Source organism: Rhizobium metallidurans (assembly GCF_014196505.1).
GTDB lineage: Bacteria > Pseudomonadota > Alphaproteobacteria > Rhizobiales > Rhizobiaceae > Rhizobium > Rhizobium metallidurans.
Genome location: NZ_JACIDW010000008.1, coordinates 111,045 through 166,480 on the forward strand (window position 1 = coordinate 111,045; position 55,436 = coordinate 166,480).

Below are 55,436 nucleotides of genomic sequence, written 5' to 3' on the forward strand. Positions count from 1 at the left end.
CGCAATCCTTCGGGCTCGACATGCAGCTTCTGACGCCGCGGGAAGCCTTCGACCTCTGGCCGCTGATGACGATCGACGACCTGATCGGCGCCGCCTATCTTCCGACCGACGGCCAGGCCAATCCTTCAGACATCACGCAGGCGCTCGCCAAGGGCGCGCGCATGGCCGGCGTTTCGATCTTCGAGGATACTGAAGTGATCGACATCGAGATCGACAAGGGCCGCATCCGCGCCGTGATCACCGAGCACGGCCGCATCGAATGCGAGCGCGTCGTCGTCTGCGCCGGGCAATGGACGCGCAATTTCGCGGCGCGCTTCGGCGTCAACGTGCCGCTGATCTCGGTCGAACACCAGTACATCATCACCGAATCCTTCGGCGTGCCCTCCAACCTGCCGACGCTGCGCGATCCCGACCGGCTGACCTATTACAAGGAAGAGGTGGGCGGCATCGTGATGGGCGGCTACGAGCCGAACCCGATCCCCTGGGCGACATCGGGCATTCCCGAGGGTTTCCACTACACGCTGCTCGACAGCAATTTCGACCATTTCGAGCAGATCATGGAGCAGGCGCTCGGCCGCGTGCCTGATCTTGAGAATGTCGGCGTCAAGCAGCTCCTGAACGGGCCGGAGAGCTTTACGCCCGATGGCAACTTCATTCTCGGCGAGGCGCCGGAGCTCAGGAACTTCTTCGTCGGCGCCGGCTTCAACGCCTTCGGCATCGCGTCTGCCGGCGGCGCCGGGATGGCGCTGGCGGAGTGGGTCTCCAAGGGCGAGCCGCCCTACGATCTCTGGCCTGTCGATATCCGCCGCTTCGGCCGCCCGCATTTCGACACCGACTGGGTGCGCACCCGCACGCTGGAGGCCTATGGCAAGCACTACACGCTGGCCTTCCCCTTCGAGGAGTATTCCAGCGGTCGCCCATGCCGCAAATCGCCGCTCTACGACCGGCTGAAGGCGCAGGGCGCGTGCTTCGGCGAAAAGCTCGGCTGGGAGCGGCCCAACTGGTTCGCCGATCTCTTCGCCAACGAGGAACCGAAGGACGTCTACAGCTACGAGAGGCAGAACTGGTTCGAGGCGGTGGGCCGCGAGCACAGGGCGGTGCGCGAGGCTGCGGTCATCTTCGACCAGACCTCGTTCGCCAAGTTCACGCTGAAGGGTCGCGACGCGGAAAAGGCACTCTCCTGGATATCAGCCAATGATGTGGCCAGGCCGGTCGGCTCGCTCGTCTACACGCAGATGCTGAACGACAAGGGCGGCATCGAATGCGACCTCACCTGCGCGCGCATCGCCGAGGACGAATATTACATCGTCACCGGCACGGGCTTCGCGACACACGACTTCGACTGGATCGCCCGCAACATTCCAGACGACCTGCATGCCGAACTGGTCGATGTGACCTCGGCCTATTGCGTGCTGGCGCTGATGGGGCCGAATGCACGCGCGGTGCTGGAGAAGGTCACGGGCAGCGATATCTCCAACGCCGCCTTCCCCTTCGGCCGCGTCAAGACCATCGGCATCGGCGGCTGCCCGGTGCGCGCGCTGCGCATCACCTATGTCGGCGAGCTCGGCTACGAGCTGCATGTGCCGATCGAATACGCCACCACGGTCTATGACGCGCTGATGGCGGCGGGCAATCCGCTGCATCTCGTCAATGCCGGCTATCGCGCGATCGAAAGCTGCCGGCTGGAAAAGGGCTACCGCGCCTGGGGCTCGGACATCGGGCCGGATCATACGCCGATCGAAGCCGGCCTCGGCTGGGCGGTGAAGACGAAGAAGACCACGCCGTTCCGCGGCCGCGAGGCGATCGAGCAGCAGCTAGCATCGGGCGTCAAGAAGATACTCGCCTGCTTCGTGCCCGATGATTCCGACGTGGTGCTGCTCGGCCGCGAGACGATCTACCGCGACGGCAAGCGCGTGGGATGGCTGTCGTCAGGCGGCTTCGGCTACACCGTGGGCAAGCCGATCGGCTACGGCTACGTGCGCAACGCCGAGGGCGTGACGGAAGATTTCGTGCTGTCGGGTCGATATGAGCTCGACGTCGCGCGGGTCAGGGTGCCGTGCCAGGTGTCGCTGACGCCGCTTTACGATCCCGAGATGGCGCGGGTGAAGGCTTAGTCTAAAGCCCTCACCTCACCGCTCCAATCAGAACAGCGGCAGCTTGCTATCCTGGATCAGGATGTCGAGCTTGTTGGTCACGTCCTCCGCCCATGCGGCGTTCCCGGTGAGCGCGGCCGGGAAGAGGCCGGGCAGTGTGAACAGCGCCGCGGCCACGGTGGGGCCGTTGTGGGGGACATCCACCAGCAATGCGGCGATCTCGTTGGCGCGGGGGTCGCGCAACTCGTAGCTCTTGCCGTTGCGGTCGATGCCAAGCGCGTACCGCATCCAGGCGGCGACGGCGATGGCGTAGGTTTCCGCCTGGCTGCCCCCGGCCAAGGCTTCCACCGCCGGTTCCAGCAGGCGCTGCGGCAGCTTCTGGGTGCCGTCCATGGCGATCTGGTAGGTGCGGTGAGCGATCGCCTTGTTCGCAAAGCGGGCTATCAATTCGTCGGCATAGGCGTCCAGATCGATGCCGGGGACCGGGTCGAGCGTGCTGGCGGCGGCGTTCATGTGGCGGCGGGCAAGGGCCGACAGGCCGCTATCGCCCATGACATCGCGGATGAATTCATAGCCGCCGATATAACCGAGATAGGCGAGCAGCGAATGCGCGCCGTTCAGCATGCGCAGCTTCATCTTCTCATAGGCCGAGACATCCTCGACCATCAGCGCGCCGGCCTTTTCCCATTGCGGGCGGCCGTTGGCGAAGCTGTCCTCGATGACCCACTGTGTGAAGGGTTCGGTCTCGATCGCCGCAAGGTCGACGCGGCCGGTGAGCGCTTCGGCGTCACGATAGGTGGCATCGGTGCTGGCGGGCGTGATGCGGTCGACCATGGTCGAGGGGAAAGGAACTTCACGCTCGATCCAGGCCTTCAGCTCGGCATCGACGCGGCCGGCGAAATCGAGCACGAGGCGCTTCAACACCGCGCCGTTGCTCGGAAGATTGTCACAGCTCAGCGGGGTGAACGGCGCGATGCCCCTGGCGCGGCGGCGCGCCAGGCCCTCGACGAGATAGCCAATGACGCCACGCGGGGCGTGGCGGTTGGCAAGGTCGGCGATGATATCGGCATGCTTGAGATCGAGCCCGCCGGTGGCGGCATCGAAGCCATAGGCCTTTTCAGTCACCGTCAGGCTGACGATGCGGATGGCGGGGTCTTCCAGCCGCGCCAGCAGTTCACCCGGGTCGCGGGTCGCGACGTGCGCCTTGAGGATCGGACCGATGACATGCGCGACCGTGCCTTCCGTGTCGCGCACCAGCATGGTGTAGAGGCCGTTCTGCTCGTTCAGGTGATCGGCGACATCGGCGGTGCGCAGGCTTGCGACCTCGATCCCCCAATCGCCACCGGCGAGCGCCAGCGCCGCATCGGTATAGGGCGCGAAGTGAGCGCGGAAGAAGGCGCCGGGGCCGAGATGCAGGATGCCCGGCTTCAGCTTGTCCCGGTTGAAGGCGGGAAGCTTGGCGGATGGTGCCAGGCCGGTGAGGCGCGTCAGTCGTTCGGTCACAGCTTGTAGGCCTTCTTGGCGTTGCCGTAGGAGAGATCGGCGGCGGCGATTGCCGCATCCTTGCGAGATATCCGGTGCTCGGCGGCCAGCGTCGCCAGGAAGCCGCAAACCTCGCGGCGCCAGACGTCGTGGCGGGCGGGGATGGAGAGCAGCGCGCGGGTATCGTCGTTGAAGCCGGCCATGTTGGCGAAGCCTGCCGTCTCGACCACCTGGTCGAGATAGCGGCGAATGCCGGCCGGGCTGTCGTGGAACCACCAGGGCGGGCCGATCATCAGGCAGGGCCAGTGGCCGGCCATCGGCGCCAGTTCGCGGGCGTAGGTGGTTTCGTCGAGCGTGAAGAGCAGCACGCGCAGACCCGGCGCATGGCCGTATTTCGCCAGAAGCGCCGAGAGCCCGCCGACCCAATCGGTCGGCGTCGGGATGTCGGCGCCCATGTTCGGTCCGCGCGTCTGGAAGAGTTCGCGGTCGGTGTTGCGGCGCGAGCCGGCGTGGATCTGCATGACCATGCCGTCTTCCGCCGAAAGGCCGGCCATTTCCGTCAGCATCTGGCCACGGAAGAGCTCGGCCTCGCCGGCCTCTAGCGTGCCCCTGTGCGCCCGGTCGAGCAGCCGCTGCTTGTCGGAATGCGGGAGATCGGCGGTGAAAGCGGTGGGGACGCCGTGGTCGGTGGCGGTGGCGCCGAACTGGCGGAAATAGGCGCGGCGCTTACGGTGTGCGTCGATCAGGCCATCCCAGCTCGCGACGTCGCAACCGGTGAGTTCGCCGAGCTTGACGAGATTTTCGCGGAAGCCGACGGCATCGGGATCGGTGACGCCATCGGGGCGATAGGTGGTGCGAACACGGCCGATCCAGCCATCCTCGGCCATCTTCCGGTGGTGCGGGAGCTGATCGAGCGCGCCTTCGGTGGTGGCGATGGTCTCGATACCGAAGCGCTTGTGCAGCGCGCGCGGACGGAATTCCGGCAGGGCCAGTTGCGCGTTGATGTGGTCGTAGAGCGCGTCGGCGTTTTCAGGCGTCAGCGGCTCCTCGCAGCCGAGCACGGCCGACATGGCGTGATCGACCCAGAGGCTCGACGGGGTTCCCCGGAAGAGATGATAATGCGCCGCGAAGGTGCGCCAGATGGCGCGGCCAGACGAGACGGGCTTGCCGTCGAGGCGGGGAACGCCGAGATCGTCGAGCTTGACGCCGACGCTGTGCAACATGCGGAAGAGATAGTGATCCGGAATGACGAGCAGCGAGGCGGCATCCTCGAAGGGCCTGTCGTCGGCGAACCAGGCGGGTTCGGTGTGCCCGTGCGGACTGACGATCGGGAGCGCGCTTACGCTCTCGTAAAGCTCGCGCGCGATTGATCGCGTTGCCGGATCGGCGGGAAAGAGCCGGTCCGGATGCAGAAATCCATTGCCAACATCCATCAGTATTCCTCCCTGGTCCCTACCGGCCTAGCGCACAAAAAAAGACGCGGCAAGGGCTTTTAGTAACCAAACGGTTCACTTTGTGAATCGGCGGCGGTGCCTCTCGAAACGGTTGACCTTGCGGCCTATTTCCGCTTTGGAGAGCGCAATCACAGGACCGGTTCATATGGCCGGTCGTGGCAAGGAGAGCCCGATGCCGGATCAGACCGATCGTATCACCCAACTCGAGGAAACCGTCGCCCATCAGGCCAAGACGATCGAGGAACTGTCCGACCAGCTGACGGAACAGTGGAAGGTGGTCGAGCAGACGCGCGCCAAGCTGGACCGGCTGACCGAGCGCTTTCTCTCGCTCGAGGAACAATCGCTGGAAGCGCCGTCGATCACAAGGCCGCCGCACTACTGATTGTCGCCATCTTGCCCTTCGCGGGCGAAATCCCTATATCGGAGCTCGAGAGGACGACCTCCCCCTTCTGGGCAAAAACTCGGGACGACCCGACCTATCCCACAGGGGTTATCCATGCGATCCACATCCGACCGTATCCGTCACGCCATCAGTTTCGAAATCATCGGCCTTGCCCTGGTCACGCCACTCGGCGCGCTGGCGTTCGGCATGCCTCTCGCCGATGTCGGCGTGGTCGGCGTTGCCGGCGCCACGCTCGCGACGGGCTGGAACTATCTCTACAATCTCGGCTTCGACCATGCGATGCAGCGCCTGACCGGCGGCACGAGGAAGAGCCTTGCCGTTCGCGTCCTGCATGCCGTCCTGTTCGAGGGTGGCCTGCTTCTGGCGCTCCTGCCGCTGATCGCCTGGTATCTCGACGTCAGCCTTCTGGAGGCCTTCCTGATGGACGTGTCCTTCGCGCTCTTCTATCTGGTCTACACCTTCGTCTTCAACTGGGCCTACGACCGGATCTTCCCGCTGCCGGACTGGCAGGGGAAGACGTCTGACGCGATGCGCGGCTGATCGTCTTCATGCGGCGCCAAATGGCGCGGTTTGCGATTGCGGCTTTCGGGTCTATATAGCGCCAGAACATCATTGCTCAGCGAAAGACGACAGCATGGCCGCGACGATCCGTTACCACGAAGGCGATATTCCGGCGGCCGTCGCCGCCCGTTACACCGGCGCCGTCGCGATCGACACCGAAACGCTGGGGCTGGTGCCGCGCCGCGACCGGCTGTGCGTCGTTCAGCTTTCATCGGGAGACGGCACGGCCGACGTCATCCGCATCGCCGCCGGGCAGACCGAAGCGCCGAACCTGGTGGCGCTTCTGGCCGATCCGACGCACCAGAAGATCTTCCATTACGGTCGATTCGATATCGCGGTTCTCTTCCACACATTCGGCGTGACGACGCAGCCGGTGTTCTGCACCAAGATCGCCTCGCGCCTCTGCCGCACCTATACCGACCGCCATGGACTGAAGGACAATCTCAAGGAGATGCTCGAGGTCGACGTCTCCAAGGCACAACAATCGTCCGACTGGGGTGCCGAGACGCTGTCGCAGGCGCAGCTCGAATATGCGGCCTCGGATGTGCTCCATCTGCATGCGCTGCGCGACAAGCTCACGCATCGCCTTATCCGCGACGGGCGCTTCGAGCATGCGACGGCCTGCTTCGAATTCCTGCCAACCCGCGCCAAGCTCGATCTTCTCGGCTGGGAAGAGACGGATATTTTCGCGCACAGCTGAGGCGTGCTTTCCAGCTTCCCGCGACGGAAGCCGTCATGCCCCGGCACGCACCGAATGATTAGTGCTTCGTTAACGGTGAATCACTAGGATACGCATTAACTTCTAAGCATTCCGCGGCGCGATGGAGCGCCCTCCGGGTCCGTCAGTCGGGCGGAGAATGCCAACAGCCCGATGAACGCGGCTTTCTTGTAACCTGCTTTATCGCATTTTACGAAAGAGGAAGCATGCCATGTTGACTCCCGTTCGTGCAGCATCAAGTTCAAGCTTTCCCTCGCAGGGGTCGCCCTCGGCGCTCGATGCCAGCGACATCGTGCGCGGCTCGACCGCGATCGCGCCCGTCAACCAGGTCGAGAGCCCGGACCTGACGTCCGGCGCCACCGCCAAGCTCAACATCCTGCTGCTTGCCGTCCGGGCCCGCATGGTCGAGGCATTGCTCAACGTGCTGACCGCCACGGGACAGGCGATGTCCCAGCCGCGCGACGCCGACGAGCCGGATCTCGTCTTCGCATCGCGGCTGGCCGAAGCGATCCAGAAGCTGCCGGCCGCCAAGATCGAGATCATCGAGCGCCAGCTGGCGGCCAAGGGATACACGATACCGCTGCGCCTGCTTGCCGAGGCCCTGCAGAACCCGGCCGGACCGGCCGCGACGCGCATCGCCGCCTATCTCGAAACGATCGGCTCCAGGGATCGCGATCTCGCGACGCGCGCCGTTCTCAAATCCTACAGCCAGAACGACGGCTCGCCGGCGCGCGCCGAACAGCGGCCGGAGATAAGCCTGCATCGCGATACGGTCACATCGCCTGCGCCCCGCGCGACGACAGCGGCTTCGGAGGCCGGCGGACCAAGAAACGCGGCGATGTCGGCGGCAGACGAGGCCGCCGACCGCAAGAGCGAAGTGACCGCGCAGGCCACCGTCGCCGACGAGGCCGCCCCGGCCCCGTCAGCCGAACGGGCGGAGCCGAAAGCAGCGATGGCCGCCGCAAGCGTCGCGCGCTCGACGGAAGAAGCCGTGGAAGCGCCTGTTGCAGCGGCCGAAGCGGAGGCATCGGCTCCCGTAGCCGAAGCCGAGACAGGCGAGGTTATGGCGGAACCGGCAGTCACGGGCGACACCAGGGCCGATCCGATCATCCCGAAGACCTGGGTCGGTATTCCGGCTTCGCTGTCGAAGGACGAGACCGACATGATCGTCGTCATCATCCGCGATCAGCAGACGGAGGTTCTGATCGAGGCGACCGAGGTGGAGCCGGCGGTCGATATCGACGTGCTGCTGGACGATACGCTGATCGCCGACATCCCCGACAATCTGAAGCGCCCCGCCGAGCAAATGCTGCTGGCGAACGGGCTCGCCAAGCCGGTGGCGGCGCAGACCGCGCCCTCGCCGCTGGAGGCCGCGGCGGCACAGGCGGCGGCGAGACAGCCCGAAGAGACGGATGGCAACGCGCCATCATCAGCGGCGCGGCAGATGATCGAAGCAACCTACGCGCCCGTTCTGATGAAGATCGTCGAGGGCGTGCCCTATGCGCCGCAGCCCTACAACTTCGCCAAGGACGAGGCTGATGACGCCGGTTCGCGCGAGATGAACCGCCAGGACCACAACGGCAACATCGATCAGGGCGACGAGAAAAGCGACGACCAGGACGGCGCGGACGAGGCGGAGACGCCCGAAGAGCAGGCTTTGGCGGCCGGTGACGACAGCGACGAAGCGGCATTCATGGCCGCGCAGCAATCCGCGATAGCGGCACCCGTGCTTGACGAAGAGGGCGCGCCCATCCTGATGCTGCCGGGTCCCGGCCTGCCGATGGCGCCGGCGAGCGATGAGGCCTATGCGCGCTACCGGCGCATGGTCGGCTGGGAATAGCCCGGCTTTCGACCTCCTCCCAAGGGACCGAAAACGAAAGAACCCGCCGGATCGCTCCGGCGGGTTCTTTTGTTCTTCAAGCCTGACGGCTGGCGATTATTCGCCGCGGTTCTTCAGAGCCGCGCCGAGGATGTCGCCGAGCGAAGCGCCAGAGTCGGACGAACCGAACTGAGCAACGGCTTCCTTCTCTTCAGCGATTTCCAGAGCCTTGATCGAAAGCATGACCTTGCGGTCCTTCTTCGAGAAGTTGGTGACGCGAGCGTCAACCGTCTGGCCAACCGAGAAGCGCTCCGGACGCTGGTCGTCGCGATCGCGAGCGAGGTCAGCGCGGCGGATGAACGAGGTGATGTCTTCGTGGTCGACGAGCTTCACTTCGATGCCACCGTCGTTGACGGCGATGACTTCAGCCGAAACAACAGCGTTCTTGCGCAGGTCGCCGGAAGCGGCTGCTTCGCCGACCGCATCCTTGCCGAGCTGCTTGATGCCGAGCGAGATGCGCTCCTTCTCGACGTCCACATCGAGAACGACAGCCTTGACGACGTCGCCCTTGTTGTATTCCTCGATGACCTGTTCGCCCGGACGGTTCCAGTCGAGGTCGGAGAGGTGCACCATGCCGTCAACATCGCCGTCGAGGCCGATGAACAGGCCGAATTCGGTCTTGTTCTTGACTTCGCCTTCGACTTCAGTGCCGGCCGGATGGTTGCGAGCGAATGCCGCCCACGGATTTTCCAGGGTCTGCTTGAGGCCGAGCGAAATACGACGCTTGGACGGATCGACTTCGAGAACGACGACTTCGACTTCCTGGCTCGTGGACAGGATCTTGCCGGGGTGTACGTTCTTCTTGGTCCAGGACATTTCCGAGATGTGGATCAGGCCTTCGATGCCCGGCTCCAGCTCGACGAACGCACCGTAGTCGGTGATGTTCGTGACGGTACCGGAGATCTTCTTGCCTTCCGGATACTTGGCCTGGATGCCATCCCACGGATCCGACTCGAGCTGCTTCATGCCGAGCGAGATGCGGTGGGTTTCCTGGTTGATGCGGATGATCTGAACCTTGACCTGCTGGCCAATGGACAGGATTTCCGACGGATGGTTCACACGGCGCCATGCCATGTCGGTGACGTGCAGCAGGCCGTCGATGCCGCCGAGGTCAACGAACGCACCGTAATCGGTGATGTTCTTGACGACGCCGTCAACAACCTGGCCTTCTTCGAGGTTCTGAACGATTTCAGAACGCTGCTCGGCACGGGATTCTTCCAGAACCGTACGACGCGATACGACGATGTTGCCGCGACGCTTGTCCATCTTGAGGATTTCGAAGGGCTGCGGGTTGTGCATCAGCGGGGTAACGTCGCGGATCGGACGGATGTCGACCTGCGAACGCGGCAGGAAGGCAATCGCGCCGTCGAGGTCAACCGTGAAGCCGCCCTTGACCTGGTTGAAGATAACGCCTTCAACGCGCTCACCAGCTTCGAACTTGGCTTCGAGCTTGACCCAGCTCTCTTCGCGGCGAGCCTTTTCGCGCGACAGAACAGCTTCGCCGAGAGCGTTTTCGATGCGCTCAACGTAAACTTCGACTTCGTCGCCGACCTTGAGCGTGCCGTCCTTGGCCTTGGCGCCGAATTCCTTGAGCAGAATGCGACCTTCGACCTTGAGGCCAACGTCGACAACGGCGGAGTCCTTCTCGATTGCCGTTACGATACCCTTGGTTACATAGCCTTCAGCCAGATCGTTCTTGGCAAAGGATTCTTCCAGAAGGGCCGCGAAATCTTCGCGAGAGGGAGTAGCTACTGACATGAAATCTCCTGCGTGTCCGAATCTTTGGACACGTATGCGCCGGTTGGTTCGCGTTGAATGAGCCTGATCCCCGTCCGCCCTCTCTTCGAAGGCAATCCGGCGCTTGGACGGAATTTCAGGCTGTCGTTCAAGGCGGTCAGGGCAAAGCCTGGCGGAACGCCTCAAATCTCAATTTCTGTTCAAGGCGGCATCGATGACCGATTTCGCGGCTTGAAACGCGGCTTCTATACTCATTTCCGACGTATCAAGCAAGTGCGCGTCTTCGGCTGGTTTCAAAGGGCTGTCGGCCCGTCCCATGTCGCGTTCGTCGCGCCGCTTGACGTCCTCGAAAATCGCCGCGAAATCGGCGGCGATCCCCTTTGCCTTGATCTCGTCGAAACGGCGCCTCGCGCGCACTTCGGCCGATGCAGTCACATAAAGCTTCACGGGTGCCTGCGGGCAGACCACCGTTCCGATGTCGCGCCCGTCGAGCACCGTGCCCGGTGTGCGCTCCGAAAACCTGCGCTGCGCCTCGACCAGCGCGCGGCGCACCGACGGCATTACCGCGATCTTCGAGGCGGCTTCGCCGATCTCGTGCTTCGAGAGGATATCGCGATCGAGGCCGGCGAGTTCAACCTCGCGCGCCATTTTTTCCGCCGTAAGCTCGTCATCGAGCGGCAGCCCGGCGTCGAGCAGCGCCTTGGCGGTGGCGCGGTAGGTCAGGCCGGTGTCGAGATGGTGGAAGCCATAGGTCTCGGCGATGCGGCGCGACAGCGTGCCCTTGCCGGCGGCGGCCGGTCCATCGATGGCAATGACAAAATGGTCTGAACTGGTCGGCATGCTGGTCTTTCTATCCCGCCCGATACTTCCGGGCCTTTTCCGTCGGCCGATATGGATCGGCCGGTGCCTCAACTCTCTTTGTCGGCCTCGGCCAGGCCGCCATAGCGGCGCACGAGATCCGTCATCTCGCCCTGGCCCGCCGTTTCGCCGAGCCCCGCCGCGACACTCGCGCGGTCGGCGATCGGCCGGTTCTGGCTGACCTTCCACTTGCCCTCGATGGCGGTGATCTCGATCTCGACGCCGACGATGCCTTTCATCTGCGCCTTCACGTAGGCCTCCGGCGCATCGCTGACGGCCCATGGCTTTTCACGCGGCGTCTCGTGCTGCGTGGTCAGCGCGGTGATCTGCGCGAGCAGCCAATCCGCGTCCTCGATGACGCGGGCGGCGCCGCGCACCTGTACCACGGCGTAGTTCCATGTCGGCACCACCTTGCCGGTCTCCCGCTTGGTCTCGTACCAGGAGGGCGTGACATAGCTGGCGGCGCCCTGGAAGACGACAAGCAGTTCGGCGCCATCCGCGAGATCGCGCCATTGCGGATTGGCTCTCGCCAGATGCAGCCGGAGCGTTCCCTTCTCGGACGCCGCCGCATCGAGATGAAAGGGCACCGAGTTGGCCATCAGACCGGAGGCGCCCGTCGTGATCAAGAGGCCGAGCGGATGCGCCCTGATCAGCGCGTGCTGGACGCCAAGATCGTCTTCCCTGAAATGCGGTGGCTGATACATGTCGCCCATCCGTCTTGCTGCCGGAACCTGCCGGCGTCACGTTACCCATCGACTATTCGCGGCTCACTAGCACAAACCATTGGCCCGGTCATCCGCCGCGCGGTGCGCGCTTGTCGTGACGGCACATGAAGTTAGGCTTTGACATGGCGGCCCGCAACGATTATGGGGACCGGCTTATAAATTCCGAACAGAACGCCGGTTTCAACGGCATTTGCCGAACTCAGGTTCGGCCATTCTCACGATCACGAGGCTCAACAGTGGCGAAAGCTGAACTTGGAACCAAGCGTACCGATCCGGAAACCGGCAAGAAATTCTACGACCTGAACCGGAACCCGATCGTTTCTCCTTACACGGGCAAGACCTACCCGCTCTCCTTCTTCGTCGAAAGCTCGGCCGCGGCCGCCGCCGAAGCCGCGCAGGAAGAGGAAGAAGTGGCCGAAGTCGATACCGAAAGCACGGAAGTCGAACTGGTCTCGCTCGAGGATGCAGACGGCGATGCATCCGGCGACGATATCCCTGACATGGGCGACGACGACGTCGAAATCGAAGGCGATGACGACGACGATACGTTCCTGGAAGCCGACGAAGACGACGACGATGACGACATGAGCGACATCATCGGCGTGACCGGCGACGAAGAAGACGTCTGATTTCGAACAAGGATCGGCCCGGACGAGAAAAATTCACCGGGCCGATTTTTTAGGCTTGCCATCTGCGAAAACCGCACGTATTAAGCCGCCACTTCCCGAGGACAAGCGCTTCGCGAAGCATCCCAGGCCCGGCACAAACCGGTCCACCCTGATGGGGCTATAGCTCAGCTGGGAGAGCGCTTGCATGGCATGCAAGAGGTCAGCGGTTCGATCCCGCTTAGCTCCACCAAATTTTTCTCTCCGATCTCAAGCGATCCTCAGTGACGCGCAAACAGGCTGCTGCATATCCAAAATAGCAAAATATTCCTTTGCAGCTTATTGCTTTGCTAACCTCCGTGAGCCATATCTCGTTCTAACAAGACCCGCCACGCCTCGGACGAAACTCTGTTTCGAAACTGCGCACCCCGGCGGGTTTCTCTTTTCTGGCGCATAGAATCCACCTATGAAATAGGCATGCGATTCACAAAGCCATCGGTTGCAATTGTCGATCAGCTAGCGCTGCTGCAGGCTAGGGGCATGCTCGTCCCGGATGTTGGCCATGCCCTGCATTGCCTACAGCACATAAGCTACTACCGGCTGCGCGCTTACTGGCTTTCCTTCGAACAAGCCACGCCAGGGTCCGGTGAACACAGGTTCACCCCCGGAACATCTTTCGACGACGTGCTTGCCCTTTATGTATTCGATCGACGCCTTCGCCTGCATGTCATGGACGCCGTCGAACGCGTCGAAGTTTCGTTGCGCGGCAGTTGGGCGCACCATCTGGCAATGAAATATGGCCCGCACGGATATCTTGACCAAGCGATATACGCCCGAGCAGACCACTACGATCGCGCTTGCCAGACGCTCATAAGCGAGATCGGCCGATCAAAGGACACGTTCATCGTTCACTATCTGGACAAATACGATGAACCTCGACACCCACCCATATGGATGATCGCCGAGGTCATTTCCCTCGGGCAGCTTTCCAAATGGTTCAGCAATTTGAAGTTCCGCTCCGATCGACAGGCGATAGCCAAGCCCTATGAGCTCGACGAAAAGGTTCTGATCTCGCTCACGCACCATCTCACCTACATACGCAACATATGCGCGCATCATGGCCGCCTGTGGAACAAGCAATTCACCGTGACCATGATGATGCCAAACTCTCCGGCGCCCCTGCGACTGGCGATCAATCCGGCGTCAGAGCGGCGCATTTACAATACGCTTGCAGCGCTTGGATATTTGATGGGGATCATAGCCCCGGGGACCACATGGCGGCAGCAGTTGGTGGGGCTCGTTGATTCCTGTCCACTTGCCGACGAGGCCGTCATGGGATTTCCGCTGGAATGGCGGAGCCAGCCGGCATGGACCACCCCACCCGCCGCACCGTAGCCTTTGAGTTGACTTGAAATAAAAGCGACGCAACCGACCTTCCGGATCCCACCCATGACACGACAAAGACGACGCCGCATCATTCACACGCGCCGGACGGCGACCGGGCTTGTGCTTGCGGGGGCGATTTCGTTTCTGGCGGGGATGACGGATGCGACGGGGCTGGTCTTGAGCGGCGATTTCGTGTCGTTCATGACCGGGAATACGACGCGCGCGGCACTTTCGCTCGGAGCCGGCAACTTCGGGCATGCGGCCGTGCTGATCACGGCGATCACCGTCTTCGTGCTCGGCAATGCCGCCGGGATCGTGGTTGCGCATTTCGCCGAGCGGCGGGTATTCGCGGTGCTCGGCTGCGTCGGGTTGATGCTGGCGGGCGCCTCGCTGATGAGCGATCCGGGCCTTGCACTGCCCCGCTTCTACCTGATCGTCGCCTCCATGGGGATGGTGAACGCCGCCGTCGAACATATCGAGGGGCTGCCGATCGGGCTCACCTATGTGACCGGAGCGCTGTCGCGTTTCGGACGTGGCATCGGCCGCTTTCTGATCGGCGAACGGCGGTTCGACTGGACGATCCAGATCGTTCCCTGGCTCGGCATGCTGCTCGGCGCCATAGCGGGCGCGCTGCTGACGCAGGCAGCGGGTGCCTCCGCGCTGTGGGTGGTCGCGGCCTTCGCCATGCTGGTCGCGCTGGCCGCTCTCCTGATCCCGAAGCCGCTGCAGCGGCGGTTCAACCAGACCGCCCCGCGCGCGTCGATCCAGCGCGCGAAGTGATCGTCGCACTATCCCGTCCGCGAATCAGCTAGACGTCGTTCCAGAACCGATGCAGCAGCGGAGCGGCCCACGTGTTTATCTTCTCAAAACTCGTCTGGATTTTCGGGCAGCCCCTGTCGCTGGCCTTCCTCCTCGTCGTCGTCGCGCTGATCGCGGGACTGGTCCGCTTTAGGATCATCAGCCTGCTCGCGACCGCCTGTGCCGGCCTCGTGCTCTTCCTCACGCTCTACACGACATCAGGCAACTACCTGCTGCAGGGCCTGGAGGATCGCTTCGCCAAGCCGCAGGATCCCGCCGAACTCACATGCATGATCGTGCTCGGCGGCGGCTTCGAGAACGAGGTCAATACATCCAGGCACGGGATCGAGATGAATGCCGGCGGCGACCGGTTCATCGAGACGCTGCGGCTGGCGCAGAAATATCCGCAGTCGCGCATCCTCGTCTCCGGGGGCGACGGATCGATGTCTGGTGTCTACGAGGGCGACGCGGCCATGGCCGAGCGGTTCTTCCCGCTGTTCGGCGTGGCGAAGGAGCGGCTGGTGCAGGAGACGACCTCGCGAACCACCTTCGAGAACGCCGTCAACACCAAGGATCTCCTCGCAAGCCAGGGGCTTTCCAACTGCCTGCTGATCACCTCGGGCTATCACATGCCGCGTTCGGTCGGGATTTTCCGCAAGCTCGGCATCGACGTCACGCCCTGGCCGACGGACTACAGGACCGACGGTCGCGAGCGGCTGGCGCTCGATTTCACCCAGCCGAGCCGGAACGCGCAGAACATGGCGACGGCGATCCGCGAATGGTTCGGCCTCGTCGGATATTATTTCGCCGGACGCACCTCGGAGCTCTACCCGCGATGAGCTTGGCCTTTTCCCGGCGCGCTATTTCTTGAAAATCGTGACGAACTTGGTGCCGCGCACGCGGGTGGTGATGACGCAGGGATCGGTCTTCGGATCGGCGTTGGGCCGGTCGCAGAAGCGTGGATGCATCTTCATCGCCAGAACCTTGTTGCCGTAGCGCTGCTGGATATCATAGCCGTAGGTCTTGGCGGTGGCGATCATGAAATAGCCGCCCTCGGCAACCTGGAGATAGAAGTTGTTGACGCAGCCGTCCTCGTCGCACTTGGTGCTGCTGCTGCCGTCGCAGGTCATTTTTCCCTCGTTGACGACCACGTCGACGAGCCCGTCATTGTTGATGTCCTGGCGAGTGGCGAAGCCGTCGGAAAAAGAGACCTCGGCGCATTGCTTCTTGAAGTAATCCTTCTCGTAGACCTCCGGGTCGGGAAGCAGCGACTGCTGGGCCTGGGCGGCCGTGGATACGGCCAGGGCCGCAACGAGATTCAAGGCGATCAGCAGCTTTTTCACGGGTTCTCTTTTCGTCGGATAAGGACGTGATTGGCTAGCGAGTTTGGCTGATGCGCCTTGCGCCGCCCTTGCGGCCATGATTATTCGAAGGAAAGATCGCCATTGGAGCACGCAATGTCGCCATTCGTCTATCTCGACTATGCCGGCGTTGCCCTGTTCGCGGCGACCGGCGCGCTTGCCGCATCGCGCAAGCAGCTCGATCTGATCGGCTTTCTGTTCTTCGCGGTCATTACCGGCACAGGCGGCGGCACGGTGCGCGATATCGTTTTGGGCCGGGTGCCGGTATTCTGGGTCCTGAACCCCACCTATATCCTCATCTGCTGCGCGGCAGGCGTCATCGTGTTCTTCACCGCGCATCTGGTGGAATCGCGCTACCGGCTGCTGATCTGGCTCGACGCGGTCGGACTGTCGGCCTATTGCGCCATGGGTGCCGCCAAGGGACTGGCGGCCACCGGCTCGCCGACCATCGCGATCGTAACGGGCACGCTGACGGCGACCTTCGGCGGCGTCCTGCGCGATCTGTTGGCCAACGAACCCTCGGTGCTGCTGAGGCCGGAGATCTACATCACCGCCGCGCTGGTGGGTGCGGCGATCTTCACCGGCGCCACCGAATTCGGGCTACCGCTCTACGCGGCATCGGCCGCCGGCGTGCTGGCGGCCTTCGCGGTGCGCGGCGGGGCGCTTTACTATGGATGGACGTTTCCGACCTACAAGGCAAAGCCCGGCCGGCATCCAGACGACGTCATGTAGAGATATGATGGAGATCAGGCGCGTTGATCAGACGCGCTTGGGACGCAGGCGGATCACCACGTCGACATGGGCGATCTCCATGCCTTCGGGCGGTTCCGGCAGATTGTCGATCGTGAGATTGCTCACCGGAATATCGAGCACGTCGTTGTCGCCTTCCACGAAGAAGTGGTGGTGATCGGAGATGTTGGTGTCGAAGTAGGTCTTGGCGCTTTCGACCGCGAGAACGCGGATCATGCCGGCCTCGGTGAATTGGTGCAGGGTGTTGTAGACGGTGGCGAGCGATACCGGCACGCCGGCGACCACCGCCTCTTCGTGCAGTTCCTCGACGGTCAGATGCCGATCGCCCTTCGCAAAGAGCAGGTCGCCGAGCGCGACGCGCTGACGCGTCGGCCTGAGGCCTGCGCCCCGCAACCTTGCTTCAATGGTGAGAGGGGCTTCAGCCGCCATCAACAACTCCCGCTAATCTAGCGTCCCGCAATCATGTTTCTCCTAAGCCATATAACTTTTGCACGAATGGCTTTCAATAGTTTCAATGGGGACAAGGCGTGTCAAAGCGCCGCAAAATCGGGCTTTTCGCATAATTAGTGCTGGCCCGGGGCTTGGCCTTCCTGTATGCGACCACCAAATAAGGCGCGCAGCCGGTCCTTGGACGTGGGTGAAGCTCAGTCATGCTTATGCTTCATTTTCCGCCGAACTTGGACTAAACGTTCACATCCATCAGCTTAGTTGCGGGGGAATTAGAGTTTTCATGGCGACGAAACAATCCAGCTTCAACTATGAGGAAATCCTGGCCTGCGGCCGCGGCGAGCTTTTCGGCCCCGGCAACGCGCAGCTTCCTCTGCCGCCAATGCTCATGGTTCACCGCATCACCGACATCTCCGAGACGGGCGGCGCCTTCGACAAGGGCTATATCCGCGCCGAGTACGACGTGAAGCCTGACGATTGGTATTTCCCCTGCCACTTCCAGGGCAACCCGATCATGCCCGGCTGCCTCGGCCTCGACGGCATGTGGCAGCTGACGGGCTTCTTCCTCGGCTGGCTCGGCGAGCCCGGCCGCGGCATGGCGCTGTCAACCGGCGAAGTGAAGTTCAAGGGCATGATCCGCCCGACCACGAAGCTGCTCGAATACGGCATCGACTTCAAGCGCGTCATGCGCGGCCGCCTGGTGCTCGGCACCGCCGACGGCTGGCTGAAGGCCGATGGCGAAACCATCTACCAGGCCACCGACCTGCGCGTCGGCCTGTCCAAGGACAAAGACGCCTGATTGCACCGGGCATCGCTGCCCGGTTTCCAAGTTAGAAAAAACGAAAAGGTCGAAACACATGAGACGGGTAGTTGTCACGGGTCTGGGCGTCGTTTCCTCGATCGGCAATGATGCCGCCGAGGTCACTGCGTCGCTGCGCGATGCCAAGTCCGGCATTTCCTTTTCCAACGACTTCGCCGAGCACGGCTTCAAGTGCCAGGTCTGGGGTCGTCCCTCGCTCGATCCGACGGATCTGGTCGATCGCCGCGCCATGCGCTTCCTGTCGCAGGGCGGCGCCTGGAACCATGTCGCGATGAAGCAGGCGCTGGCCGATTCCGGCCTCGAGGAAAAGGACTACAGCGAAAACGAGCGCACCGGCATCATCATGGGCTCGGGTGGTCCTTCGACGCGCACGCTGATCGAAGCCGCCGAGATCACCATCAAGAACAACAGCCCGAAGCGCATCGGCCCGTTCGCCGTGCCGAAGGCCATGTCGTCCACCGCCTCGGCCACGCTCGCGACCTGGTTCAAGATCCACGGCGTCAACTACTCGATCTCGTCGGCCTGCTCGACCTCGGCGCATTGCATCGGCAACGCCGCCGAGATGATCCAGTGGGGCAAGCAGGACATCATGTTCGCCGGCGGCCACGAGGATCTCGACTGGACGATGTCGAACCTGTTCGACGCCATGGGCGCCATGTCCTCGAAGTACAACGACACGCCCGAGACCGCATCGCGCGCCTATGACGCAACCCGCGACGGCTTCGTGATTGCCGGCGGCGCCGGCGTTCTGGTTCTCGAGGAGCTGGAACACGCCAAGGCGCGCGGCGCCAAGATCTACGCCGAAATCGTCGGCTATGGCGCCACATCCGACGGCTACGACATGGTCGCGCCTTCGGGCGAAGGCGCCATCCGCTGCATGCGCCAGGCGCTCTCGACGGTGAAGGGCGATGTCGACTACGTCAACACGCACGGCACTTCGACGCCTGTCGGCGACAGCAAGGAAATCGGTGCGATCCGCGAAGTGTTCGGCAACAAGATCCCGCACATCCAGTCCACCAAGTCGCTGACCGGCCACTCGCTGGGCGCCGCCGGCGTGCAGGAATCGATCTATTCGCTGCTGATGATGCAGGCCGGTTTCATCGGCGAAAGCGCTCACATCACCGAGCTCGACCCCGAGTTCGACGGCGTGCCGATCGTGCGCAAGCGCATCGACGACGCCAAGATCGACATCGCGCTTTCCAACTCCTTCGGCTTCGGCGGCACCAACGCCACGCTCGTCTTCCAGCGCTACAACGGATAACACCATGACGGGAATCATGCAGGGTAAGCGCGGGCTTATCATGGGTGTCGCGAACAACCACTCCATCGCCTGGGGCATTTCCAAGGCGCTGGCGGCACAGGGCGCGGAACTTGCCTTCACTTACCAGGGCGACGCACTCGGCAAGCGCGTCAAGCCGCTTGCCGCCGAAGTCGGCTCCGATTTCGTGCTGCCCTGCGACGTCGAGGATATCGCTTCCGTCGACGCCACGGTGGATGCGATCAAGGAACGCTGGGGCACGCTCGACTTCGTCGTGCACGCCATCGGCTTCTCCGACAAGAACGAGCTCAAGGGCCTTTACGCCGACACCACGCGCGAGAATTTCAGCCGCACGATGGTGATCTCCTGCTTCTCGTTCACCGAGATCGCCAAGCGCCTGGCGCCTTTGATGACCGAAGGCGGCTCGATGCTGACGCTGACCTACAACGGCTCGACGCGCGTCATTCCGAACTACAACGTCATGGGCGTCGCCAAGGCGGCACTCGAGGCCTCCGTGCGCTATCTGGCAGCCGACTACGGCCCGCGCGGCATTCGCGTCAACGCGATCTCCGCCGGCCCGATCCGCACGCTCGCCGGCGCCGGCATTTCGGACGCCCGCGCCATCCTGTCGTGGAACCAGCAGAATTCGCCGCTGCGCAAGACCGTGACGATCGATCACGTCGGCAACTCGGCCCTCTACCTGCTCTCCGACATGGCGGCAGGCGTCACTGGCGAAATCCACTTCGTCGACGCCGGCTTCAACATCACCTCGATGCCGGCGCTCGATGCGCTGCGCAAGGCGGACGCCGAGTAAGCGGCAGCCAGCCAGAACCGAATACAAGGCCATGCGCATTATATTGCGCATGGCCTTTTTATTTTATTGTTCCCGTATTATCTTCGGACGACCGGGGAGCAATGGATGGAACGGAACAGTTACAGGATCATTGCCCGGCTGAAGCGCGAGGGTTTTGAGATCGTGTCGATCAAAGGCTCGCATCACAAACTCCGCAAGGGGTCGCAGACGATTATCGTCCCGCATCCCAAGAAGGACTTGCCGACAGGCACCGCTCTGGCGATTGCAAAGCAGGCCGGATGGGTGTGAGGGAGAGATAGATGAAATACTTCATTGCGCTCGTGCACAAGGAACCAGACAGCGCCTTCGGCGTCAGCTTCCCCGATCTGCCGTCCGTATTCTCCGCAGCCGACGTCGAGGACGACTTGACCGTCAATGCGATCGAAGCCCTGCGGCTGTGGGCGGAAGATGAGGTTTTGCCGACACCATCGTCCTTCGACGAGATCAGCGCGCGGCCGGAGGTGCGAAGCGAGCTTGCGTCAGGCGCCTTCCTGACACGGATTCCGTTTATCGAGGATACGACGCGGACCGTTCGTGCCAACGTCACCTTCGACAAGGGCATGCTCGACGCGATCGACGCGGCGGCAAAGGAGCGCGGTCTCACGCGCTCGGCCTTCCTTGCGAGCGCCGCCCGCAAGGAAATAGAAGCGGCCTGAGCCGCTTATTTCTTCGCCCACAAGACCTTGAAGCGGGCGTTTCGGCAGGTTTCACCGCTTTCGCGGAAGCTCCCGGCCAGGACCGGCTCGTAGGGCAGGCCGCGATTGGCGACGACAAGCAGGCGGCCGCCGGAGCGGAGCGAAGCTGCCGCCGTCTTGATCATCGCCTGGCCGAGCGCCGGATCGGCGGCGTGGCTTTCGTGGAAGGGCGGGTTCATGATAACGAGGTCGTACTTGTCCTTGACCTGTTCGCCCGCCAGATCGTGCCAGAAGAAGCGTGTCGGCACATTCGGGCAGTTCTCCTCGATGTTGGCCTTCGCGGCCTCCAGAGCGGCGTAATTCGCCTCGTAGAGGTCGAGGCGGCTGACACCGGGGGAGCGCTCGGCCATCTCGACGGAGAGATAGCCCCAGCCGGCGCCGAAATCGGCGACGTCGCCGGTGAAATCGACCGGCAGGCGCGAGGCGAGCAGCTCGGAGCCATCATCGATGCGGTCGTGCGAGAACATGCCGGCGGCTGCCTCGAAGCGGCCGTCGACGCGCACAGCGGGCTTGGCGAACTTGGCGACGATTTCGGACGGATCGGCGGGCGCGCCGAACCAGAAGGCGACGCCGTGGTACTTCGGCATGTGCTCGAGCGACAGGCCGAAGGCTTCCATGCGCTTGCGCAGCGGCTGGATGCCGTCTTCCTTGCCGCCGGCGACGACGACGAGACCACCCATCTTCACGCGGGTGAGTGCTTCGGCGATATTCGCCTCGTTCTCGCCCTTGTGCTTGTTGCAGAGAACCAGAACGGCATCGTAGTCCTCGCCTTCGACCTCAGGCGTGGTTTCGATGCGCTGGGCAAGCAGTTGCCGGTACAGCGGCCGAAAGCCCTGTACGGCGCTCAGCGCGGCGGCAAAGCCCTGAGGAAGGGCGAAGCCCGCCTCGGCGCCGAGGAAGAGCACGCGCTCGCCCTCGCCGGGCGCCTCGACGGTGCCGCTTACAAAGGGGTGGAACAGTGTCTTCAGCGTCTCGCTGCTCATGGCTCTATCTCGTGCTTGAATACAAAAAGGGCGCGGAAATTACCCCGCGCCCATGAAGTCTAGGGAAGGCGCAGCTTACTCGGCTGCTTCTTCCTTCTTCTTGTCGGCAGGGATTTCCTGTCCGGTCGCCTGGTCGACAACCTTCATCGACAGGCGGACCTTGCCGCGCTCGTCGAAGCCGAGGAGCTTGACCCAAACCTTCTGGCCTTCCTTGACGACGTCCTGGGTCTTGGCAACACGCTCGGAAGCGAGCTGCGAGATGTGGACGAGGCCGTCGCGGGCGCCGAAGAAGTTGACGAAGGCGCCGAAGTCGGCGGTCTTGACGACCGTGCCTTCGTAGATCACGCCGATTTCAGGCTCGGCAACGATCGAGTGGATCCACTTGCGGGCCGCTTCGATTTCCTTGCCCGAGGAAGATGCGATCTTCACGGTGCCGTCGTCTTCGATGTTGATCTTGGCGCCGGTCTTTTCGACGATTTCGCGGATGACCTTGCCGCCGGAGCCGATGACTTCACGGATCTTGTCGACCGGGATGTTCATGACTTCGATGCGCGGAGCGAATTCGCCGAGCTGCGAGCGGCCTTCGGAGATCGCCTTCGACATTTCGCCGAGGATGTGCGTACGACCGCCCTGTGCCTGGCCGAGAGCGACCTTCATGATCTCTTCGGTGATACCGGCGATCTTGATGTCCATCTGCAGCGAGGTGATGCCGTCGGCGGTACCTGCAACCTTGAAGTCCATGTCGCCGAGGTGGTCTTCGTCGCCGAGGATGTCGGAGAGAACGGCGAAGCGGTCACCTTCGAGGATCAGGCCCATGGCGATACCGGCAACCGGCTTGGCGAGCGGAACGCCGGCGTCCATCAGAGCGAGCGAGGTGCCGCAGACGGTTGCCATCGAGGACGAGCCGTTGGACTCGGTGATCTCGGAGACGACGCGCAGCGTGTAGGGGAACTGTTCAGCCGACGGAAGCATTGGACGGATAGCGCGCCAAGCGAGCTTGCCGTGACCGATTTCGCGGCGGCCCGGGGAGCCCATGCGGCCGGTTTCGCCAACGGAGTAGGGAGGGAAGTTGTAATGGAGCAGGAAGCGCTCCTTGTACATGCCCGTCAGGCTGTCGACGTACTGTTCGTCTTCGCCGGTGCCGAGCGTGGCAACGACGATCGCCTGCGTTTCACCGCGGGTGAAGAGAGCGGAACCGTGGGTGCGCGGCAGGAGGCCAACTTCCGATACGATCGGGCGAACGGTCTCGAGGTCGCGGCCGTCGATGCGGCTCTTGGTGTCGAGGATGTTCCAGCGAACGATCTTGGCCTGCAGGTGCTTGAAGATCGCGCCGATGACTTCGGCGGTGTACTTCGGCTCTTCGCCCTCAGGGAAGAAGTGGGCCTTGACCTTTGCCTTGACGGCGTCGACGGCAGCGTAGCGCTCGGCCTTCTGCGTGTTCTTGTAGGCGGTGCGCAGCTCGGCTTCGAAGTGCTTCAGCATTTCGGCTTCGAGTTCGGAGAAGTCTTCCGGCTGGAAGTCGCGCGGCTCCTTGGCAGCCACTTCGGCGAGCTTGATGATCGCGTCGAGAACCGGCTGGAAACCACGATGGCCGAACATGACGGCGCCGAGCATGACTTCTTCGTTGAGTTCCTTGGCTTCCGATTCAACCATCAGAACGGCGTCGTGCGTACCGGCGACGACGAGGTCGAGGATCGACTCGTCCATCTCGTCGAGATGCGGGTTCAGAACGTATTCGCCATTGATGTAGCCGACGCGCGCGCCGCCGACCGGGCCCATGAAGGGAACGCCTGACAGCGTCAGAGCGGCAGAAGCGGCAACCATGGACAGAACGTCGGGGTTGTTTTCCAGATCGTGCTGGATAACCGTGACGACGACCTGCGTGTCGTTCTTGTAGCCTTCAGGGAAGAGCGGGCGGATCGGGCGGTCGATCAGGCGCGAAACCAGCGTTTCGTTTTCCGACGGACGGCCTTCGCGCTTGAAGTAGCCGCCGGGGATCTTGCCGGCCGCGTAGGTCTTTTCCTGGTAGTTGACGGTCAGCGGAAAGAAGTCCTGGCCCGGCTTCGGCGCCTTGGCGGAAACGACGGTGGCGAGAACCACGGTTTCGCCGTAGGTCGCGAGAACGGCGCCGTCAGCCTGACGGGCGATCTTGCCGGTTTCGAGCTTCAGCGGGCGGCCTGCCCACTCGATTTCCACGGAATGAGTGTCGAACATATGTCTTGTCCTTCAATGCGGAGGCGCGCCATTGGCCCTGGGCCACGGCGCAGACGACCGCAATTGTTGATGACGCATCATGGGCAAGACAACGGGAGGCTTTGCATCGTCGGCTCTCTCGGAGAAAGAGCCGGGCCAAGGTGTGCGCCTTGGCCGAAAGCATCCGGCAATCCTGCCCCATGACAGGTCAACGGTTGGTTTTGCGGATCCGGCCCATCCGGGTCCGCGGGCAGTCCCGCAAACGCCTATGGCGGATTGCGGTTTGGAGAAACGTTCCCCGGAAACAAATGCGGCGGGCGTCCACAAGGAGCGCCCGCCGGCAAAGCCTTAGCGGCGGATACCCAGGCTGGTGATCAGCTTGGTGTAACGGCCTTCGTTCTTCTTCTTGAGGTAGTCAAGAAGCGAGCGGCGGCTCGAAACCATCGTCAGCAGGCCACGGCGGGAATGGTTATCCTTCTTGTGGCCCTTGAAGTGTTCCGTGAGGTTGTTGATGCGCTCGGTGAGGATCGCAACCTGGACTTCCGGCGAACCGGTGTCGCCTTCGAACGTTGCGTATTCCTTGATAAGTGCCGTCTTGCGCTCAGCAGTAATCGACATCGGATGTTCCTTTCGATGAGAGGAGATAAGGTCGCCAAAAGCCGGGATGTCGTCCAGCTTTGGCCGCGAAGGCATTCAAGCAAAGCCTGATGCTGGCGCTGCCTATACAATATCCGACGGGTGAAGGGAAGAGCGGAGTTTTAACCGCCGCCTTACCGATCCGGAGCCGCGATCAAAAAGACAGGATCGCACAAAATCCTGGTTGCGCGGGCAGAGCGATCGACTATCACTTGCGCCAGCCAAGTCTGTTTCCAGAAAGGAATTTGCGTGAAACTCTTTTATGCCCCCGGCGCCTGCTCCATGGCATCCCACATCGTCCTTCATGAAATCGGCAAGCCTTTCGAGATCGAGAAGGTCAGCACCAAGACGAAGGTCACAGAGAACGGCGGCGACTTCTGGGCGATCAACCCCAAGGGCGCCGTGCCGGCTCTTCAGCTCGACGGCGGCGAAGTCCTGACCGAAGGTCCGGCGATCCTGCAATATGTCGCAGACAGCAACGGCGCCACCGAACTCTCCCCTCCGACCGGCACGCTTGCACGCGCCCGCGTTCAGGAAATGCTGAGCTTCGTCGGCTCCGAATTGCACAAGTCGTTCATCCCGCTCTTCCAGCCCGGCAAGACGGATGCCGAGAAGGACGCGACGCGCGAGGCGCTGCAGAAGAAGTTCGCGTGGCTGGAATCGCTTTTGGCCGACGGCCGTGCCTACCTGACCGGCCCGACCTTCACTGTTGCCGACGCCTATGCCTTCGTCGTGACCAACTGGTCGAACCTGACCGGCGTTTCGCTCGATGCCTTGCCTAAGCTGAAGGACTACATGGCGCGCGTTGCGGCCCGTCCGTCGGTACAGGCGACCATGAAGGCCGAGGGCTTGATCTAATTCACGAAATGCGCGCGGTTCAGACCGCGCGCATTGACGTTTATCCGAAGACGCGCTTCGGGCGGAATTCGCCCTGGCCGATTTCGCCGATGGCGATCAGCTTGCCGCGGGCCGTGGCATAGGCTTCGCTTTCTTCCACCGGCGCATCGCGGCCGCGCACCAGGATGGGGTTGCCCATCTTCAGGCGGTGGGCCTGGTCGTCGTTGACGATCAGATGCGGCAGCGAGGAGAGCGCCTCGCTGGTATCGATCAGAAGCGCATCGAGTGCCGCCAGCCGTTCCTCGTCATCCTGAATTTCCTCCAGCGCGACGAGTTCCGCGAGCGGAATCATCGTCTCTTCGGCAAACGGCGCCACGAAGCTGCGGCGCAGGCCGGAGATGTGGCCGAAGCAGCCGAGATCGCGACCGAAATCGCGGGCGAGCGCACGGACATAGGTGCCCTTGCCGCACTCGACTTCGAAATGCGCGGTGCTTTCGTTCTCGCATTCGAGCAGCGTCAGGCGATAGATCTCGACCTCACGCGACGGGATTTCGACCGTCTCACCCTCGCGGGCGAGATCATAGGCGCGCTCGCCTGCGATCTTGATGGCGGAGAACTGCGGCGGGACCTGGCTGATGACGCCGGTGTAGTTCGGCAGCAGCGCCAGGATCTCGTCTTCGGTCGGTCGCTTGTCGGAGCTCTCGATAACCTCGCCCTCGAGGTCGTCTGTCGAGCGCTGCTCGCCCCAGGTCACGGTGAATTCGTAAATCTTGCGGCCGTCCATGACGTAGGGAACGGTCTTGGTCGCATCGCCGAGCGCGATCGGCAGCATCCCCGAAGCCAGCGGATCGAGCGTGCCGGCATGGCCGCATTTCTGCGCCTTGAACAGCCACTTGATCTTGGAGACGGCTTCGGTCGAGCCAAAGTCGACAGGCTTGTCAAGGATAAGCCAGCCCGAGATCGGGCGGCCTTTGGGCTTGCGTGGTTTGGACATAAGGCTCTTCTGTTACTTTTCGTCGGTATCGCCGTCCTCGAGGTCGCGCATGACCTCGGGCGAGCGCAGCAGCTCGTCGATCTTCTTGTAATTGTCGAAGCTCGTATCGTCGCGGAAGCGGATCTCGGGCATGAATTTCATCTGCCTGAGATGCGGGCCGAGACGGCCGCGGATGAATTTGGCGTGGCGGTTGAGCGCCGTGATGACCGTCTCGTGATCCGACACGCCGAGCGGCGTGATGAAGGCGGTCGCGACCTTGAGGTCGGTCGACATGCGCACTTCGGACACGGAAATGACGGTCTTTTCCAGGAGGTCGTCGCGCACTTCACCGCGCTGCAGGACCTGGGTGATCGCGGCGCGCACCTGCTCGCCGACGCGCAGCATGCGCTGCGACTGTGCTGTCGAGGTTTTCGTTGCCATTGTTCTTTGCCTCAAAAGGTTCGGGCGCCGGCCTCATATGATCCGGCGCCCGTCCACAATTCCAGTCTCGCACGATCAGAGCGTACGGGTGATATGCTCGACGCGGAAGCATTCGATGACATCGCCCGCGCGGATGTCTTCGTAGTTCTCGAAGGCCATGCCGCATTCCTGACCGACAGGAACTTCCGATACTTCGTCCTTGAAGCGCTTGAGCGTCTTGAGCTTGCCTTCGTGGATGACGACGTTGTCGCGGATGAGGCGGACGCCAGCACCACGTTCGACCTTGCCTTCGGTGACGCGGCAACCCGCGACCTTGCCGGTCTTGGTGATGTTGAACACCTCGAGGATCTCGGCATTGCCGAGGAAGGTTTCGCGGCGCTCCGGCGTGAGCAGACCCGACATCGCCGCCTTCACGTCATCCACCAGATCGTAGATGATGTTGTAGTAGCGGATCTCGATGCCGGCGCGCTCGGCGGCGACACGTGCCTGTGCGTTGGCACGGACGTTGAAGCCGATGATCGCGGCGTCGGAGGATTCGGCAAGCGCCAGATCCGATTCCGTGATGGCACCGGCGCCCGAATGGACGATGCGTGCCCGCACTTCGTCGGTGCCGAGCTTGTCGAGAGCACCGATGATCGCTTCGATGGAACCCTGCACGTCGCCCTTGATGAGCAGCGGGAATTCCTTGAAGCCGGTGTTCTGCAGCTTGCTCATCATCTGTTCGAGCGAACCGCGCTGGCCGGTCTGGCGGGCAACCGCCTTGTCGCGGGCCAGACGCTGGCGATATTCGGAAATCTCGCGAGCACGGCTCTCGTTTTCGACGACGGCGAACTTGTCACCAGCAGCCGGCGTGCCGGACAGGCCGAGCACTTCGACCGGCATGGCCGGACCCGCTTCCTTGACATGGTCGCCCTTGTCGGTGACGAGCGCGCGAACGCGACCCCACTGATCGCCGGCAACGATGATCTGGCCGGGCTTCAGCGTGCCCTTCTGGACGAGAACGGTCGCAACCGCGCCACGACCACGGTCGAGCTGGGCTTCGATCACGATACCTTCGGCGGTGCGCGTCGGGTCGGCCTTGAGGTCGAGGATTTCGGCCTGCAGGAGGACGGCTTCGAGCAGCTTGTCGAGGTTGGTCTTGTTCTTCGCCGACACTTCGACGTCGAGCACTTCACCGCCGAGCGATTCAACGAAGACTTCGTGCTGCAGAAGCTGCTGACGGACCTTGTCCGGGTTGGCTTCGTGCTTGTCGATCTTGTTGATCGCCACGATGATCGGAACACCGGCCGCCTTGGCATGGCTGATGGATTCGATCGTCTGCGGCATGACGCTGTCGTCGGCCGCGACCACGAGGATCGCGATATCGGTTGCCTGCGCGCCACGGGCACGCATGGCCGTGAAGGCGGCGTGGCCGGGGGTGTCGATGAAGGTGATCTTCTGGCCGTTCTGTTCGACCTGATAGGCACCGATGTGCTGGGTGATGCCACCGGCTTCGCCCGAGACGACGTTTGCCTGACGGATGGCGTCGAGCAGCGAGGTCTTGCCGTGGTCGACGTGACCCATGATGGTGACGACTGGCGGACGCGAAACCATTTCGCCGGCATCGTCGGCCCGGTCGAAGATACCTTCTTCAACGTCGGATTCCGAAACGCGCTTGACGGTGTGGCCGAATTCGCCGGCAATGAGTTCAGCGAGGTCGGCGTCGATGACGTCGCCCGGCTTCATCATCTGGCCTTCCTTCATCAGGTACTTGATGACGTCGACGGCGCGTTCGGACATGCGCTGCGACAGTTCCTGAATGGTGATGGTCTCAGGCAGGATGACTTCGCGGACAACCTTTTCGCGGGTTTCCTGGATCTGGCTGCGGCGGAACTTCTCCTGGCGACGGCGCATGGCGGCCATCGAGCGGCCACGGTTGTTGCCGTCGTCATCCGTGCTGGCAGCCGTGATCGTCAGCTTGCCCTGGCGGCGACCATCGTCACCCTTCGGACGCGCGGTAACCGGCTTTGCCGGTTCCGGACGCACGACGCGGCCACGCGCCGGAGCGCCACCGCGCGGCGCACCGCGATCATCGTCTTCATTCTCGCGGCGACGGACGCCGGGAGCGCCGGCGGGTGCAGCGCCTGGAGCCGGGCGGGCAGCCGACGGTGCGTCGGTGCGGCGTACGGCCGGTGCGGCGGCCTGCGGGCGCGGAGCTTCGGCAGCGGCCGGGGCGGCGGGTGCCGGCGGAGCGGCGGCGGCTTCAGCGGCGCGTGCGGCTTCCTCTGCGGCAAGGCGCTTGGCTTCCTCGGCGGCAGCGGCCTGGCGGACGATCTCTTCGGCGGCGCGGCGCTTTTCTTCCTCGGCGCGGCGAACCGCATCCTCGGCATCGCGAACCTGGGCCATGGCGAGCGCACGGCGGCGCGCGTCCATTTCTTCCGGCGACAGATGGTTCAGAACCACCGGACGCGGACGATCCTGCTGGCGCGGCGCCTGGGAAGGCTGCTGCGGACGGTTATACTGCTGGCCGCTCGGCTGGTTGTAGCGCTGCGGCTGCTGGGGCTGCGTCGGACGGGTCTGGACAGGCGCCGGCGCGGGCGCAGGCGCCGCCGACTGTGCGGCAGGCGCGGAGGCGGGCTCGGCGGCGCGGGCGGGCGCTGCCGGTGCCGTCACCGGGGTGATCGGGCGCTGTTCGTCTTCGGGGCGCATCGGGCGCCGCTTGCGGGTTTCGACAACGACCGCCTTGGTGCGACCGCGGCCCATATCCTGGCGCACGGTGCCCTGGCTTACGCCCGACGGTTTCAGGGTCAGAGTCTTCTTGCCCGGGCCGTTCAGTGTCTTGTCGTCATTGCTATCGGTCATTCGTTCCCGTTCCTTCGGACAGGGAGCGATGACGTCATCAGGCCCTGTCAATCAAGTAATGTCGATCAATGATACCGGGTCCGGACAAGTCCGGTGACCGTATCATTGTTTTTGCCGGCCAGCGCCGCCCGCTGCCCGGGACTGACCGCCGTTGCGGTACTGTTCGAGCATCTTTGCGCGCTTCACTACACCCTCACCCGCCTGCCCTGCAAGCACTGCAGCATGGATAAAAGCGTTCTGACCCATCAGGCCTTCCATTTCGCTCTCCGAGAAGAGTCGGTAGGAAGGTATTTCCTCCTCGGTCTCCATTCCGAGGTGCCAGGCCTTGCGAGCCTGGTCGATCTTTCTCACGCCGTCGGCCGCCGCGTCCGTTGCATGGAACACGGCAAGGGCCGCTCCGCTGCGGATCGCGGCATCCACCTTCGAGGCGCCGGTGATGAACTGTCCGGCCTTGCGGGCCATGTTCATCATCTGCATCAGTTGCTGCATCAGCAGCTTGTCGACGGTTTCACCGAGATCGGCGGCCGCCTTCACATCCGTTTTCAGGGCGCGGGCGAAGGATTTCTTCGCCACCGCCTTGTCGACCAGAGCGCGGTCGATCTTCACCCAGCAGCCGCGACCCGGAAGCTGACGCTTCAGGTCGGCCACCACCGTCCCATCGGGAGCGGCGACGAAGCGGATCAGCTCATCCGGCGATCCGCTTTCGCGCGTCACGATGCACATGCGACCATTCACGTCATAACCTGCAAGATCGTCGTCCTCAGGAGAAACGGTCGGCTCACGCGCAGACATTAAACTTCCTGCTCGGCCTCGGGAGCTTCTTCAGCTTCCGCTTCCTTCGCAAGGTCCTCTTCGGTGATCCAGCCAGCCGCGAGGCGGGCCTGGACGACCATCTGTTCGGCTTCGACGCGCGAAACGTCGAACTTCGAGAACAGGCCCTCGAACTTCTTGGTTTCGCCGTTCTTGCGCTCGCTCCAGCCGACGAGATCGTCGGCTGCGCAGCCGGCGAAGTCTTCCATGGTCTTGATGCCGTCCTCACCGAGGGCAACCATCATCTGGGCGGTCATGCCGTCGATGCCACGCAGTTCGTCGGAAACACCGAGCGCCTTGCGCTTCTCGTCCATCTCGGCTTCGAGCTTTTCGAGATATTCGCGGGCGCGGGTCTGGATTTCCTGTGCGGTGTCTTCGTCGAAACCGTCGATCGAGGCGATTTCGTCGAGTTCGACGTAAGCCAGCTCTTCAACGGCGGCGAAGCCTTCGGAGGCCAGAACCTGGCCGACCATTTCGTCGACGTCGAGCGAATCCATGAACAGGTTGGTGCGCTCGTTGAATTCCTTCTGACGGCGCTCCGATTCCTCGGCTTCCGTCATGATGTCGATATCCCAGCCGGTCAGCTGCGATGCGAGGCGAACGTTCTGGCCGCGGCGGCCGATGGCCAGCGACAGCTGCTCGTCCGGAACCACGACTTCGATGCGCTCGGCATCCTCATCGAGAACGACCTTGGCGACTTCAGCCGGCTGCAGGGCGTTGACGACGAAGGTCGCCGGGTCCTGGCTCCACGGAATGATGTCGATCTTTTCGCCCTGGAGCTCGCCGACAACGGCCTGAACGCGCGAACCACGCATACCGACGCAGGCTCCAACAGGATCGATCGAGCTATCGTTCGAGATCACGGCGATCTTGGCGCGCGAACCCGGATCGCGGGCAACCGACTTCACCTGGATGATGCCGTCGTAGATTTCCGGCACTTCCATGGTGAAGAGCTTGACCATGAACTGCGGATGCGTGCGCGACAGGAAGATCTGCGGGCCGCGCTGTTCACGACGTACGTCATATACGTATGCACGGACGCGATCGCCATAGCGGACGTTTTCGCGCGGGATCATTTCGTCGCGGCGGATGATGCCTTCGCCACGGCCGAGATCGACGATGACGTTGCCGTATTCGACGCGCTTGACGGTGCCGTTGACGATTTCGCCGACGCGATCCTTGAATTCATCGAACTGGCGATCACGTTCGGCTTCGCGAACCTTCTGGACGATGACCTGCTTGGCGGACTGGGCGGCGATACGGCCGAAATCCATCGGCGGCAGCGGATCGGCGATGAAATCGCCAAGGGCTGCGTCCGGGTTGCGGTCGCGGGCCAGTTCGAGCGGGATCTGCGTCGAGTAGTCCTCGGCAGCCTCGACAACCTCGAGAAGACGCTGAAGGCGGATTTCGCCGGTCTTCGGGTTGATGTCGGCGCGGATGTTGGATTCAGTGCCGTAGCGCGAGCGCGCCGCCTTCTGGATCGCGTCCGCCATCGCGGCGAGCACGATCTCGCGGTCGATGACCTTTTCGCGGGCGACTGCATCTGCGATCTGCAGAAGTTCGAGCCGGTTCGCACTGACTGCCATGTGTTTTGTCTCCGTCTAGGCGTCCAGGCTTTCCCTTGCCCGGCGCCACAAGTTGATCGGTTTATTCTTCGTCTTCCGCTTCGTTCTGGTTCGCGGCCTCTGCCTTCGCCAGCTTGTCGGCGCGCAGGGCATCACGGATCAGATCGTCGGTCAGAATGAGTTTCGCATCGGCAAGCGCCGTGAACGGAATGACGATCGCCTTTTCCTCACCGGCCGGAGCCTCGTCACGCTCGAGCGTGAAGCCATCGACGTCGCTGGAAACGATCTTGCCGCGGAAACGCTTGCGACCACCGACAATTATCGAGGTCTCGCACTTCAGCAGATGGCCCTGCCAGCGCACGAAATCGGACTTGCGCACCATCGGGCGATCGATGCCGGGCGACGACACTTCCAGATGATACTCTTTATCGATCGGATCTTCCACATCGAGAACCGGAGAAACGGCCACCGAGACCTCCTCGCAGCCTTCGACGTCCATGGTTCCATCGTTGCGCTCGGCCATGATCTGCATGGTGGCGCCGTTCTGGTTGAGCATGCGCACGCGGATCAGGCGATAGCCGAGGTCGATGAGGACGGGCTCGATGATGGCGGCCAGGCGCTGGTCGAGGCCAGTCTCGGTGATCAGCCGCGGCTCAAGTTCATTGTCTGCGTTCGTCGAATCCGACAAGCGATGCGCTCCTAAGCGATATTTTCGGGCGATCGCGGTAATAAAAAAGAGCGGGTCCTTGCGGCCCACTCCTCATCAATGCGATCAAGATTTGAGAGCCATATAGGCCCGTTTCCGCGAAATTGCAAGCTCCATCGGCGGTGCGGCGCGGTCGTGGCGGGCGGGCGGTGGCCTTGATCGCCGTTTCGCTTATATAGCTTGCCGCAGCGCATGGCATTCGACGGAGGAATCGTGGCCTATACATCATCGACACTGGCACCGCTCAGGCACGAGACCTACCGCACCATCTGGTTCGCCAGCATCGCCTCCAATTTCGGCGGGTTGATCCAGGCGGTGGGTGCCGCATGGATGATGACCATGATCACCGCCTCGGGCGACATGGTGGCGCTGGTGCAGACCTCCACGGCGCTGCCGATCATGCTCTTCTCGCTGGTCTCGGGCGCGCTGGCCGACAGCTTCGACCGGCGGCGGGTGATGCTGACGGCGCAGTGTTTCATGCTGGCGGTCTCGGCGCTGCTCAGCGTCTTCGCCTTCCTGGGGATTCTCTCTCCCTGGCTGCTCCTGTTCTTCACCTTCCTGCTCGGCTGCGGCACGGCGCTCAACAATCCCTCCTGGCAGGCCTCGGTGGGCGACATGGTTCCGCGCGCCGATCTTCCCGGCGCCGTCACCTTGAACAGCGTCGGCTTCAACATTACCCGCAGCGTCGGGCCGGCGATCGGCGGCATCATCGTCGCGGCGGCGGGTGCGGCAGCGGCCTTCGCCGTCAACACGATGAGCTACTTCGCGCTGATCTACGCGCTGTTGCGCTGGAAGCCGACCTACCCCGCGACGACACTGCCGCGCGAGGCGCTCGGCAGCGCCATCTTCGCCGGGCTGCGCTACATCTCCATGTCGCCCAACCTGCAGAAAGTCATGCTGCGCGGGCTGATCTTCGGCATCAGCGCCAGCTCGATCCTCGCGCTCCTGCCGATCGTGGCGCTGGAACTGGTGGTCGGCGGCCCCCTCACCTACGGCCTGATGCTCGGCTCCTTCGGCATCGGCGCCATCGGCGGCGCGGTGCTGAACGCAAGGCTGCGCGAGCGCTTTTCCAGCGAGACGATCGTGCGCCTGTCGTTTGCCGGCTTCGCGCTCAGCGCCGTCATCGCCGCCTTCAGCCCGATTTCGGCGCTGACCTGCGCGGGGTTGGTGATCTCGGGAGCCTGCTGGGTGCTGGCGCTGTCGCTGTTCAACACGATCGTGCAGCTCTCGACGCCACGCTGGGTGGTCGGCCGGGCGCTTTCGCTTTATCAAACCGTGACCTTCGGCGGGATTGCCGGCGGCAGCTGGATCTGGGGCATCGCCGCCGACAATTACGGCGTCGCCAACGCGCTGCTCCTGTCGGCCGGCGTCATGCTTTTCGGTATCGTCATCGGGCTGAAATTCGCCATGCCGGCCTTCGCCTCGCTCAACCTCGATCCGCTCAACCGCTTCACGGAGCCCTCGCTCGGGCTCGACATCACGCCACGCAGCGGGCCCGTCGTCATCCAGGTCGATTACGAGATCGACGACAGCGACGTGCCGGAATTCCTGATGCTGATGGGCGAGCGGCGGCGCATCCGCATCCGCGACGGCGCACGCAACTGGGCGCTGATGCGCGACCTGGAGAAGCCCGGCTCATGGACCGAGACCTACCACACGCCGACCTGGGTCGAATATATCCGCCACAACCAGCGGCGAACCCAGGTGGACGGCGAAAACACCGACCGGCTAAGGGCGCTGCATCGTGGCGAGGCGGGACCGCATGTGCACCGGATGATCGAGCGGCAGGCCATTCCGCCGAGCGACGACCTGTTCTTCAAGGCGCATATCGACCTGCATCATTGATGCTTAGTTGAGCTTGCCGATCATTTGCGCCTCGGGATAGCAGGTCGGCTTCATGCCGCTCTTTTCCTGCCACTGGCCGATGGAGCGGCGCGTCTTGTAGCCGGGCAGGCCATCGGAACCGCCGACGTCGTAGCCCTTCTTCTCCAGCGCCCTCTGCATGGTGGCGACATCGGAGCGCAGCATCTTGCCGACATCGCCCCAGGCACCCTGGAATGCGCCGGAGCCATAGGCGATCCGATCGGCGAGGTTGCCGATGTAGAGCGCATAGAGATCGGAATTGTTGTATTCCTTGATGACGTAGAAATTCGGCGTCACCAGGAATTCCGGGCCGTCGCGGCCGGCCGGCACCATCATCATGCCCTTGGCGTTCATCTCCCTGGACGGGAAGGCCTTGCCGGATATGCCGCTGATGCCGAGCGCGGCCCACTGGGCGATCGGCCTGCCGAGATCGGGGCCCTCCTGCGCGCAGGAGACGTTTTCGGGGATGGTCACCTCGTAGCCCCAGCCGCGATCGCGCTGCCAGCCCTTCTTGACCAGAAAATTGGCGATCGAGGCCAGCGTATCGGGAACCGAGGTCCAGATGTTGCGGTGACCGTCGCCATCGATATCGACGGCGTATTTGAGGTAGCTGGTCGGCATGAACTGCGGCTGGCCGAGCGCGCCCGCCGACGATCCCTTGAAATCGGCGGCGCTGACGTCGCCGCCATCGATGATATGCAGGCCGGCGATCAGTTCAGTGCGGAACATTTCCTTGCGGGTGGACATGAAGGCCTTGGTGGCCAGCACCTCGATGCCCGAATTCGGGATCTTGGCGGCGCCGAAGCCAGTCTCGCGGCCCCAGATGGCGAGCACGATCGAGCCGGGCACGCCATAGGTCTTCTCGATCTTCTTCAGCGTCGAGGCGTATTGCGTCTGGAACGTGCGGCCGGTGACGGCCAGGCGCTTCAGCCGGTCATCGTTGAAATAGGGTGCCGGCGAGGAAAACTCGGCCTGCGTCTGCTTCTGCTCCTTCGGCGGCGGGAAGCCGGGAGGGGCGAGGTCGTTCAGCGACCAGTCGAGTTCGACGCCCGCGAATGCTTCCTTGAAGGTCTTTTCCGAAATGCCGCTCTTTTGCGCTTCCGGCCACAGGTCAGTCTGAACCCAGCGCTCGAACTGCGCTTCGACTTCGGCTTTCGATGGGGCGGCCTGGGCGATGGTGGTGGTGGCGAGGAGGGTGAGGAGGAGGGCAAAAACTCGCCTTCCCTTCTCCCCGACGGGGAGAAGTGCCGAGCGTAGCGAGGCGATGAGGGGGGCTCTGAGCGTAAGCAAAGAGCGACCTGAGCAAGCGCGAAGGGCAATGAGCGTCTTCGCGAGCCGCCCCCTCATCCGCCCTTCGGGCACCTTCTCCCCGCTGGGGAGAAGGGAAAGACCGCTTCGCAACATCACATCTCCCCTCATATCGTCGTCCGCGCCCGAAGCGCCGCCGTCAGCGTGCCCTCGTCGAGATAATCGAGCTCGCCGCCGACAGGCACGCCATGCGCCAGTCGCGTGATCTTCACATCGAGCCCGGCCAGCTGGTCGGTTATATAGTGTGCTGTGGTTTGTCCCTCGACGGTGGCGTTGACGGCGATGATCAGTTCCTTGATGCCGCCGGCCGTGACGCGCTCGATCAGGCCCTTGATGTTGAGATCATCCGGGCCGACGCCATCGAGCGGCGACAGCGTGCCGCCGAGCACGTGATAGGCCGCGTTCAAAGCCGCCGCACGTTCGAGCGCCCAGAGATCGGAGACATCCTCGACGACGATGATGACGGACTGGTCGCGGCGGTCGTCGGTGCAGACGGTGCAGGGGTCGGAGGTATCGACATTGCCGCAGCGCGAGCAGATCTTGACCTTGTCATGCGCCTCGCCCATCGCGCTTGCCAGCGGCCCGAGCAGCTGATCCTTCTTCTTGATCAGATGAAGCGCGGCGCGGCGCGCGGAGCGTGGGCCGAGGCCCGGCACCTTCGCCAGCAACTGGATGAGTTTTTCGATTTCGGGGCCGGTGACTCGCTTTGCCATATCGGGTTCTTAGCCCATATGTCTCGAAAACGGAAACGGACAGAAAAGCGCTCGCCATGAAAATCCTCGCCGTCTGCATCGGCAACGCGGAAAGACTGCCGGGCAAGAGCTACAAGACCGGCATCAACAAGCACGCCATCAGCGGCGGCGTGCTGGTGGACGCGGAGGGACTGCTGGGCGACGCGATCTGCAACCGCAAGCACCATGGCGGCGTCGATCAGGCCGTCTATGTCGAGGGATCGCTGACGCTCGACTGGTGGTCGGCGGAGCTCGGCCGCACGATCGAACCCGGCACCTTCGGCGAAAACCTCGTCATCGACGGGCTCGACAACACCACGGTGGCCGTCGGCGATCGGTTCATAGCCGGCGATCTTGTTCTCGAGGTCACCTCGGCGCGCATCCCCTGCGCCACCTTCGCGGCGCGCATGGGCGATCCCTCGTTCGTCAAGCGCTACACCCGCGCCGGGCGCCCCGGCATCTATTGCCGGGTGATCGCGCCGGGCACGGTGACAACAGGAGAGCGGGTGGAATGGCAGCCATTCGAGGGTGCGCGGGTGACGATGCCGGAGATGATGGCGACATTCGGCAAGCGGCTTTCGTCCGAAGACCGTGCCCGCTATCTGGCCGCGCCGATCCACTACAAGCTGCGCGACAGTCTCGATGCGGCATCGTGAGCGGACGGGGCGCGGGTTCCGTCTTCCCCCGCTTGCGCAAACGACAAGCGCCGGCCACCCGAGGGCGCCGGCGCTTGCAAATCCACATTCGAGCGAATGATCAGAAAGGCATCTTGAAGCCGGGCGGGATCGGCAGGCCGGCCGTCAGCGCCTTGGTCTTTTCGGCGGCGACCGCGTCGGCCTTTTCCTTGGCATCCTTGTGGGCGGCGACGATCAGGTCTTCGAGAATTTCGACGTCGTCTTCCTTGAAGAGCGACGGATCGATCTTCAGGCTCTGCATCTCGCCCTTGCCGGTGACGACGACGGTCACGAGACCGCCACCGGACTTGCCTTCGGCCGTGAGCGAGGCGATCTCCGCCTGCATCTGCTCCATCTTGGCCTGCATTTCCTTGACTTTGCCCATCATGCCCATGATGTCGCGCATCGTCTTGCTCCTTCTTGGTGTCTCAGAATTCTATATCGTCGCCGGGCAGGATATCGCCCTCTTCGGATTCGGCGGTGGCCGGCGCCTGCACGGGACCTTCCTCTTCTTCCGGTTCCGGCGCGCGGACGCGAACGTCGATGATCTTGGCGCCCGGAAACTGCGAGAGGATGGCCGCGACATCAGGATCCTGCCTGGCGTCACTCACCTGCTGCGCCTTGGCGTTGGCCTCTGCTTCCACCATGGTCGGCTGGCCGGCCTCGCGGCTGAGGCTGACGATCCAGTGAATGCCGGTCCATTCCTTGAGCTTGAGCGCAAGCTCGTTCAGAAGCGTTCCCGGCGCGCCTTCGGCCAGGTTGACATCCAGGATGCCGGGCTGGACACGCACCGGGCGCACGAAATTGCGCACCAGAGCCTTGATCTTCACATCGCGTTTTTCGCCGGCCAGATTGGCGATATCGCCGACCGAATTGACCGAGACCAATGGTTTCGGCGCATCGGCGGGTTTGGCCTCGGCGCGTCCGACGGTCATCGTCTGCGGATCGGTGTTCGGGACGACGCGCAGCATGGCGGTCGGGCCGGCGGGCTGCGGGCGTGGCGCCGCGGCTTCGGCGGCGCGGGCCATGACATTGCCCTGGTAGCTGACGGTCGCGCCGCCATTTCCACCGCCGTTACCCGACGATGAGGGCGAACGTGCGCCGCCGTTATTTTCGGAGAATTCCGCAAGCCGGCGGGCCGCGTCCTCGGGAGCGGGAAGGTGGGCGGCGTGCGCCAGGCGGATCAGCACCATCTCGGCGGCACCCGACGGGCGCGAGGATGCTTCCACCTCGGGAATGCCCTTCAACAGCATCTGCCAGATGCGCGACAGCGCCGTGACGGCGACGCCTTGCGAGAATTCGGCACCCTTGGTGCGCTCGATTTCGCTGAGCGACGGATCGTTGGCGGCATCCGGCACGTATTTCAGGCGCGTTACCAGATGGGTGAAATCGGCAAGATCAGTCAGCACCGCCACCGGATTGGCGCCAGCCTCGTACTGGCTTTCGAATTCGCCGAGGGCCGCGGCCACGTCACCCTTGATGACGTGCTGGAAGAGATCGACGATGCGGGCGCGGTCGGCGAGGCCGAGCATCCCACGCACCGATTCGGCCAGCACCGCGCCGCCGCCATGGGCGATCGCCTGGTCGAGCAGCGACAAGCCGTCGCGCGCCGAACCTTCGGCGGCGCGGGCGATCATCGCCAGCGCATCGGGCTCGGCCTCGATGCCTTCCTTCGATGCGATCGTGGTGAAAAGACCGACGAGATCGGACGCGCTGATGCGGCGCAGGTCGAAGCGCTGGCAGCGCGACAGAACCGTGATCGGCACCTTGCGGATTTCAGTCGTGGCGAAAATGAACTTCACATGCTCCGGCGGCTCTTCGAGCGTCTTCAACAGGCCGTTGAAGGCCTGCGTCGAGAGCATGTGCACTTCGTCGATGATGTACACCTTGTAGCGCGCCGAAACCGGGCGATAGCGCACCTGCTCGATGATCTCGCGGATATCGTCGATACCGGTATGCGAGGCGGCGTCCATCTCGATGACATCGACATGGCGGCCTTCCATGATCGCCTGGCAGTGGTCGCCGGGGATGCGCAAATCGATCGTCGGCTTGTCGATCTCTGGGGTCTTGTAGTTCAGCGCGCGCGCCAGGATGCGGGCGGTCGTCGTCTTGCCGACCCCGCGAACGCCGGTCAGCATGTAGGCTTGCGCGATGCGGCCGGTCTCAAACGCGTTGGTCAGGGTCTGGACCATCGGCTCCTGGCCGACCATCAGATCCGTGAAATCCTTGGGGCGGTATTTGCGTGCCAGCACCCGGTATCCGGTGCCCGTCGAGGCGGCATCTTGTGATTGTCGCTCGGTGTCGCTCATCGCCCTGCTTAACGCCCGAACTCTTCGGGCAAAGGATGGAGAGAAGGGTGGGAGGCTGGCACGATGACCCGTGCCTGGCTCGTTAGGGCTGCTTCCTTCCGGACCTGACCCGGTTGGCGAGTGGCTCGTCCACCACCAACCTCCCGAAGGCACATATCGGCAATATCGCGATCAAAAGCAAGCCAAGCTCCGAAAAAACTGCTAGCCTATGGAAAACTCTGGAGGAATACCCGTTGGACGCTTTCAAACTCGACCACCGGCTGGCCAATGACAGCATCAGTATCCTGAAAACGGGCCTCTGCGACTTCCGGCTTTCCAGGGACTGTCGCTGGCCATGGCTTATCCTCGTGCCGCAGCGCACCGATATCACCGAGATTTTCGAGCTGACGCCGCTCGACCAGGTGATGCTGACCTTCGAGACGGAGCTTGCCTCGACGGCCCTGAAGAAGGTGACCGGGGCGACAAAAATCAATGTCGCGGCTATTGGCAATATCGTCCGCCAGCTTCATGTTCATGTCGTCGCGCGCTTCGAAGACGATCCGAACTGGCCCGGCCCGATCTGGGGCTACGGCAAGCCGGAGGCCTATGAGGACGCGAAACGAGACCAATTCATCAAGACGATGCGGGAAGCCCTTTCATCATGAGTCGTTCGCTTTTCGAGACGGATGTACCCCATCCCGAGCCCAGCAATCTGACGGCGTTCGCCGCCAACGACCTGATCCGCGATTCCGAGCATCGCAACGAAAACTCGGTGGACGAGGCGCTCGCCAAGGATGGAACCCATATCTTCGCCTTTACCGGCGACAAGCTGGTCCTGAAACACGACGGCCAGGTGCTCGACCCGCTGTTCGCGCGCTACGAACTGACCGATCTCAAGCCCCACTGGGACGAGACAATCCTGCTCGGCTACCGCAAGACCGGCGAGCCCCGACTGGCGGTGCCGGTCGCCGTGCCGGAAGAGGAACTATCCAGCCAATACAAACCCGCCGACGGCCGGTCGCTCTATCGCGACATGCTGCTCGACGAGGTGCTGCTCGGCGAATTCGCGCAGGGCGCCAGCCTGATCCGCTGGAACGGCGACAACCGGTTCTGCGGCCGCTGCGGCTCCACGATGGAGATGCATATCGGCGGCTACAAGCGCGTCTGCACCGCCTGCCAGCACACGATCTTCCCGCGCACCGACCCTGTCGTGATCATGCTCACCATCGACGAGGAGCGCGATCTCTGCCTGCTCGGGCGTGGTCCGCATTTCGCGCCGGGCATGTATTCCTGCCTCGCCGGCTTCGTGGAGCCCGGCGAAACCATCGAGAACGCCGTGCGCCGCGAGACGCTGGAAGAATCCGGCATCCGTACCGGGCGCGTCCGCTACCACGCCTCGCAGCCCTGGCCGATGCCGCATACGCTGATGATCGGCTGCTACGCCGAGGCCAAATCGCGCGACATCACCCGCGACGAGCAGGAACTCGAGGACTGCCGCTGGTTTACCCGCGAGGAGACGATCGAGATGCTCGAGCGTCCCGGCACGACCGGCAAGGCGCCACCGCCGAAGGGCGCCATCGCCCATCGCCTGATGCGCGACTGGGTGGAGTGGAAGAACCGGTAAATCAACGGAATGGCGCGCTCGGAGAGGTTGCTGACCCTGTTGCAGACGCTGCGCCGCTACCGGCGGCCGGTGACTGGCGCGGTGCTGGCGGAGGAGACCGGTGTCAGCATTCGCACGCTCTACCGCGATATCGCCAGCCTGCAGGCGCAGGGCGCCGACATCGAAGGCGAACCGGGGCTCGGCTATATACTGAGACCCGGCTTCATGCTGCCGCCGATGATGTTTTCGCAAGACGAGATCGAGGCGCTGGTGCTAGGATCGCGATGGGTGGCGCGGGCGGCCGATCCGAGGCTCGCGGCAGCCGGCGCCGATGCTCTGGCAAAGATCGCCGAGGTGCTGCCGCGCGAGATCCGCGACGAGATCGAGACCTCGCCGCTCCTCATCCACATGCGCCCGCCGATTTCAAGCAAGGCCGACATGGGCGTGATCCGCAAGGCGATCCGCGGCGAGCGGGTGCTGAAGCTCACCTATACGGATGAAAGCGGCGCGGTCTCCATCCGCAACGTCTGGCCCTTCGCCATCAGCTATACAGAGCAGGTCCGGATGATCGTTGCCTGGTGCGAGCTCAGACAGGATTACCGGCATTTCCGCACCGACCGCATCGTCGAGATGATCCCGCAGGACACGCGCTATCCGCGCCGTCGCGCCATCCTGCTGCGGGAATGGAGCGACCGCGAAATCGTGCCGCGCGACCGGCAAACACTACTGCCATAAACTGACAGCATATGAGTCTAGTGTGGGTCCATCGAAACAGGAGGACCTGCCATGACGAGCCTGAACAAAAGCCGCGACATGCATGGCGACGTGGGCCGCACCATGGGCCAGCCGACATCAGGCAACCACCGTTCCGACGAGGCTCTGTCCGACACCTGGTATCCGCGATCGCTGATGCTCAGGGTGATGCGCAACGCGTCGCGCCGCATGGCGCATAGCATGGGGCGCCGTGGCGCTCCGCGCCTCGAGCCGCAATCGATGTCGGAGAATCTGAGGCGCGATATCGGCGTCATCGACTGGGGCAGCCGCGACCGTGACCCCGGGCGCGAGCGGTAACCGACACCTACGGACATTTCACATCACGCTTTGGATCGCTGCCGGGACCCCGGCGGCGTTCGTATCACCACGTCTATTTTCAAGCAAAGGGACACCATCATGAACAGCCCCAATCTCATCATTCTCTATGTCCGCGATCCCGCCGCGAGCGCCAGTTTTTACAAGGCGCTCTTGAACCGCGAGCCTGTCGCCGACGCTCCCAATTTCGTGGCTTTCGCGCTCGATGGCGGCTTCACGCTCGGGCTGTGGCGGCTGAGCAGCGTCGTGCCGCAGCCATCGGCGATCGGCAGCCGCGCCGAGATCGCCTTCATGGTGCCGGGCGAAAACGGCGTCTCCAACCTCTACCGCGACTGGCGCGACCGCCACCTGCCGATCGCCCAGGACCTGACACAGCTCGACTTCGGCTCGACCTTCGTGGTGCTTGATCCCGATGGACATAGGTTGCGGGTTTGTGAGCCGGATAAGTAATCGCTGATGCGGTCGCTTTAATGCGCGTCGGCATCCCTCACTCCACCTCATTCCTGTGCTTGTCACAGGAATCCAGCCAGCCCAAGTCCTTGGGCTGGAAGACTCTTTTCGCCTCGCAGACGCGAGGCGGCTGGATCCCTGTGACAAGCACAGGGATGAGGAAGAGTGTGGGGACGCCTCAGTGCCCTATATCGGCAACCGAAAAAACGCCCTCAATCCTATTTCTGCAACAGGCCCCGCATCGGGTGACCCTTGTAGACGCCGAGGATGCGTACCTTCTCGGAGAAGAACTGCAGCTCCTCCAGCGCGCGGCGGACGTTGGCGTCGCCGGGATGGCCTTCGATGTCGGCGTAGAACTGGGTGGCGACGAACTTGCCGCCGAGCTGGTAGCTTTCCAGCTTGGTCATGTTGATGCTGTTGGTGGCGAAGCCGCCGAGCGCCTTGTAGAGGGCGGCGGGAATGTTGCGGACGTTGAAGACGAAGGTGGTGACCAGCTTCTCCTCGGCCGCCCCGCGCTCGGCCCACTTCTCGTCGCGCGACAGGATGACGAAGCGGGTGACGTTATCCTCGGTGTCCTCGACGTTTTCGGCGATGATATCGAGCTTGTAGAGGTCGGCTGCCAGACGCGGCGCGAGCGCTGCCATCGAGCGGTCGCCGGTTTCCTGCACCAGCTTGGCGGCACCCGCCGTATCGCCTGCGACCACCGCCTTCCAGCCATTGGCGCGGACGATCTTGCGGCACTGGCCGAGCGCGTGGATGTGGCTGTGAACGGTGCGGACCTCGTCCTTGGTGACGCCGGGCAGCACCATCAGCTGGAAGCGGATCGGCATGAAATATTCGCCGATGATGTGCAGCCGCGATTCCGGCAGGAGATGGTGAATGTCGGCGACGCGGCCGGCGATGGTGTTTTCGATCGGGATCATCGCCAGATCGGCATCGCCGCTTTCGAGCGCCACGAAGGCATCCTCGAAGGTCTGGCACGGCAGCGGATCCATATCAGGAAACATGTCGCGGCAGGCCATGTCGGAATTGGCGCCGAAGTCGCCCTGAAAGGCGATTTTGTTGGTCTTGATGCTCATGGGAGATCCGTTACTTCAATTGTGCGGAAAGAATGCGCCGCGCCTTTTCAAGGTCGGCGGGAGTATCGACACCGAGCGGAACGGTGTCAACGATCTCGACATCGATGCGCATGCCGGCTTCCAGCGCCCGTAGCTGCTCCAGCGATTCGCGCTTTTCGAGCGTGGAGGGCCCGAGCGATACGAAGCGCTCCAGCGCCGCGCGGCGATAGGTGTAGAGGCCGATGTGGTGATAGAGCGGGCCTTGACCATAAGGTGCCGTGGCCCGCGTGAAATAGAGCGCCCGCATGCGGGTCTCGGACAATGGCGAGCCGACCACCTTGACGACATGCGGCGCCGTCTTGTCTTCCTCGTTGTCGATGGCGATGGTCAGCGTGGCGATATCGACGGCGGCGTCTTGAAGCGGGCGCAGCGATGCGCGCACCGTTTCCGGCTCGATCGTCGGCAGGTCGCCCTGGACGTTGACGACATACTCGATGCGACCCTCAGGATCGACCTTGGTCAGCGCTTCATGGATGCGGTCGGAGCCGGACTGGTGCGCCTTGGCGGTCATGACCACTTCGAAGCCGGCGGCCGCGACCACGTCGAAGACTTCCTGCTCGTCGACGGCAACAACCACGCGGCCGATCGCGGCCTCCTTCGCCCTCAGCGCCACCTGTATGACCATCGGTTTGCCGCAGATGTCGGCGAGCGGTTTTCCGGGCAGCCGGGTCGACGCCATGCGGGCGGGAATGAGGACGAGTACGTTGTCTAAATTTGGACTTGCCATTGCTCAGGCCTTCATTTCCGGGCGGAAAGGTGTCAAAAAGTCTCATGCCGCCGAGGCGTTCGGCGGTTGCAAGAATTAGCCAAAAGACATAGGTTTCGCTCGATTTCAAGAGACAGACCGGTTTTATGTCTGCCGGCTGTGAGGGGGGAGCATCACAGATGAATTCTTACGTGAATACGGCGGTGGGAGCGCTGCTCGGTACGGTCTTCGTGCTGATGACCGTATCCATCGCCTCGGATAGCCTGTTCAAATCCGAAGAGCCGGAGAAGGAAGGTTTTGCCATCGTGGCCGAGGAGGCTTCGGCCGCCGATGCCGGCGGCGCAGCTCCAGCTGCCGCCGTGCCGATCGCGCAGTTGCTTGCGAAGGCCGACGCGAAGGCCGGCGAGACGGTGTTCAAGAAGTGTCAGGCCTGTCATGACGGCACGAAAGGGGGACCGAACAAGGTCGGGCCGAACCTCTTTGGTGTCGTAGATCGTCCGATCGGTTCGCATGAGGGTTTCGCCTACTCCGCCGCCATGAAGGATTTTTCGAAGGGTGCCAGCGAGAAGTGGACCTATGAGCACCTGAACGAGTTCCTGGCGGCGCCGAAGAAGTACATCGCCGGGACGGCGATGGGCTTTGCCGGCCTGCAGAAGGAAGCCGATCGCGCCAACGTGATCCTCTACCTGCGTTCGCTGGCCGATTCGCCGGTGGCGCTGCCGGATCCGAATGCGCCTGCTTCGGCGACCCAGTGACGTCATCCATCGCATGAGATGCGAAAGCCCGGCCGCCGTGCCGGGCTTTTCGTTTCAGGCATCCCGGCTATCCGAGCAGATAGGCCCAGAACGAGACGGTGATGGCGCCGAGCGCCGTCGTCAGCGTGATCGTCGAGGCGGCAAGGCCGTGGCCGACGCCGAAGCGATTGGCGATCAGCCAGGCGTTGACGCCCGTCGGAACCGACGAGATCAGCACCAGCGCCGCGGTCCAGTCTCTTTCGAGCCCGAGGAGATAGCTGGTCGTCCAGACGCAGGCGGGCAAGAGCAGCAGCTTGAAGGCGGAGGTGACGCTGGCAATGCCGACATTGCCCGAGGTGCCGTATTGCTGCAGGGCCATGCCGAGCGAGATGAGGGCGACGGGACCGGCGACGCCGGCGATCTGATCGACGACCAGCTTGACCGGCACCGGCATCGTCCAGCCGAGAAGATGCATGAGAGCACCGCCGGCAAGCCCGATGACCAGCGGATTGCGGACGAGATTGCGGGCGATCTGGCGCAGCACCTGCGCGATGCCCCTTCGCGGGCCGCCATTGATCTTCTGCTCGGCGCGCTCCATCAAAATGGTGCCGATGATCATCATGACCGGCAGGTGCACGGCAATCAGGATCGACAGCGGCACGAGGCCCTTGTCGCCGACGGTGCGCTGGACCAGCGGCAGGCCGATGAAGATGGTGTTGGCGAAGGCCGACGACACGCCGGCGAGCACGCCGATCCGGTCGTCGCGGCCAAAAAAGCGGGTGGCCGCGATGTGCGCGGCGGTCCAGGTGACGGCGACGCCGGAGAAATAGGCGATCCAGAGCCTGAAGGGCGAGGCGCCCTTGAAGTCCGCCTCGGCGATCGTGCGGAAGAGCAACAGCGGCACCGCGATCTTGAAGACGAACTCGCTCAGCGCATCGCCGACCTCGGCCTTCATCAGCCCCACCTTGACGATCAGCCAGCCGATCAGGATCATCACGAAGATGGGAAGAACGTCGAGAAAGATGGCGGACATCGGGGAGGATTGCCTACTGCTTTGGAATATCAGAGGTCTAGCAGCAAAGTGTTCGCGCTGACAAACCGGAATGACGCCACGCCGGGCGCAAACGCAAAAAAAGCGGGGTTCGGCCCGCTTTTCCGCATCCGGTCTTGCCGGATTGCCGGTTGGTCATGCTGCCAGTTCATCCGTGGTCAGCGTCGCACCGGTATCATCGAAGGGCATGATTTTATTTATCGGGCCCTTCTCGATCGGCGACCGCCGTTAAAGCCGTCCATGCCGATCTTGTTGAGGTGAGATATAGCCAGCCAAAATGACAGGCGAATGACGTCCGCGCGGCATTTTTGCGAAAGGATCGGCGGCAAGTCCGGCATTTCCGCTTCCCATGGGCTGAAAATCCGCTAAGACCGACTACCGGCTATCACCAAAACCGGGACCTCCCATTTCATGACCAAATTCGATGTACTGACTGTCGGCAACGCCATCGTCGATATCATCGCGCGTTGCGACGACCAGTTCCTCATTGATCACAAGATCACCAAGGCAGCGATGAACCTGATCGATGCCGAGCGCGCCGAACTGCTCTACAAGCATATGGGCCCGGCGCTGGAAGCCTCGGGCGGCAGCGCCGGCAACACGGCGGCCGGCATCGCCAATTTCGGCGGCAAGGCCGCCTATTTCGGCAAGGTCGCCGAAGACCAGCTGGGCGAGATCTTCGCGCACGACATCCGCGCCCAGGGCGTGCACTACCAGACGCAGCCGAAGGGCAAGTTCCCGCCGACCGCCCGCTCGATGATCTTCGTGACCGAGGACGGCGAGCGCTCGATGAACACCTATCTCGGCGCCTGCGTCGAACTCGGACCGGAGGATGTCGAGCCCGAGGTCGTGGCGCAGTCCAAGGTCACCTATTTCGAAGGCTATCTCTGGGACCCGCCGCGCGCCAAGGAAGCGATCCGCGATTGCGCCCGCATCGCCCATGAGAACGGCCGCGAAATGTCGATGACGCTCTCCGACAGCTTCTGCGTCGGCCGCTACCGCGACGAGTTTCTCGACCTGATGCGTTCGAGCACCGTCGACATCGTTTTCGCCAACAAGCAGGAGGCGCTGGCGCTTTACGAGACCGAGGATTTCGAGGAGGCGCTGACGAAGATCGCGCAGGATTGCAAGATCGCCGCGGTGACGATGAGCGAAGAGGGTGCCGTCATTCTCAAGGGCAGCGAGCGCTTCCAGGTCGATGCCATCGAGATCAAGGAGCTTGTCGACACGACCGGCGCCGGCGATCTGTTCGCGGCAGGTTTCCTTTACGGCTACACGCAGGGGCGGACGCTCGAGGATTGCGGCAAGCTCGGCTGCCTGGCCGCCGGCATCGTGATTCAGCAGATCGGGCCGCGCCCGATGACGTCGCTCGTGGAAGCCGGCAAGCGCGCGGGCCTTGTCTAAGGCCGCGCTTACCTGAAGGCTTCTCCCGCTTGAAGGCTTGGCCGGGATAGGCCTTACTTGAAGGCCTCTCCGGGATAGGCGCCCCAGATTTCCGACTGCGCCACCCAACCCTCGGCGCCGTCGGTCTTGCCGAAGCACCAGTCGCCGTTGCACTCGCCGATCGTCATGGTCACGCCGGGCTCCAGCTTGGCGGTGACGGTCGCGGATGGCTGGGCTTCGCGGCGCATGTTGACGAAGACGCTCTTGCCCTTGCCCTTCATCCAGGGAGCGGCAATGGCGGCGCGGGCGCCCGACAGCAGCGACTGGTTGACCCAGCCCTCGGTGCCATCGGCATCGCGCACCTGGCGCCAGTTGTCGTATTCCTGGATGATCTCGACCGGCAGGCCGGCTTTCAGATACATCCACGACGCGGCATAATCGGTTCCGGGACCGATGCGCAGATTGACGCGCTTGGCCTTCAGCGTGACAAAGCGCGGCAGCGGCAGGCCGCTCGGACCCTTCGCCGCCTGGGCATAGCCAAGCTCGGCGGTGCCGGCCGAAAGCACAAAGCCCAACGCGAGGGCGAGGCATGATTTCAGGACTGTGCTGCGCATGACGATTTCCGTTCGCTAAGACCCAGGCGGTTCCTCCGCCTGGTTTCCGGACCTCGACATTCCACGCACGCTCAACGAGTTTTGTTTGTCTTCGCGTACGGGTCTGGTAGAAATTCCCCGGAACGGGAAAATTATCCCGCGTCTTGGTTAAGGACCTCTGAACAAGGCAGCAGCTCCAGGATATGACGACGAAGAAAAAAACCAAGGTCTACATTACCCGCAAGCTGCCTGACGCGGTCGAAACGCGCATGCGTGAACTTTTCGACGCCGAGCTCAATATCGACGACACGCCGCGCAGCGCGGCCCAGCTCGCCGCGGCGATGAAGAGCGCCGACGTGCTGGTGCCGACCGTGACCGACCGGATCGACGCGGCGCTGATCGACGAGGCCGGGCCGCAGCTGAAGCTGATCGCCAGCTTCTCCAACGGCACAGACCACATCGACGTGGAGGCGGCCGCCCGCAAGGGCATCACCGTCACCAACACGCCGAACGTTCTGACCGAGGACACCGCCGACATGACGATGGCGCTGATCCTCGCCGTGCCGCGCCGGCTGGGCGAAGGTGCGCGCGTGCTGACCGACCGGCCCGGAGAATGGGCCGGGTGGTCTCCCACCTGGATGCTCGGACGGCGCATTCATGGCAAGCGGATCGGCATTGTCGGCATGGGCCGGATCGGCACCGCCGTTGCCCGCCGCGCCAAGGCCTTCGGCCTCTCAATCCATTACCATAACCGCAAGCGCGTGACGGCGACGACCGAAGACGAGCTCGAGGCGACCTATTGGGAAAGCCTCGACCAGATGCTGGCGCGCGTCGACATCGTATCGGTCAACTGCCCGTCGACGCCGGCGACCTTCCATCTGCTCTCGGCGCGGCGTCTCGCGCTGCTGCAGCCGACGGCCTATCTCGTCAACACCGCGCGCGGCGACGTGATCGACGAGGCGGCGCTGATCAAGTCGCTCAGGGAAGGCAAGCTTGCCGGCGCCGGGCTCGACGTGTTCGAGAACGAACCGGCGGTCAATCCGAAGCTGATCAAGCTCGCCAACGAGGGCAAGGTGGTGCTTCTGCCGCATATGAGCTCGGCGACGATCGAGGGCCGCATCGACATGGGCGACAAGGTGATCATCAACATCCGCGCCTTCATGGACGGCCACCGCCCGCCGAACCGGGTGCTGCCGGGGCGCTAGGAAACGAGGCGCTCAACAGCGAGGTATTTGCGCATCTCGATGGATGTGACGCGGGTGAAGCCCGGATGGGCGTTCTCGGCGGTCTTCTCGAAGCCCCAGCGGCCGAAGACGGCGTGGTTTTCGGTGAGCTCGATGCGCGTTTCCAACCGCAGCGCAGGCAGCGAAAGCGCCCGCGCGGTGTCCTCGGCGACGCCAAGTAGTTTCCGACCGATGCCGCGCCGCTTGGCACCCGGCGCCACCGCCAGCTTGCCGACATAGAGGCAATCCGCTTCGGGCCGCAGGAAGATGCAGCCGACCAGCGCGCCATCCTCGATGAGGACATAGGCGATCTCGGTTTCGGCCTTCTCGGCCAACGATTCAGCCGTCAGCTTGAGCGCCGAGGATGGCGGATCGATGCGGTCGTTCATGTAAGCGAAGGACGACAGGATGAGCGAAAGAAGCTCGTCCCAGCGCGGGAAATCGGAATCCAGACGGAGGATGGTCACGATGCCTGGCTTTGGCTCTGTCGGGCGCGCCGGCGCTTGTAGCGGATGGCGTCGAAGCGTGCCGAAAGCGCATCATAAAGCAGCAGGCGGCCGACCAGAGGCTCGCCGGTGCCGGTGATAAGCTTGATCGCTTCCATCGCCATCAGCGTGCCGATGACGCCCGTGAGTGCGCCGATGACGCCGGTTTCGGCGCAAACGGGGATGAGGCCCTCCGGCGGCTTTTCCGGGAAGAGGTCGCGATAGGTGGGATTGAGCACGCCATCGGCCGATGTCTCATAGGGCTTCAGCACGGTGACCGAGCCATCGAACCGGCCGACGGCGCCCGTTACCAGCGGCAACTGCGCCGCCTCGGCGGCATCGGCGGCGGTGTAGCGCGTGTCGAAATTATCCGAACCATCGATGACGAGATCGAAGCCGGAGAGATGCCGGCGGGCGCTGTCTGAGGAGAAGCGCTCCTCGAAGCGGATGACGCGGACATGCGGATTGAGCCTGGCGATGGCGAAGGCCGCACTTTCCGTCTTCAATTCACCGATCGTGCCGGAATCGTGGATGACCTGGCGCTGCAGATTGGAGAGCGATACGCGGTCGTCGTCTGAAATGCCGAGCGTGCCGACGCCGGCTGCCGCGAGATATTGCAGGATGGGAGCGCCGAGACCGCCGGCGCCGATGACGAGCACGCGCGCCGCCTTCAGCTTCTGCTGGCCGGCGCCGCCGATCTCAGGCAGCAGGATGTGGCGCTGGTAGCGGGCGATTTCTTCCGGGCTCAACGGTTCCATGGGCGCGATGCTAGCATGGCCCTTGGCGGCGGGGAAAGTGTCGGTCATTCGAATATTTTTCCATCGGCAACGGTGAAGAACTGCGCGCGATCGTCGAGGGCCGAGAACATCGAGCGGTCGGTGCCGGTCATGAAGGCCTGGCCGCCGAGCGCGTCGATGAGATCGAAAAGTGCTGCGCGCCGGTTTTCGTCGAGATGCGCGGCGATCTCGTCAAGCAGCAGGACCGGCGCATGGCCAGTGAGATTGGCGACAAGGCGGGCATGCGCCATGATGAGGCCAACCAACAGCGCCTTCTGCTCGCCGGTCGAGCAGCGCGCCGCTTCCATGCGCTTGTCGCGGTGGCGGACCAGAAGATCGGCGCGGTGCGGGCCCTCGAGCGTGCGGCCGGCGGCGGCGTCGCGGTAGCGGCTTTCGGCGAGCTGTGCGGCGTATTCGTCCTCGAGGTCGACAGCGGGGCGATCGAACTGGCCATCCATGAAGCCGGCGAGATCGAGCGAGGCCGACGGGAATGGCGAGGTCTCGCGCGTCTCCTCGATGAGGCGGACGAGGAGGCCGAGCATCTCCTGGCGGGCCATGGCCATGGCGATGCCGAGCGTTGCCATCTGCTCCTCGATGCCCGAGAGCCAGGAGGGGTCGAAGCGGCGCTCGTCGAGCAGCTTGTTGCGGCTGCGCATGGCGCGCTCGAAATCGCTGGCGCGGCGGCCATGGGCGGGATCGAGCGACAGCACGAGGCGATCGAGAAAGCGGCGGCGCTCGGACGAACCGCCGGTGAACAGGCCGTCCATCGAGGGTGTCAGCCAGAGAAGGCGCAGGTGATCGGTGAGTTCGTCGGCGGTCTTGGCCGGCGTGCCGTTGATGCGCAGGCGGCGCGACGTGCTCTCGTCGTTGCCGTCGACCCCGGTGCCGATCTCGACCTCGCCATCCATGCCGTCGAGCGCCGCGAAGATCGTGAAGCCACCATGGGCGCCGACGCGGGTGACGTCGCCATAGGTGGCGCGGCGCATGCCCCGGCCCGGCGACAGAAACGACACCGCCTCCATCAGATTGGTCTTGCCGGCGCCGTTATCCCCCACCAGCACCACATGCCGGCCATCCAGCTGCAAACCGGCCGACGCATAATTGCGAAAGTCGGTGAGCTTGAGACGGGACAGGGAAACCTTGTGGGGCATGCTTTATCCGGATTCGTGACGGCTGAGAGCTAAGCGCTATGGGCGCGGATGGCAAGGGTGGGGCTCGATAGTGGCGGTGTGCCGTGGGCGGTCAGGCAACACAGCGACGGTGCCGCAGTGCTCGTGGCGAAGACCCCTCCCAACCCTCCCCACAAGGGGGAGGGCTTAACCTGTGGCGCTGCCGAAGCTCGATTGAGGCAGGAGGGCGCAGCGAGTCTTCTCCCCCACCTGTGGGGGGAGATGCCGGCAGGCAGAGGGGGGTATCCCACGGCAAGACCTGGCGATCATTCACTTCTCACTCCACTCCACAAACACACCAAAACCCCACGCGGCTCTCACCCGTGTCTCCACCATGCACTTCACTCGGACGGGGCGCTGGAAATCACCTCGATGGAGTAAGTAGAATATGGCGCTTCCCAGCGCCCCGTTCGGCGGTTTATGCCCGCGACTTCGATCTCTCTGCCTTCTCGCCCAACTTCGCGGCGAGACCATGTGTGCCTCACAGGCACGTCCGGGCTCAACTCAGGCGCCATCTCGCGATGGAACCCGCCGTCACCGGAGGGAGATCATTTTCCGCGGACCCGGACCGTGAGGTTTTGCGTCCTACCCTCACGCTCCGCGCCGATCCCGCCTCGTCGGCACGCCTGCCGGGGTATCCGATGACGGGACGCCGATAGTGTAGGGCGGGGTTTTCGAGGCGGGGAAAATCGACGCCTGGATTTTGTGTAAGTGATTGATCGTCAACGCCCTCACCGCCTCCGACATCCCCTCGTTCGAGGCGCTGCGTCATTGACCGCCGGGACGGCGGCGAGGGCATTCAGTCGCAGCGGCTTTCGCGGCAGCGGGCGAAGGCTTATATGAGGCGTGCCGCAGGAAGCGGCGGAACGGATTTTGCGATGGACAGCGAGATACAGGGACGAGCGGCGCATTCGGCGGCGATCAGGGAGCGGGCCGAGGCCGAGATGGCGCGCATGGGGATCGATGCGGCGTTTATCGATCGGCTGGTCGAGACGTTTTACGGCCGCGTGCTCGCGCATCCCACGCTGGGGCCTGTTTTCGACGCCAGGCTTTCCGGGCGGTGGCCGGAGCATATGGAGAAGATGAAGAGCTTCTGGTCATCCGTCGCCTTTCGCAGCGGCGCTTATGGCGGCAAGCCGGTGCAGGCGCATGTCGGCGTGGCCAACATGACGCCGGAGCTCTTTCCGCAATGGCTGGCGCTGTTTTCCGCGACGCTTGACGATATCGCCCCCTCCGACGAGGCGAAGGCCTGGTTCATGGCGACGGCCGAGCGGATCGCCAGGAGCCTGACGCTGTCGCTGTTCTATAATCCCGCGCTCGACGATCCCAAGTTGAAGAAGGGCTGAGGTCGCGGACTGCCTGAAATCAGGCGATGCGCTTGTAGAAGAAGGTCGAGGCGCAGAAGCCGCCTTGCGGCCAGAGCGCGTAATCCGGGATGACGCCGACGCGCTCCCAGCCCAATCGCGGATAGATGGCCTCGGCATCGCTGCCGGTCGCGGTATCCAGCACGAGAATGGTCTTGCCGCGACGCGCGGCTTCCTCTTCGGCGGCGCGCATCAACAGACGCGCCAGGCCGTTGCCGCGAGCGTCGCGGTGGACGAGGAGCTTCTTCAGGTCGGCGCGGTGCGGCTGGTTCGGCATCTGGGCGGCGCCGATCTGCACGGTGCCGAGCACCCTGCCGTCAATCTCGGCTGCGAAAAGCATGGTGGCGCCGGAGGCAACGCTTTCGGCGACGGCCCGCCAGTAGGGCTCGGCATCTTCACGCCTGTAGGGCTGCATGAAGCCGACGGAGGCGCCGCCATCGACGCAATCGACGAGCACATCGCAGAGATCGGGTATCGCGGCGCGCGCCTCTGTCGCGTCGAGCAGGCGGATAGTGGTCATGGGGTCTCCTGAGATCGATTAGTGGCGGCGGCGGTCGAGCACGACGCAATAGCGGGCCGGCGCGGGGCCGGGATTATGAAAGACATGGCCTTCGGCCACGGGCATGAACAGGCAATCGCCGGGAAGCAGGCGATGCACGGTGCTGTCGCCGGTCGTCATCTCCATCTCGCCATCGAACATCCAGATATGCTGGGTCATGCCGCTGGCCGCCGCATGCGGCGGAAAGCTGACGCGGGCGCCGGCCGGGAACTCGACATCGACGATATCGACATCCGACGTGGTGCCCGGCGGCGAGACGGCGCGCCTGATATAACCGGTCTCGGGATCGCGCCAGACCTGCTGGTCCTGCCGGCGCGATAGCGGCGCGGCCTCGCCCTCCTCGGCGAAGAAGGCCGACAGCGACAGGCCGAGCGCGGCGCAGACGCGGGCAAGCAGGGCCGCGGTCGGGCTCGCCTCGCCGCGCTCGATGCGCGATATCATCGCCCGGCTGACGCCCGAGGCGGCGGCGAGATCGTCGAGCTTCAGGTTTCTGTCGGTTCTGAGCCTGCGTATCCTGACGCCGATCGCGGTTTCGAGTTCCTGTTCCATTATCCGATCCAGATTTCTACTATAATAGAAATGCATGGTTCGATCGTGGAATCAAGCCCTGTTTTCACGGCGCGGCGGCGCGACTTATCGTAAACGAAACCCTGCTTTTCCGCTTTGCGGCAAGGGGATGCGCTGCTATATGGCGCGCATGAGCACCAATTCTTCGCGCACGCCCCTCGACCATATCCGCAACTTCTCGATCGTGGCCCATATCGACCACGGCAAGTCGACACTGGCCGACCGCCTGATCCAGTCGACCGGCGGCCTTGCCGAGCGCGACATGTCGGAGCAGGTGCTGGATTCGATGGATATCGAGCGCGAGCGCGGCATCACCATCAAGGCGCAGACCGTTCGCCTGCACTACAAGGCAAACGACGGCGAAACCTATATCCTGAACCTGATCGACACGCCCGGCCACGTCGACTTCGCCTATGAAGTCTCGCGTTCGCTGTCTGCCTGCGAGGGCTCGCTGCTCGTCGTCGACGCCTCCCAGGGCGTCGAGGCGCAGACGCTCGCCAACGTCTACCAGGCGATCGACAACAATCACGAGCTGGTCACGGTCCTCAACAAGATCGACCTGCCGGCCGCCGAGCCCGACCGAATCAAGGACCAGATCGAGGAAGTGATCGGCATCGACGCCTCGCAGGCCGTGCTGATCTCGGCCAAGACCGGCCTCGGCATTCCCGATGTGCTGGAGGCGATCGTGCACCAGCTGCCGGCGCCGAAGAGCGAAGCCGGCGAGAAGGGTCCGCTGAAGGCGCTGCTCGTCGACAGCTGGTACGATACCTATCTCGGCGTCATGGTTCTGGTGCGCATTCTCGACGGCGTGCTCTCCAAGGGCATGACCATCCG

At 63.5% G+C, this 55,436-nt stretch carries 57 protein-coding genes, 1 tRNA gene and 1 other RNA gene (2 of these 59 cut by a window edge); 29 read left to right on the forward strand and 30 right to left on the reverse strand.

The genetic code is table 11. The features are described from left to right. Positions 1 to 2,114: the 3' portion of a GcvT family protein gene (locus tag GGQ67_RS14075; RefSeq protein WP_183900775.1), read on the forward strand. It extends 337 nt beyond the left edge of the window; the window shows 2,114 of its 2,451 coding nt (coding positions 338-2,451); the start codon falls outside the window, past its left edge; it ends in the stop codon at positions 2,112 to 2,114. A gap of 27 nt (positions 2,115 to 2,141) precedes the next feature. On the opposite strand, the gene GGQ67_RS14080 is transcribed toward GGQ67_RS14075, so the two are convergent. Together GGQ67_RS14080 and uxaC are read right to left on the reverse strand one after the other, a co-directional pair. Further along, complete coding sequence (locus tag GGQ67_RS14080; protein WP_183900776.1) at positions 2,142 to 3,596, reverse strand: mannitol dehydrogenase family protein; 1,455 nt, start codon at positions 3,594 to 3,596, stop codon at positions 2,142 to 2,144. Then, positions 3,593 to 5,008 (reverse strand): glucuronate isomerase, encoded by a 1,416-nt coding sequence (gene uxaC, locus GGQ67_RS14085; protein ID WP_183900777.1) that lies wholly within the window; start codon positions 5,006 to 5,008, stop codon positions 3,593 to 3,595. Before uxaC ends, GGQ67_RS14080 begins: the two co-directional genes overlap by 4 nt. Positions 5,009 to 5,201: 193 nt before the next feature. Here uxaC and GGQ67_RS14090 point away from each other — a divergent pair, with 193 nt between their 5' ends. The 4 genes from GGQ67_RS14090 (at position 5,202) to GGQ67_RS14105 (ending at position 8,551) form a co-directional block, all read left to right on the forward strand. Then, on the forward strand, positions 5,202 to 5,411 hold the full coding sequence (locus tag GGQ67_RS14090; RefSeq protein ID WP_183900778.1) for a SlyX family protein: 210 nt from the start codon (positions 5,202 to 5,204) through the stop codon (positions 5,409 to 5,411). A gap of 114 nt (positions 5,412 to 5,525) precedes the next feature. Continuing rightward, positions 5,526 to 5,972 (forward strand): PACE efflux transporter, encoded by a 447-nt coding sequence (locus GGQ67_RS14095; protein ID WP_183900779.1) that lies wholly within the window; start codon positions 5,526 to 5,528, stop codon positions 5,970 to 5,972. Between the two features lie 94 nt (positions 5,973 to 6,066). Continuing rightward, entirely contained in the window at positions 6,067 to 6,693 is a 627-nt protein-coding gene (locus tag GGQ67_RS14100) for a ribonuclease D (protein WP_183900780.1), read from the forward strand. Between the two features lie 229 nt (positions 6,694 to 6,922). Next, on the forward strand, positions 6,923 to 8,551 hold the full coding sequence (locus GGQ67_RS14105) for a hypothetical protein (protein WP_183900781.1): 1,629 nt from the start codon (positions 6,923 to 6,925) through the stop codon (positions 8,549 to 8,551). A 96-nt stretch (positions 8,552 to 8,647) separates the two neighbouring features. Here the strand turns inward: GGQ67_RS14105 and rpsA are convergent, their stop codons facing one another. The 3 genes from rpsA to GGQ67_RS14120 form a co-directional block, all read right to left on the reverse strand. Next, positions 8,648 to 10,348: a 30S ribosomal protein S1 gene (rpsA, locus tag GGQ67_RS14110; RefSeq protein WP_183900782.1), complete on the reverse strand. Its 1,701-nt coding sequence runs from the start codon at positions 10,346 to 10,348 to the stop codon at positions 8,648 to 8,650. A 168-nt stretch (positions 10,349 to 10,516) separates the two neighbouring features. Continuing rightward, complete coding sequence (gene cmk / locus GGQ67_RS14115; protein WP_183900783.1) at positions 10,517 to 11,167, reverse strand: (d)CMP kinase; 651 nt, start codon at positions 11,165 to 11,167, stop codon at positions 10,517 to 10,519. Positions 11,168 to 11,235: 68 nt separating this feature from the next. Then, positions 11,236 to 11,889 (reverse strand): FMN-binding negative transcriptional regulator, encoded by a 654-nt coding sequence (locus GGQ67_RS14120; RefSeq protein WP_183900784.1) that lies wholly within the window; start codon positions 11,887 to 11,889, stop codon positions 11,236 to 11,238. A 257-nt stretch (positions 11,890 to 12,146) separates the two neighbouring features. On the opposite strand from GGQ67_RS14120, the gene GGQ67_RS14125 reads away from it, so the two are divergent. From GGQ67_RS14125 to GGQ67_RS14145, 5 genes are all read left to right on the forward strand, one after another. Beyond that, positions 12,147 to 12,539, forward strand: coding sequence for a TIGR02300 family protein (locus GGQ67_RS14125; RefSeq protein ID WP_018899129.1), 393 nt, complete (start codon positions 12,147 to 12,149; stop codon positions 12,537 to 12,539). 153 nt (positions 12,540 to 12,692) lie between these two features. After that, a tRNA-Ala gene (locus GGQ67_RS14130) sits at positions 12,693 to 12,768 on the forward strand. A gap of 224 nt (positions 12,769 to 12,992) precedes the next feature. Continuing rightward, entirely contained in the window at positions 12,993 to 13,910 is a 918-nt protein-coding gene (locus tag GGQ67_RS14135; protein WP_183900785.1) for an Abi family protein, read from the forward strand. Positions 13,911 to 13,964: 54 nt separating this feature from the next. Continuing rightward, positions 13,965 to 14,681, forward strand: coding sequence for a YoaK family protein (locus GGQ67_RS14140; protein WP_183900786.1), 717 nt, complete (start codon positions 13,965 to 13,967; stop codon positions 14,679 to 14,681). 71 nt (positions 14,682 to 14,752) lie between these two features. Beyond that, positions 14,753 to 15,538, forward strand: a complete 786-nt coding sequence (locus GGQ67_RS14145; protein WP_183900787.1) for an ElyC/SanA/YdcF family protein — start codon at positions 14,753 to 14,755, stop codon at positions 15,536 to 15,538. Between the two features lie 21 nt (positions 15,539 to 15,559). On the opposite strand, the gene GGQ67_RS14150 is transcribed toward GGQ67_RS14145, so the two are convergent. After that, a complete protein-coding gene (locus tag GGQ67_RS14150; RefSeq protein ID WP_183900788.1) occupies positions 15,560 to 16,042 on the reverse strand; it encodes a hypothetical protein in 483 nt (160 codons plus the stop codon). A 114-nt stretch (positions 16,043 to 16,156) separates the two neighbouring features. On the opposite strand from GGQ67_RS14150, the gene GGQ67_RS14155 reads away from it, so the two are divergent. Next, positions 16,157 to 16,792 (forward strand): trimeric intracellular cation channel family protein, encoded by a 636-nt coding sequence (locus GGQ67_RS14155; protein WP_183900789.1) that lies wholly within the window; start codon positions 16,157 to 16,159, stop codon positions 16,790 to 16,792. A gap of 27 nt (positions 16,793 to 16,819) precedes the next feature. On the opposite strand, the gene irrA is transcribed toward GGQ67_RS14155, so the two are convergent. Further along, positions 16,820 to 17,239, reverse strand: coding sequence for an iron response transcriptional regulator IrrA (gene irrA / locus GGQ67_RS14160; protein ID WP_183900790.1), 420 nt, complete (start codon positions 17,237 to 17,239; stop codon positions 16,820 to 16,822). Positions 17,240 to 17,540: 301 nt separating this feature from the next. Here irrA and fabA point away from each other — a divergent pair, with 301 nt between their 5' ends. From fabA to GGQ67_RS14185, 5 genes are all read left to right on the forward strand, one after another. Further along, the gene (fabA, locus tag GGQ67_RS14165; RefSeq protein ID WP_183900791.1) at positions 17,541 to 18,056 is read left to right on the forward strand and encodes a 3-hydroxyacyl-[acyl-carrier-protein] dehydratase FabA; all 516 of its coding nucleotides are present in this window, start codon (positions 17,541 to 17,543) and stop codon (positions 18,054 to 18,056) included. A 58-nt stretch (positions 18,057 to 18,114) separates the two neighbouring features. Beyond that, positions 18,115 to 19,338 (forward strand): beta-ketoacyl-ACP synthase I, encoded by a 1,224-nt coding sequence (gene fabB / locus GGQ67_RS14170; RefSeq protein ID WP_018899122.1) that lies wholly within the window; start codon positions 18,115 to 18,117, stop codon positions 19,336 to 19,338. 4 nt (positions 19,339 to 19,342) lie between these two features. Next, positions 19,343 to 20,149, forward strand: a complete 807-nt coding sequence (gene fabI / locus GGQ67_RS14175; RefSeq protein WP_183900792.1) for an enoyl-ACP reductase FabI — start codon at positions 19,343 to 19,345, stop codon at positions 20,147 to 20,149. Positions 20,150 to 20,254: 105 nt separating this feature from the next. Beyond that, positions 20,255 to 20,437 carry a type II toxin-antitoxin system HicA family toxin gene (locus GGQ67_RS14180; protein ID WP_037186908.1) on the forward strand — a complete coding sequence of 61 codons (183 nt, stop codon included), beginning with the start codon at positions 20,255 to 20,257 and terminating at the stop codon, positions 20,435 to 20,437. An 11-nt stretch (positions 20,438 to 20,448) separates the two neighbouring features. After that, positions 20,449 to 20,844 carry a type II toxin-antitoxin system HicB family antitoxin gene (locus GGQ67_RS14185; protein ID WP_183900793.1) on the forward strand — a complete coding sequence of 132 codons (396 nt, stop codon included), beginning with the start codon at positions 20,449 to 20,451 and terminating at the stop codon, positions 20,842 to 20,844. A 5-nt stretch (positions 20,845 to 20,849) separates the two neighbouring features. Here GGQ67_RS14185 and GGQ67_RS14190 read toward each other — a convergent pair whose 3' ends face one another. The 3 genes from GGQ67_RS14190 to rpsO all read right to left on the reverse strand — a co-directional run bounded on the left by GGQ67_RS14190 (position 20,850) and on the right by rpsO (position 24,677). Beyond that, the gene (locus GGQ67_RS14190; protein WP_183900794.1) at positions 20,850 to 21,866 is read right to left on the reverse strand and encodes a class I SAM-dependent methyltransferase; all 1,017 of its coding nucleotides are present in this window, start codon (positions 21,864 to 21,866) and stop codon (positions 20,850 to 20,852) included. A gap of 75 nt (positions 21,867 to 21,941) precedes the next feature. Beyond that, positions 21,942 to 24,080 (reverse strand): polyribonucleotide nucleotidyltransferase, encoded by a 2,139-nt coding sequence (gene pnp / locus GGQ67_RS14195; RefSeq protein WP_183900795.1) that lies wholly within the window; start codon positions 24,078 to 24,080, stop codon positions 21,942 to 21,944. A 327-nt stretch (positions 24,081 to 24,407) separates the two neighbouring features. After that, entirely contained in the window at positions 24,408 to 24,677 is a 270-nt protein-coding gene (rpsO, locus tag GGQ67_RS14200) for a 30S ribosomal protein S15 (RefSeq protein WP_026283114.1), read from the reverse strand. A gap of 267 nt (positions 24,678 to 24,944) precedes the next feature. Between rpsO and gstA the strand changes: the two genes are divergently transcribed. Then, positions 24,945 to 25,553 carry a glutathione transferase GstA gene (gene gstA, locus GGQ67_RS14205; RefSeq protein ID WP_183900796.1) on the forward strand — a complete coding sequence of 203 codons (609 nt, stop codon included), beginning with the start codon at positions 24,945 to 24,947 and terminating at the stop codon, positions 25,551 to 25,553. Positions 25,554 to 25,593: 40 nt separating this feature from the next. Here gstA and truB read toward each other — a convergent pair whose 3' ends face one another. The 6 genes from truB to rimP form a co-directional block, all read right to left on the reverse strand. Beyond that, positions 25,594 to 26,526: a tRNA pseudouridine(55) synthase TruB gene (truB, locus tag GGQ67_RS14210; RefSeq protein WP_183900797.1), complete on the reverse strand. Its 933-nt coding sequence runs from the start codon at positions 26,524 to 26,526 to the stop codon at positions 25,594 to 25,596. A 12-nt stretch (positions 26,527 to 26,538) separates the two neighbouring features. Then, a complete protein-coding gene (rbfA, locus tag GGQ67_RS14215) occupies positions 26,539 to 26,946 on the reverse strand; it encodes a 30S ribosome-binding factor RbfA (protein WP_018899114.1) in 408 nt (135 codons plus the stop codon). 75 nt (positions 26,947 to 27,021) lie between these two features. Further along, entirely contained in the window at positions 27,022 to 29,787 is a 2,766-nt protein-coding gene (infB, locus tag GGQ67_RS14220) for a translation initiation factor IF-2 (protein WP_183900798.1), read from the reverse strand. 102 nt (positions 29,788 to 29,889) lie between these two features. Beyond that, entirely contained in the window at positions 29,890 to 30,579 is a 690-nt protein-coding gene (locus GGQ67_RS14225) for an RNA-binding protein (RefSeq protein WP_183900799.1), read from the reverse strand. Continuing rightward, on the reverse strand, positions 30,579 to 32,183 hold the full coding sequence (gene nusA / locus GGQ67_RS14230; RefSeq protein WP_018899111.1) for a transcription termination factor NusA: 1,605 nt from the start codon (positions 32,181 to 32,183) through the stop codon (positions 30,579 to 30,581). Before nusA ends, GGQ67_RS14225 begins: the two co-directional genes overlap by 1 nt. 61 nt (positions 32,184 to 32,244) lie before the next feature. Beyond that, positions 32,245 to 32,850, reverse strand: a complete 606-nt coding sequence (rimP, locus tag GGQ67_RS14235; RefSeq protein WP_047506543.1) for a ribosome maturation factor RimP — start codon at positions 32,848 to 32,850, stop codon at positions 32,245 to 32,247. A gap of 210 nt (positions 32,851 to 33,060) precedes the next feature. Between rimP and GGQ67_RS14240 the strand changes: the two genes are divergently transcribed. Beyond that, positions 33,061 to 34,713: an MFS transporter gene (locus GGQ67_RS14240; protein ID WP_183900800.1), complete on the forward strand. Its 1,653-nt coding sequence runs from the start codon at positions 33,061 to 33,063 to the stop codon at positions 34,711 to 34,713. A gap of 3 nt (positions 34,714 to 34,716) precedes the next feature. On the opposite strand, the gene GGQ67_RS14245 is transcribed toward GGQ67_RS14240, so the two are convergent. Both GGQ67_RS14245 and recR read right to left on the reverse strand, forming a co-directional pair. Next, a complete protein-coding gene (locus tag GGQ67_RS14245) occupies positions 34,717 to 36,021 on the reverse strand; it encodes a lytic murein transglycosylase (RefSeq protein WP_246400183.1) in 1,305 nt (434 codons plus the stop codon). 125 nt (positions 36,022 to 36,146) lie between these two features. Further along, on the reverse strand, positions 36,147 to 36,752 hold the full coding sequence (gene recR, locus GGQ67_RS14250; RefSeq protein WP_183900801.1) for a recombination mediator RecR: 606 nt from the start codon (positions 36,750 to 36,752) through the stop codon (positions 36,147 to 36,149). Positions 36,753 to 36,808: 56 nt separating this feature from the next. Between recR and GGQ67_RS14255 the strand changes: the two genes are divergently transcribed. Next, positions 36,809 to 37,426: an MOSC domain-containing protein gene (locus GGQ67_RS14255; RefSeq protein WP_183900802.1), complete on the forward strand. Its 618-nt coding sequence runs from the start codon at positions 36,809 to 36,811 to the stop codon at positions 37,424 to 37,426. Positions 37,427 to 37,526: 100 nt separating this feature from the next. Here the strand turns inward: GGQ67_RS14255 and GGQ67_RS14260 are convergent, their stop codons facing one another. The 3 genes from GGQ67_RS14260 to ffs form a co-directional block, all read right to left on the reverse strand. Beyond that, positions 37,527 to 37,850, reverse strand: a complete 324-nt coding sequence (locus tag GGQ67_RS14260) for a YbaB/EbfC family nucleoid-associated protein (protein ID WP_183900803.1) — start codon at positions 37,848 to 37,850, stop codon at positions 37,527 to 37,529. Between the two features lie 22 nt (positions 37,851 to 37,872). Then, a complete protein-coding gene (locus GGQ67_RS14265) occupies positions 37,873 to 39,753 on the reverse strand; it encodes a DNA polymerase III subunit gamma/tau (RefSeq protein WP_183900804.1) in 1,881 nt (626 codons plus the stop codon). A 47-nt stretch (positions 39,754 to 39,800) separates the two neighbouring features. Continuing rightward, an RNA gene (gene ffs, locus GGQ67_RS14270) (signal recognition particle sRNA small type) lies at positions 39,801 to 39,897 on the reverse strand. An 89-nt stretch (positions 39,898 to 39,986) separates the two neighbouring features. On the opposite strand from ffs, the gene GGQ67_RS14275 reads away from it, so the two are divergent. The 5 genes from GGQ67_RS14275 to GGQ67_RS14295 all read left to right on the forward strand — a co-directional run bounded on the left by GGQ67_RS14275 (position 39,987) and on the right by GGQ67_RS14295 (position 42,874). Next, positions 39,987 to 40,397: an HIT family protein gene (locus GGQ67_RS14275; protein WP_183900805.1), complete on the forward strand. Its 411-nt coding sequence runs from the start codon at positions 39,987 to 39,989 to the stop codon at positions 40,395 to 40,397. Continuing rightward, positions 40,394 to 41,356, forward strand: a complete 963-nt coding sequence (gene nudC / locus GGQ67_RS14280; RefSeq protein ID WP_183900806.1) for an NAD(+) diphosphatase — start codon at positions 40,394 to 40,396, stop codon at positions 41,354 to 41,356. Before GGQ67_RS14275 ends, nudC begins: the two co-directional genes overlap by 4 nt. 9 nt (positions 41,357 to 41,365) lie before the next feature. Then, complete coding sequence (locus GGQ67_RS14285) at positions 41,366 to 42,070, forward strand: helix-turn-helix transcriptional regulator (protein WP_183900807.1); 705 nt, start codon at positions 41,366 to 41,368, stop codon at positions 42,068 to 42,070. 51 nt (positions 42,071 to 42,121) lie between these two features. Next, a complete protein-coding gene (locus GGQ67_RS14290) occupies positions 42,122 to 42,406 on the forward strand; it encodes a hypothetical protein (protein ID WP_246400184.1) in 285 nt (94 codons plus the stop codon). Between the two features lie 99 nt (positions 42,407 to 42,505). Next, positions 42,506 to 42,874, forward strand: a complete 369-nt coding sequence (locus tag GGQ67_RS14295; protein ID WP_183900808.1) for a VOC family protein — start codon at positions 42,506 to 42,508, stop codon at positions 42,872 to 42,874. Between the two features lie 218 nt (positions 42,875 to 43,092). On the opposite strand, the gene GGQ67_RS14300 is transcribed toward GGQ67_RS14295, so the two are convergent. Next, positions 43,093 to 43,953 carry a prephenate dehydratase gene (locus GGQ67_RS14300; RefSeq protein ID WP_047506519.1) on the reverse strand — a complete coding sequence of 287 codons (861 nt, stop codon included), beginning with the start codon at positions 43,951 to 43,953 and terminating at the stop codon, positions 43,093 to 43,095. Between the two features lie 10 nt (positions 43,954 to 43,963). Continuing rightward, positions 43,964 to 44,719 carry a 3-deoxy-manno-octulosonate cytidylyltransferase gene (locus tag GGQ67_RS14305; protein WP_183900809.1) on the reverse strand — a complete coding sequence of 252 codons (756 nt, stop codon included), beginning with the start codon at positions 44,717 to 44,719 and terminating at the stop codon, positions 43,964 to 43,966. Between the two features lie 158 nt (positions 44,720 to 44,877). Between GGQ67_RS14305 and GGQ67_RS14310 the strand changes: the two genes are divergently transcribed. Next, the gene (locus tag GGQ67_RS14310) at positions 44,878 to 45,453 is read left to right on the forward strand and encodes a c-type cytochrome (protein ID WP_183900810.1); all 576 of its coding nucleotides are present in this window, start codon (positions 44,878 to 44,880) and stop codon (positions 45,451 to 45,453) included. Positions 45,454 to 45,520: 67 nt separating this feature from the next. Here GGQ67_RS14310 and GGQ67_RS14315 read toward each other — a convergent pair whose 3' ends face one another. After that, complete coding sequence (locus GGQ67_RS14315) at positions 45,521 to 46,465, reverse strand: AEC family transporter (RefSeq protein ID WP_183900811.1); 945 nt, start codon at positions 46,463 to 46,465, stop codon at positions 45,521 to 45,523. A 429-nt stretch (positions 46,466 to 46,894) separates the two neighbouring features. Between GGQ67_RS14315 and GGQ67_RS14320 the strand changes: the two genes are divergently transcribed. Continuing rightward, on the forward strand, positions 46,895 to 47,887 hold the full coding sequence (locus tag GGQ67_RS14320; protein WP_183900812.1) for an adenosine kinase: 993 nt from the start codon (positions 46,895 to 46,897) through the stop codon (positions 47,885 to 47,887). A 53-nt stretch (positions 47,888 to 47,940) separates the two neighbouring features. On the opposite strand, the gene GGQ67_RS14325 is transcribed toward GGQ67_RS14320, so the two are convergent. After that, entirely contained in the window at positions 47,941 to 48,480 is a 540-nt protein-coding gene (locus GGQ67_RS14325; protein ID WP_183900813.1) for an SH3 domain-containing protein, read from the reverse strand. Between the two features lie 182 nt (positions 48,481 to 48,662). Between GGQ67_RS14325 and GGQ67_RS14330 the strand changes: the two genes are divergently transcribed. Continuing rightward, complete coding sequence (locus GGQ67_RS14330) at positions 48,663 to 49,664, forward strand: 2-hydroxyacid dehydrogenase (RefSeq protein WP_183900814.1); 1,002 nt, start codon at positions 48,663 to 48,665, stop codon at positions 49,662 to 49,664. Here the strand turns inward: GGQ67_RS14330 and GGQ67_RS14335 are convergent. The 3 genes from GGQ67_RS14335 to recF are packed head-to-tail and all read right to left on the reverse strand — an operon-like array spanning position 49,661 to position 52,094. Next, a complete protein-coding gene (locus GGQ67_RS14335) occupies positions 49,661 to 50,149 on the reverse strand; it encodes a GNAT family N-acetyltransferase (protein ID WP_183900815.1) in 489 nt (162 codons plus the stop codon). The genes GGQ67_RS14330 and GGQ67_RS14335 overlap by 4 nt on opposite strands. Next, complete coding sequence (locus GGQ67_RS14340; RefSeq protein WP_183900816.1) at positions 50,146 to 50,973, reverse strand: molybdopterin-synthase adenylyltransferase MoeB; 828 nt, start codon at positions 50,971 to 50,973, stop codon at positions 50,146 to 50,148. The genes GGQ67_RS14335 and GGQ67_RS14340 overlap by 4 nt, the downstream gene beginning before the upstream one ends. Further along, complete coding sequence (gene recF / locus GGQ67_RS14345) at positions 50,970 to 52,094, reverse strand: DNA replication/repair protein RecF (RefSeq protein WP_183900817.1); 1,125 nt, start codon at positions 52,092 to 52,094, stop codon at positions 50,970 to 50,972. Before recF ends, GGQ67_RS14340 begins: the two co-directional genes overlap by 4 nt. 896 nt (positions 52,095 to 52,990) lie before the next feature. On the opposite strand from recF, the gene GGQ67_RS14350 reads away from it, so the two are divergent. After that, a complete protein-coding gene (locus GGQ67_RS14350) occupies positions 52,991 to 53,458 on the forward strand; it encodes a group III truncated hemoglobin (RefSeq protein WP_183900818.1) in 468 nt (155 codons plus the stop codon). 19 nt (positions 53,459 to 53,477) lie between these two features. Here the strand turns inward: GGQ67_RS14350 and GGQ67_RS14355 are convergent, their stop codons facing one another. After that, on the reverse strand, positions 53,478 to 53,996 hold the full coding sequence (locus tag GGQ67_RS14355; RefSeq protein ID WP_183900819.1) for a GNAT family N-acetyltransferase: 519 nt from the start codon (positions 53,994 to 53,996) through the stop codon (positions 53,478 to 53,480). A gap of 18 nt (positions 53,997 to 54,014) precedes the next feature. Further along, a complete protein-coding gene (locus GGQ67_RS14360) occupies positions 54,015 to 54,584 on the reverse strand; it encodes a helix-turn-helix domain-containing protein (protein ID WP_183900820.1) in 570 nt (189 codons plus the stop codon). 139 nt (positions 54,585 to 54,723) lie between these two features. On the opposite strand from GGQ67_RS14360, the gene lepA reads away from it, so the two are divergent. Beyond that, positions 54,724 to 55,436, forward strand: the 5' end (the start) of a protein-coding gene (gene lepA, locus GGQ67_RS14365) for a translation elongation factor 4 (RefSeq protein WP_183900821.1). Its footprint extends 1,123 nt past the window's final position; the window shows 713 of its 1,836 coding nt (coding positions 1-713); the start codon lies at positions 54,724 to 54,726; its stop codon lies off the right edge, out of view.

Coding starts and splice junctions, on each gene's coding strand:
- truB (WP_183900797.1), bottom strand. CDS start 26,526: ATGTCCAAACCACGCAAGCCCAAAGGCCGCCCGATCTCGGGCTGGCTT.
- recR (WP_183900801.1), bottom strand. CDS start 36,752: ATGGCAAAGCGAGTCACCGGCCCCGAAATCGAAAAACTCATCCAGTTG.
- GGQ67_RS14100 (WP_183900780.1), top strand. CDS start 6,067: ATGGCCGCGACGATCCGTTACCACGAAGGCGATATTCCGGCGGCCGTC.
- fabA (WP_183900791.1), top strand. CDS start 17,541: ATGGCGACGAAACAATCCAGCTTCAACTATGAGGAAATCCTGGCCTGC.
- fabI (WP_183900792.1), top strand. CDS start 19,343: ATGACGGGAATCATGCAGGGTAAGCGCGGGCTTATCATGGGTGTCGCG.
- GGQ67_RS14225 (WP_183900799.1), bottom strand. CDS start 30,579: ATGTCTGCGCGTGAGCCGACCGTTTCTCCTGAGGACGACGATCTTGCA.
- GGQ67_RS14255 (WP_183900802.1), top strand. CDS start 36,809: ATGAAAATCCTCGCCGTCTGCATCGGCAACGCGGAAAGACTGCCGGGC.
- nusA (WP_018899111.1), bottom strand. CDS start 32,183: ATGGCAGTCAGTGCGAACCGGCTCGAACTTCTGCAGATCGCAGATGCA.
- GGQ67_RS14325 (WP_183900813.1), bottom strand. CDS start 48,480: ATGCGCAGCACAGTCCTGAAATCATGCCTCGCCCTCGCGTTGGGCTTT.
- rbfA (WP_018899114.1), bottom strand. CDS start 26,946: ATGGCAACGAAAACCTCGACAGCACAGTCGCAGCGCATGCTGCGCGTC.
- GGQ67_RS14330 (WP_183900814.1), top strand. CDS start 48,663: ATGACGACGAAGAAAAAAACCAAGGTCTACATTACCCGCAAGCTGCCT.
- GGQ67_RS14140 (WP_183900786.1), top strand. CDS start 13,965: ATGACACGACAAAGACGACGCCGCATCATTCACACGCGCCGGACGGCG.
- pnp (WP_183900795.1), bottom strand. CDS start 24,080: ATGTTCGACACTCATTCCGTGGAAATCGAGTGGGCAGGCCGCCCGCTG.
- GGQ67_RS14340 (WP_183900816.1), bottom strand. CDS start 50,973: ATGACCGACACTTTCCCCGCCGCCAAGGGCCATGCTAGCATCGCGCCC.
- GGQ67_RS14285 (WP_183900807.1), top strand. CDS start 41,366: ATGGCGCGCTCGGAGAGGTTGCTGACCCTGTTGCAGACGCTGCGCCGC.
- GGQ67_RS14295 (WP_183900808.1), top strand. CDS start 42,506: ATGAACAGCCCCAATCTCATCATTCTCTATGTCCGCGATCCCGCCGCG.
- GGQ67_RS14185 (WP_183900793.1), top strand. CDS start 20,449: ATGAAATACTTCATTGCGCTCGTGCACAAGGAACCAGACAGCGCCTTC.
- nudC (WP_183900806.1), top strand. CDS start 40,394: ATGAGTCGTTCGCTTTTCGAGACGGATGTACCCCATCCCGAGCCCAGC.
- GGQ67_RS14095 (WP_183900779.1), top strand. CDS start 5,526: ATGCGATCCACATCCGACCGTATCCGTCACGCCATCAGTTTCGAAATC.
- GGQ67_RS14305 (WP_183900809.1), bottom strand. CDS start 44,719: ATGGCAAGTCCAAATTTAGACAACGTACTCGTCCTCATTCCCGCCCGC.
- GGQ67_RS14320 (WP_183900812.1), top strand. CDS start 46,895: ATGACCAAATTCGATGTACTGACTGTCGGCAACGCCATCGTCGATATC.
- irrA (WP_183900790.1), bottom strand. CDS start 17,239: ATGGCGGCTGAAGCCCCTCTCACCATTGAAGCAAGGTTGCGGGGCGCA.
- fabB (WP_018899122.1), top strand. CDS start 18,115: ATGAGACGGGTAGTTGTCACGGGTCTGGGCGTCGTTTCCTCGATCGGC.
- GGQ67_RS14180 (WP_037186908.1), top strand. CDS start 20,255: ATGGAACGGAACAGTTACAGGATCATTGCCCGGCTGAAGCGCGAGGGT.
- GGQ67_RS14350 (WP_183900818.1), top strand. CDS start 52,991: ATGGACAGCGAGATACAGGGACGAGCGGCGCATTCGGCGGCGATCAGG.
- GGQ67_RS14240 (WP_183900800.1), top strand. CDS start 33,061: ATGGCATTCGACGGAGGAATCGTGGCCTATACATCATCGACACTGGCA.
- GGQ67_RS14265 (WP_183900804.1), bottom strand. CDS start 39,753: ATGAGCGACACCGAGCGACAATCACAAGATGCCGCCTCGACGGGCACC.
- rpsA (WP_183900782.1), bottom strand. CDS start 10,348: ATGTCAGTAGCTACTCCCTCTCGCGAAGATTTCGCGGCCCTTCTGGAA.
- GGQ67_RS14105 (WP_183900781.1), top strand. CDS start 6,923: ATGTTGACTCCCGTTCGTGCAGCATCAAGTTCAAGCTTTCCCTCGCAG.
- GGQ67_RS14360 (WP_183900820.1), bottom strand. CDS start 54,584: ATGGAACAGGAACTCGAAACCGCGATCGGCGTCAGGATACGCAGGCTC.
- GGQ67_RS14300 (WP_047506519.1), bottom strand. CDS start 43,953: ATGAGCATCAAGACCAACAAAATCGCCTTTCAGGGCGACTTCGGCGCC.
- GGQ67_RS14315 (WP_183900811.1), bottom strand. CDS start 46,465: ATGTCCGCCATCTTTCTCGACGTTCTTCCCATCTTCGTGATGATCCTG.
- GGQ67_RS14120 (WP_183900784.1), bottom strand. CDS start 11,889: ATGTATCAGCCACCGCATTTCAGGGAAGACGATCTTGGCGTCCAGCAC.
- GGQ67_RS14135 (WP_183900785.1), top strand. CDS start 12,993: ATGCGATTCACAAAGCCATCGGTTGCAATTGTCGATCAGCTAGCGCTG.
- GGQ67_RS14310 (WP_183900810.1), top strand. CDS start 44,878: ATGAATTCTTACGTGAATACGGCGGTGGGAGCGCTGCTCGGTACGGTC.
- GGQ67_RS14290 (WP_246400184.1), top strand. CDS start 42,122: ATGACGAGCCTGAACAAAAGCCGCGACATGCATGGCGACGTGGGCCGC.
- infB (WP_183900798.1), bottom strand. CDS start 29,787: ATGACCGATAGCAATGACGACAAGACACTGAACGGCCCGGGCAAGAAG.
- GGQ67_RS14190 (WP_183900794.1), bottom strand. CDS start 21,866: ATGAGCAGCGAGACGCTGAAGACACTGTTCCACCCCTTTGTAAGCGGC.
- recF (WP_183900817.1), bottom strand. CDS start 52,094: ATGCCCCACAAGGTTTCCCTGTCCCGTCTCAAGCTCACCGACTTTCGC.
- GGQ67_RS14260 (WP_183900803.1), bottom strand. CDS start 37,850: ATGCGCGACATCATGGGCATGATGGGCAAAGTCAAGGAAATGCAGGCC.
- rpsO (WP_026283114.1), bottom strand. CDS start 24,677: ATGTCGATTACTGCTGAGCGCAAGACGGCACTTATCAAGGAATACGCA.
- cmk (WP_183900783.1), bottom strand. CDS start 11,167: ATGCCGACCAGTTCAGACCATTTTGTCATTGCCATCGATGGACCGGCC.
- GGQ67_RS14355 (WP_183900819.1), bottom strand. CDS start 53,996: ATGACCACTATCCGCCTGCTCGACGCGACAGAGGCGCGCGCCGCGATA.
- GGQ67_RS14090 (WP_183900778.1), top strand. CDS start 5,202: ATGCCGGATCAGACCGATCGTATCACCCAACTCGAGGAAACCGTCGCC.
- uxaC (WP_183900777.1), bottom strand. CDS start 5,008: ATGGATGTTGGCAATGGATTTCTGCATCCGGACCGGCTCTTTCCCGCC.
- GGQ67_RS14155 (WP_183900789.1), top strand. CDS start 16,157: ATGTCGCCATTCGTCTATCTCGACTATGCCGGCGTTGCCCTGTTCGCG.